General features: G+C 71.8%; 55 protein-coding genes and 4 pseudogenes (2 of these 59 cut by a window edge). 29 read left to right on the top strand and 30 right to left on the bottom strand.

Annotated features, from left to right (window positions below):
• The 3 genes in view from ACIO3O_RS32885 to ACIO3O_RS32875 are tightly spaced (at most 40 nt apart) and all read right to left on the bottom strand, a layout consistent with a single transcriptional unit that may run on beyond the window.
• On the bottom strand, nucleotides 1-798 hold the 5' portion of the coding sequence (locus tag ACIO3O_RS32885; protein ID WP_401752272.1) for a multidrug effflux MFS transporter. Its footprint begins 486 nt before the window's first position; only the first 798 of its 1,284 coding nucleotides appear in the window; it begins with the start codon at nucleotides 796-798; its stop codon lies off the left edge, out of view.
• A gap of 33 nt (nucleotides 799-831) precedes the next feature.
• Nucleotides 832-2,223: an FAD-binding protein gene (locus ACIO3O_RS32880; protein WP_401752270.1), complete on the bottom strand. Its 1,392-nt coding sequence runs from the start codon at nucleotides 2,221-2,223 to the stop codon at nucleotides 832-834.
• A gap of 40 nt (nucleotides 2,224-2,263) precedes the next feature.
• Nucleotides 2,264-2,461, bottom strand: coding sequence for a 4-oxalocrotonate tautomerase family protein (locus ACIO3O_RS32875; protein ID WP_401752268.1), 198 nt, complete (start codon nucleotides 2,459-2,461; stop codon nucleotides 2,264-2,266).
• 467 nt (nucleotides 2,462-2,928) lie between these two features.
• Here ACIO3O_RS32875 and ACIO3O_RS32870 point away from each other — a divergent pair, with 467 nt between their 5' ends.
• From ACIO3O_RS32870 to ACIO3O_RS32825, 10 genes are all read left to right on the top strand, one after another.
• The gene (locus ACIO3O_RS32870) at nucleotides 2,929-3,738 is read left to right on the top strand and encodes an alpha/beta fold hydrolase (protein ID WP_401752266.1); all 810 of its coding nucleotides are present in this window, start codon (nucleotides 2,929-2,931) and stop codon (nucleotides 3,736-3,738) included.
• The gene (locus ACIO3O_RS32865; RefSeq protein WP_401752265.1) at nucleotides 3,735-5,300 is read left to right on the top strand and encodes an amino acid adenylation domain-containing protein; all 1,566 of its coding nucleotides are present in this window, start codon (nucleotides 3,735-3,737) and stop codon (nucleotides 5,298-5,300) included. The genes ACIO3O_RS32870 and ACIO3O_RS32865 overlap by 4 nt, the downstream gene beginning before the upstream one ends.
• Nucleotides 5,297-5,590, top strand: a complete 294-nt coding sequence (locus ACIO3O_RS32860) for an acyl carrier protein (protein WP_401752263.1) — start codon at nucleotides 5,297-5,299, stop codon at nucleotides 5,588-5,590. The genes ACIO3O_RS32865 and ACIO3O_RS32860 overlap by 4 nt, the downstream gene beginning before the upstream one ends.
• Complete coding sequence (locus ACIO3O_RS32855; RefSeq protein WP_401752261.1) at nucleotides 5,587-6,747, top strand: acyl-CoA dehydrogenase family protein; 1,161 nt, start codon at nucleotides 5,587-5,589, stop codon at nucleotides 6,745-6,747. The genes ACIO3O_RS32860 and ACIO3O_RS32855 overlap by 4 nt, the downstream gene beginning before the upstream one ends.
• An 83-nt stretch (nucleotides 6,748-6,830) precedes the next feature.
• On the top strand, nucleotides 6,831-8,021 hold the full coding sequence (locus ACIO3O_RS32850; protein ID WP_401752259.1) for an acyl-CoA dehydrogenase family protein: 1,191 nt from the start codon (nucleotides 6,831-6,833) through the stop codon (nucleotides 8,019-8,021).
• A gap of 41 nt (nucleotides 8,022-8,062) precedes the next feature.
• Nucleotides 8,063-8,551: a flavin reductase family protein gene (locus tag ACIO3O_RS32845; protein ID WP_401752258.1), complete on the top strand. Its 489-nt coding sequence runs from the start codon at nucleotides 8,063-8,065 to the stop codon at nucleotides 8,549-8,551.
• Between the two features lie 58 nt (nucleotides 8,552-8,609).
• On the top strand, nucleotides 8,610-9,026 hold the full coding sequence (gene panD, locus ACIO3O_RS32840; RefSeq protein ID WP_401752257.1) for an aspartate 1-decarboxylase: 417 nt from the start codon (nucleotides 8,610-8,612) through the stop codon (nucleotides 9,024-9,026).
• Between the two features lie 41 nt (nucleotides 9,027-9,067).
• Nucleotides 9,068-9,805, top strand: coding sequence for an SDR family NAD(P)-dependent oxidoreductase (locus tag ACIO3O_RS32835; RefSeq protein WP_401752255.1), 738 nt, complete (start codon nucleotides 9,068-9,070; stop codon nucleotides 9,803-9,805).
• Nucleotides 9,806-9,902: 97 nt separating this feature from the next.
• Entirely contained in the window at nucleotides 9,903-10,715 is an 813-nt protein-coding gene (locus ACIO3O_RS32830; RefSeq protein ID WP_401752253.1) for a phytanoyl-CoA dioxygenase family protein, read from the top strand.
• On the top strand, nucleotides 10,712-11,818 hold the full coding sequence (locus tag ACIO3O_RS32825) for a zinc-binding dehydrogenase (RefSeq protein ID WP_401752251.1): 1,107 nt from the start codon (nucleotides 10,712-10,714) through the stop codon (nucleotides 11,816-11,818). The genes ACIO3O_RS32830 and ACIO3O_RS32825 overlap by 4 nt, the downstream gene beginning before the upstream one ends.
• Nucleotides 11,819-11,824: 6 nt before the next feature.
• On the opposite strand, the gene ACIO3O_RS32820 is transcribed toward ACIO3O_RS32825, so the two are convergent.
• Complete coding sequence (locus tag ACIO3O_RS32820) at nucleotides 11,825-12,727, bottom strand: helix-turn-helix domain-containing protein (RefSeq protein WP_401752249.1); 903 nt, start codon at nucleotides 12,725-12,727, stop codon at nucleotides 11,825-11,827.
• A 263-nt stretch (nucleotides 12,728-12,990) separates the two neighbouring features.
• Here ACIO3O_RS32820 and ACIO3O_RS32815 point away from each other — a divergent pair, with 263 nt between their 5' ends.
• Together ACIO3O_RS32815 and ACIO3O_RS32810 are read left to right on the top strand one after the other, a co-directional pair.
• Nucleotides 12,991-14,205 (top strand): MFS transporter, encoded by a 1,215-nt coding sequence (locus ACIO3O_RS32815; RefSeq protein WP_401752247.1) that lies wholly within the window; start codon nucleotides 12,991-12,993, stop codon nucleotides 14,203-14,205.
• Between the two features lie 189 nt (nucleotides 14,206-14,394).
• Entirely contained in the window at nucleotides 14,395-15,024 is a 630-nt protein-coding gene (locus ACIO3O_RS32810; protein WP_401752397.1) for a TetR/AcrR family transcriptional regulator, read from the top strand.
• On the opposite strand, the gene ACIO3O_RS32805 is transcribed toward ACIO3O_RS32810, so the two are convergent.
• Together ACIO3O_RS32805 and ACIO3O_RS32800 are read right to left on the bottom strand one after the other, a co-directional pair.
• Nucleotides 15,004-15,960: a MaoC family dehydratase gene (locus tag ACIO3O_RS32805; protein WP_401752245.1), complete on the bottom strand. Its 957-nt coding sequence runs from the start codon at nucleotides 15,958-15,960 to the stop codon at nucleotides 15,004-15,006. The two genes, ACIO3O_RS32810 and ACIO3O_RS32805, sit on opposite strands and share 21 nt — an antisense overlap.
• Nucleotides 15,961-15,962: 2 nt before the next feature.
• Nucleotides 15,963-17,279: a 3-oxoacyl-ACP reductase gene (locus ACIO3O_RS32800; protein ID WP_401752243.1), complete on the bottom strand. Its 1,317-nt coding sequence runs from the start codon at nucleotides 17,277-17,279 to the stop codon at nucleotides 15,963-15,965.
• A gap of 89 nt (nucleotides 17,280-17,368) precedes the next feature.
• Between ACIO3O_RS32800 and ACIO3O_RS32795 the strand changes: the two genes are divergently transcribed.
• The 3 genes from ACIO3O_RS32795 (at nucleotide 17,369) to ACIO3O_RS32785 (ending at nucleotide 26,788) form a co-directional block, all read left to right on the top strand.
• The gene (locus ACIO3O_RS32795; protein WP_401752242.1) at nucleotides 17,369-18,697 is read left to right on the top strand and encodes an acetyl-CoA C-acetyltransferase; all 1,329 of its coding nucleotides are present in this window, start codon (nucleotides 17,369-17,371) and stop codon (nucleotides 18,695-18,697) included.
• 129 nt (nucleotides 18,698-18,826) lie between these two features.
• On the top strand, nucleotides 18,827-19,180 hold the full coding sequence (locus ACIO3O_RS32790; RefSeq protein WP_401752240.1) for a hypothetical protein: 354 nt from the start codon (nucleotides 18,827-18,829) through the stop codon (nucleotides 19,178-19,180).
• A 345-nt stretch (nucleotides 19,181-19,525) separates the two neighbouring features.
• Nucleotides 19,526-26,788, top strand: a complete 7,263-nt coding sequence (locus ACIO3O_RS32785; protein ID WP_401752238.1) for a LamG-like jellyroll fold domain-containing protein — start codon at nucleotides 19,526-19,528, stop codon at nucleotides 26,786-26,788.
• Between the two features lie 76 nt (nucleotides 26,789-26,864).
• On the opposite strand, the gene ACIO3O_RS32780 is transcribed toward ACIO3O_RS32785, so the two are convergent.
• Nucleotides 26,865-27,053: a ferredoxin gene (locus ACIO3O_RS32780; RefSeq protein ID WP_401752236.1), complete on the bottom strand. Its 189-nt coding sequence runs from the start codon at nucleotides 27,051-27,053 to the stop codon at nucleotides 26,865-26,867.
• A 23-nt stretch (nucleotides 27,054-27,076) separates the two neighbouring features.
• On the bottom strand, nucleotides 27,077-28,294 hold the full coding sequence (locus ACIO3O_RS32775; protein WP_401752234.1) for a cytochrome P450: 1,218 nt from the start codon (nucleotides 28,292-28,294) through the stop codon (nucleotides 27,077-27,079).
• A 264-nt stretch (nucleotides 28,295-28,558) separates the two neighbouring features.
• Between ACIO3O_RS32775 and ACIO3O_RS32770 the strand changes: the two genes are divergently transcribed.
• Nucleotides 28,559-29,131: a hypothetical protein gene (locus tag ACIO3O_RS32770; RefSeq protein ID WP_401752232.1), complete on the top strand. Its 573-nt coding sequence runs from the start codon at nucleotides 28,559-28,561 to the stop codon at nucleotides 29,129-29,131.
• A 90-nt stretch (nucleotides 29,132-29,221) separates the two neighbouring features.
• Here ACIO3O_RS32770 and ACIO3O_RS32765 read toward each other — a convergent pair whose 3' ends face one another.
• The gene (locus ACIO3O_RS32765) at nucleotides 29,222-30,196 is read right to left on the bottom strand and encodes an ALF repeat-containing protein (protein ID WP_401752230.1); all 975 of its coding nucleotides are present in this window, start codon (nucleotides 30,194-30,196) and stop codon (nucleotides 29,222-29,224) included.
• A gap of 61 nt (nucleotides 30,197-30,257) precedes the next feature.
• Nucleotides 30,258-30,806, bottom strand: coding sequence for a hypothetical protein (locus ACIO3O_RS32760; protein ID WP_401752229.1), 549 nt, complete (start codon nucleotides 30,804-30,806; stop codon nucleotides 30,258-30,260).
• Between the two features lie 406 nt (nucleotides 30,807-31,212).
• Here ACIO3O_RS32760 and ACIO3O_RS32755 point away from each other — a divergent pair, with 406 nt between their 5' ends.
• On the top strand, nucleotides 31,213-31,770 hold the full coding sequence (locus ACIO3O_RS32755; RefSeq protein WP_401752227.1) for a hypothetical protein: 558 nt from the start codon (nucleotides 31,213-31,215) through the stop codon (nucleotides 31,768-31,770).
• 13 nt (nucleotides 31,771-31,783) lie between these two features.
• Here ACIO3O_RS32755 and ACIO3O_RS32750 read toward each other — a convergent pair whose 3' ends face one another.
• The 3 genes from ACIO3O_RS32750 to ACIO3O_RS32740 form a co-directional block, all read right to left on the bottom strand.
• Nucleotides 31,784-32,254 carry a DUF6924 domain-containing protein gene (locus ACIO3O_RS32750; protein ID WP_401752396.1) on the bottom strand — a complete coding sequence of 157 codons (471 nt, stop codon included), beginning with the start codon at nucleotides 32,252-32,254 and terminating at the stop codon, nucleotides 31,784-31,786.
• A gap of 2 nt (nucleotides 32,255-32,256) precedes the next feature.
• The gene (locus ACIO3O_RS32745) at nucleotides 32,257-33,147 is read right to left on the bottom strand and encodes an aminoglycoside phosphotransferase family protein (protein WP_401752226.1); all 891 of its coding nucleotides are present in this window, start codon (nucleotides 33,145-33,147) and stop codon (nucleotides 32,257-32,259) included.
• A gap of 63 nt (nucleotides 33,148-33,210) precedes the next feature.
• Nucleotides 33,211-33,858, bottom strand: a complete 648-nt coding sequence (locus ACIO3O_RS32740) for a phosphotransferase (protein WP_401752224.1) — start codon at nucleotides 33,856-33,858, stop codon at nucleotides 33,211-33,213.
• 33 nt (nucleotides 33,859-33,891) lie between these two features.
• On the opposite strand from ACIO3O_RS32740, the gene ACIO3O_RS32735 reads away from it, so the two are divergent.
• Together ACIO3O_RS32735 and ACIO3O_RS32730 are read left to right on the top strand one after the other, a co-directional pair.
• Nucleotides 33,892-34,131 (top strand): hypothetical protein, encoded by a 240-nt coding sequence (locus ACIO3O_RS32735; protein ID WP_401752223.1) that lies wholly within the window; start codon nucleotides 33,892-33,894, stop codon nucleotides 34,129-34,131.
• 95 nt (nucleotides 34,132-34,226) lie between these two features.
• Nucleotides 34,227-34,370 (top strand): hypothetical protein, encoded by a 144-nt coding sequence (locus ACIO3O_RS32730; protein ID WP_401752221.1) that lies wholly within the window; start codon nucleotides 34,227-34,229, stop codon nucleotides 34,368-34,370.
• Nucleotides 34,371-34,735: 365 nt separating this feature from the next.
• Here the strand turns inward: ACIO3O_RS32730 and ACIO3O_RS32725 are convergent, their stop codons facing one another.
• From ACIO3O_RS32725 to ACIO3O_RS32710, 4 genes and pseudogenes are all read right to left on the bottom strand, one after another.
• Entirely contained in the window at nucleotides 34,736-35,098 is a 363-nt protein-coding gene (locus ACIO3O_RS32725; protein ID WP_401752219.1) for a hypothetical protein, read from the bottom strand.
• Nucleotides 35,099-35,179: 81 nt separating this feature from the next.
• A complete protein-coding gene (locus ACIO3O_RS32720; RefSeq protein WP_401752217.1) occupies nucleotides 35,180-35,665 on the bottom strand; it encodes a hypothetical protein in 486 nt (161 codons plus the stop codon).
• Nucleotides 35,666-36,091: 426 nt separating this feature from the next.
• Nucleotides 36,092-36,717: pseudogene (locus ACIO3O_RS32715) on the bottom strand (transposase).
• A gap of 105 nt (nucleotides 36,718-36,822) precedes the next feature.
• Nucleotides 36,823-37,329: a hypothetical protein gene (locus ACIO3O_RS32710; protein WP_401752215.1), complete on the bottom strand. Its 507-nt coding sequence runs from the start codon at nucleotides 37,327-37,329 to the stop codon at nucleotides 36,823-36,825.
• Nucleotides 37,330-38,075: 746 nt separating this feature from the next.
• Here ACIO3O_RS32710 and ACIO3O_RS32705 point away from each other — a divergent pair.
• Together ACIO3O_RS32705 and ACIO3O_RS32700 are read left to right on the top strand one after the other, a co-directional pair.
• Nucleotides 38,076-38,168 (top strand): annotated as a pseudogene (locus tag ACIO3O_RS32705) (DUF3052 family protein); the annotation flags it as partial.
• Between the two features lie 3 nt (nucleotides 38,169-38,171).
• Nucleotides 38,172-38,369, top strand: a pseudogene (locus ACIO3O_RS32700) (transposase); the annotation flags it as partial.
• Between the two features lie 94 nt (nucleotides 38,370-38,463).
• Here the strand turns inward: ACIO3O_RS32700 and ACIO3O_RS32695 are convergent.
• Nucleotides 38,464-38,808, bottom strand: coding sequence for a hypothetical protein (locus ACIO3O_RS32695; RefSeq protein WP_401752213.1), 345 nt, complete (start codon nucleotides 38,806-38,808; stop codon nucleotides 38,464-38,466).
• Nucleotides 38,809-39,257: 449 nt separating this feature from the next.
• On the opposite strand from ACIO3O_RS32695, the gene ACIO3O_RS32690 reads away from it, so the two are divergent.
• The gene (locus tag ACIO3O_RS32690) at nucleotides 39,258-39,602 is read left to right on the top strand and encodes a hypothetical protein (RefSeq protein ID WP_401752212.1); all 345 of its coding nucleotides are present in this window, start codon (nucleotides 39,258-39,260) and stop codon (nucleotides 39,600-39,602) included.
• Nucleotides 39,603-40,046: 444 nt separating this feature from the next.
• Here ACIO3O_RS32690 and ACIO3O_RS32685 read toward each other — a convergent pair whose 3' ends face one another.
• The 5 genes from ACIO3O_RS32685 to ACIO3O_RS32665 all read right to left on the bottom strand — a co-directional run bounded on the left by ACIO3O_RS32685 (nucleotide 40,047) and on the right by ACIO3O_RS32665 (nucleotide 43,070).
• Nucleotides 40,047-41,036, bottom strand: a complete 990-nt coding sequence (locus tag ACIO3O_RS32685) for a hypothetical protein (RefSeq protein ID WP_401752210.1) — start codon at nucleotides 41,034-41,036, stop codon at nucleotides 40,047-40,049.
• A 178-nt stretch (nucleotides 41,037-41,214) separates the two neighbouring features.
• The gene (locus ACIO3O_RS32680; RefSeq protein WP_401752209.1) at nucleotides 41,215-41,520 is read right to left on the bottom strand and encodes a DUF397 domain-containing protein; all 306 of its coding nucleotides are present in this window, start codon (nucleotides 41,518-41,520) and stop codon (nucleotides 41,215-41,217) included.
• Nucleotides 41,521-41,559: 39 nt separating this feature from the next.
• Nucleotides 41,560-41,865 carry a DUF397 domain-containing protein gene (locus tag ACIO3O_RS32675; RefSeq protein ID WP_401752207.1) on the bottom strand — a complete coding sequence of 102 codons (306 nt, stop codon included), beginning with the start codon at nucleotides 41,863-41,865 and terminating at the stop codon, nucleotides 41,560-41,562.
• Nucleotides 41,866-41,904: 39 nt separating this feature from the next.
• Nucleotides 41,905-42,210 carry a DUF397 domain-containing protein gene (locus tag ACIO3O_RS32670; RefSeq protein WP_401752205.1) on the bottom strand — a complete coding sequence of 102 codons (306 nt, stop codon included), beginning with the start codon at nucleotides 42,208-42,210 and terminating at the stop codon, nucleotides 41,905-41,907.
• Nucleotides 42,207-43,070 (bottom strand): helix-turn-helix domain-containing protein, encoded by an 864-nt coding sequence (locus ACIO3O_RS32665; protein ID WP_401752203.1) that lies wholly within the window; start codon nucleotides 43,068-43,070, stop codon nucleotides 42,207-42,209. The genes ACIO3O_RS32670 and ACIO3O_RS32665 overlap by 4 nt, the downstream gene beginning before the upstream one ends.
• 124 nt (nucleotides 43,071-43,194) lie before the next feature.
• Here ACIO3O_RS32665 and ACIO3O_RS32660 point away from each other — a divergent pair, with 124 nt between their 5' ends.
• A complete protein-coding gene (locus ACIO3O_RS32660; protein ID WP_401752201.1) occupies nucleotides 43,195-43,671 on the top strand; it encodes an ATP-binding protein in 477 nt (158 codons plus the stop codon).
• A 30-nt stretch (nucleotides 43,672-43,701) separates the two neighbouring features.
• Nucleotides 43,702-44,097, top strand: a complete 396-nt coding sequence (locus ACIO3O_RS32655) for an SdpI family protein (protein WP_401752199.1) — start codon at nucleotides 43,702-43,704, stop codon at nucleotides 44,095-44,097.
• A gap of 70 nt (nucleotides 44,098-44,167) precedes the next feature.
• On the opposite strand, the gene ACIO3O_RS32650 is transcribed toward ACIO3O_RS32655, so the two are convergent.
• Nucleotides 44,168-44,671 (bottom strand): DUF6624 domain-containing protein, encoded by a 504-nt coding sequence (locus ACIO3O_RS32650; protein WP_401752395.1) that lies wholly within the window; start codon nucleotides 44,669-44,671, stop codon nucleotides 44,168-44,170.
• 531 nt (nucleotides 44,672-45,202) lie between these two features.
• Between ACIO3O_RS32650 and ACIO3O_RS32645 the strand changes: the two genes are divergently transcribed.
• The 4 genes from ACIO3O_RS32645 to ACIO3O_RS32630 all read left to right on the top strand — a co-directional run bounded on the left by ACIO3O_RS32645 (nucleotide 45,203) and on the right by ACIO3O_RS32630 (nucleotide 47,481).
• Nucleotides 45,203-45,775: a dihydrofolate reductase family protein gene (locus tag ACIO3O_RS32645; protein WP_401752197.1), complete on the top strand. Its 573-nt coding sequence runs from the start codon at nucleotides 45,203-45,205 to the stop codon at nucleotides 45,773-45,775.
• Between the two features lie 69 nt (nucleotides 45,776-45,844).
• The gene (locus ACIO3O_RS32640; RefSeq protein WP_401752195.1) at nucleotides 45,845-46,258 is read left to right on the top strand and encodes a gamma-glutamylcyclotransferase family protein; all 414 of its coding nucleotides are present in this window, start codon (nucleotides 45,845-45,847) and stop codon (nucleotides 46,256-46,258) included.
• A gap of 28 nt (nucleotides 46,259-46,286) precedes the next feature.
• The gene (locus ACIO3O_RS32635) at nucleotides 46,287-47,114 is read left to right on the top strand and encodes an SMI1/KNR4 family protein (RefSeq protein WP_401752194.1); all 828 of its coding nucleotides are present in this window, start codon (nucleotides 46,287-46,289) and stop codon (nucleotides 47,112-47,114) included.
• Between the two features lie 70 nt (nucleotides 47,115-47,184).
• On the top strand, nucleotides 47,185-47,481 hold the full coding sequence (locus ACIO3O_RS32630) for a hypothetical protein (protein WP_401752192.1): 297 nt from the start codon (nucleotides 47,185-47,187) through the stop codon (nucleotides 47,479-47,481).
• Between the two features lie 27 nt (nucleotides 47,482-47,508).
• Here the strand turns inward: ACIO3O_RS32630 and ACIO3O_RS32625 are convergent, their stop codons facing one another.
• From ACIO3O_RS32625 to ACIO3O_RS32615, 3 genes and pseudogenes are all read right to left on the bottom strand, one after another.
• Entirely contained in the window at nucleotides 47,509-48,258 is a 750-nt protein-coding gene (locus tag ACIO3O_RS32625; RefSeq protein ID WP_401752190.1) for a VOC family protein, read from the bottom strand.
• Between the two features lie 46 nt (nucleotides 48,259-48,304).
• Nucleotides 48,305-49,238 (bottom strand): annotated as a pseudogene (locus ACIO3O_RS32620) (RNA polymerase sigma-70 factor).
• An 80-nt stretch (nucleotides 49,239-49,318) separates the two neighbouring features.
• The gene (locus ACIO3O_RS32615) at nucleotides 49,319-50,524 is read right to left on the bottom strand and encodes an NAD(P)/FAD-dependent oxidoreductase (RefSeq protein WP_401752188.1); all 1,206 of its coding nucleotides are present in this window, start codon (nucleotides 50,522-50,524) and stop codon (nucleotides 49,319-49,321) included.
• Between the two features lie 179 nt (nucleotides 50,525-50,703).
• Between ACIO3O_RS32615 and ACIO3O_RS32610 the strand changes: the two genes are divergently transcribed.
• Nucleotides 50,704-51,660, top strand: coding sequence for a hypothetical protein (locus tag ACIO3O_RS32610; RefSeq protein WP_401752186.1), 957 nt, complete (start codon nucleotides 50,704-50,706; stop codon nucleotides 51,658-51,660).
• Nucleotides 51,661-51,880: 220 nt separating this feature from the next.
• Here the strand turns inward: ACIO3O_RS32610 and ACIO3O_RS32605 are convergent, their stop codons facing one another.
• The 3 genes from ACIO3O_RS32605 to ACIO3O_RS32595 form a co-directional block, all read right to left on the bottom strand.
• Entirely contained in the window at nucleotides 51,881-52,456 is a 576-nt protein-coding gene (locus tag ACIO3O_RS32605) for a DinB family protein (RefSeq protein ID WP_401752184.1), read from the bottom strand.
• A 97-nt stretch (nucleotides 52,457-52,553) separates the two neighbouring features.
• Complete coding sequence (locus tag ACIO3O_RS32600; RefSeq protein WP_401752394.1) at nucleotides 52,554-53,741, bottom strand: lipase family protein; 1,188 nt, start codon at nucleotides 53,739-53,741, stop codon at nucleotides 52,554-52,556.
• 93 nt (nucleotides 53,742-53,834) lie between these two features.
• Nucleotides 53,835-54,146 carry the final stretch of an AraC family transcriptional regulator gene (locus tag ACIO3O_RS32595; protein ID WP_401752183.1) on the bottom strand. It continues 774 nt past the right edge of the window, so the window shows 312 of its 1,086 coding nt (coding positions 775-1,086); its start codon lies off the right edge, out of view; the stop codon is at nucleotides 53,835-53,837.

The raw sequence follows: 54,146 nt of genomic DNA, 5'->3' as shown, positions 1-54,146 counted from the left end.
ATTGCCCGCGACGTACGCGATCGAGACCGTGATGTAGCAGTAGCTGGTGGTCTCGGTGGCCAGGCCCATCCGCTCGAAGATCAGCGGGGAGGCCGCCAGGTAGCCGAAGTAACCCCCGTACGCCACCGCGAGGTTGGCGGTGTAGGCCCAGAACAGCGGGCGGGTCAGCAGACGGGGGTAGTTCCTGAGGGTGGCTCCCAGGTGCTTGCTGCGGCGCTCCGGCGGCAGGCTCTCGGGGATCGCGACGACCATCACGCACAGCGTCGCCAGGCCGATCAGGGCGGTGACGACGAACGGCGCCCGCCAGGAGACGTACGTGGTCAGGTATCCGCCGACCAGCGGGGCCACGGACGGGGAGACGCCGACGATCGGCATGACCGTGGCGAACATCCGGGCCGCGTCCTTCTCCTCGTACAGATCGCTGATCACGGCCCGTCCGAGCACCATGCCCGAGCCCGCGCCCAGCGCCTGGAGCAGCCGTCCCGCGCCGAACACTTCGACGGTGGGCGCCACCGCGCAGACCAGGGAGGCCAGGACGAACAGGCCGAGCCCGGAGATGATGACGCGCTTGCGGCCGTACGCGTCCGAGATCGGCCCGTAGACGGCCTGCGAGAGGGCGATGCCGATCATGAACGCGCTGAACGTCCACTGCACGGACGCCACCGGGGTGTCCAGTGCGTGCGCGGCGGCCGGCACACCCGGCAGATTGATGTCGGAGGCGAACAGGCCCCCGGCGTTCAGCGAGCACAGGACGGCGAGCAGGAGCCCGTGGGACGTGCGGGGTGACGCTGTCTTCATGGCACGTGGCAACTTTCTGGGTCGTGGGCGAGGTCAGGGAGACGGGGATGGGGGCGGGGCCGGGTCGGCGGAGTTCTGTGCCCGGGCGATCTCCGCCCCGGCCAGCCGCCCGAAGGTCAGCGCCCGCAGTGCCGACGTGGCCCCCGCGCAGCGGCCGCAGTGGAGCCCGGCCGTCTCGCCGACGGCGTACAGGCCCTCAAGGGGCTCGTTCCTCCCGGTCAGCACCCGTGAGCGGGCGTCGGTGCGCAGTCCGCCGAAGGTGAAGGCGATGGCGCAGTGCACCGGCCAGGCCATGAAGGGACCGGCGTCCAGCGCCAGCGCCCAGTTGGACTTCGGCGGGACCAGATCCACCGTGTGCCTGCCGTCCGGCCGGGTCGGATCGTACGGAGCGGTCGGCCGGCAGGCGGCGTTGAACCGGTCCACGGTGCGGGTCAGTTCGTCGGGTGCGAGGTCCAGGCGGCGGGCCAGCTCGGCGATCGTGGGAGCGGTGATCGGGTTCTGGTCCCTCACCAGCAGCCGCTCGTGCCCGTCGACCCGCAGGATCTTGGCGTCGCAGATCAGGTACGCGGACTGCCGGGCCTCCCGCCAGATGCTGAAGGCGACGTCGCCGAAGGTGTTCTCGGGGGTGTCCGCCCCCTCGTCCACGAAGCGCCGGCCGTCGGCGTCGACGAGGATCCCGTACGGATAGGCCAGGATCAGCGCCCCGGTCGGGTGGCTGCGCGGGTCCACGGGCTCGCCGTGGAAGCGGTCGTAGCGCCCGCCGCGCGCGGCTCCCACCGCCACCGCCATCTCGATGCCGTCGCCCGTGCTGTTCCGGCCGCCGGGGGTCGAGACGGGCAACTCCCCTGCTGTGGCGCCGATATGACGCTCCAGCAGGTCCGGACTGCCCTGGAAGCCGCCGGAGGCCAGGACGGTGTGCCGTGCGGCGACGTGCCGGGTCCTGCCGTCCTGCTGTACGTAGACACCGTTGACCGTGCCGAGGCCGTCGGTGCTCAGCCCGGTGGCCCGCGCTCCGTAGCGGATCGAACCGCCCAACAGCTCCAGCGACCTGGCGAGACCGTCCACGAGGCTCGCGCCGCAGGTCTCGAACGGCACGCCGTGCCGGTCCGCGAGCCAGCGCACGGTCGGCTCCGCGTGCGCACACAGCACCGCGATGTGCTCGGCGTCCCCGAGCCCCTCGGTCGGCTCGTGCGGGCGGCACCCCAAGCCTTCGGCGGGCCCGGGGGGCGGGAGGGACGAGCGGGTCCGGGCGGTGCTCCAGCCACGGAGGTAGCGGCTGGAGCGTTCCAGGACCAGGACCCGGCCGCCCGGCGCGTTCTCGGCGAAGCCGACCGCCGCCGCGAGCCCGCCCGCACCGCACCCCACGACCAGCAGGTCCCAGGGGGCGGCGGAGGAGGGCCGGGTGGTGCCAGGCAGGTCGCTCACGGCGGCTCATCCACTCCTGTTCCAGCGGACCGGCCGGGGGTCAGCGCTTGGCCGCGCGGGCGGCCAGCGTCTCGCCGGCGACGGACCAGCTGTCGGTGCCGATCTCCTGCACGGTCACCCACACGCTCTCCGGCTTGCTCCCGGTGGCCCTGACGTACGCGTCCGTCAGCTCGCGGACCAGTTCGGCCTTCTGCTCGGCGGTCTTGCCGGGGGTCTGCTGCACGTGGATGAGAGGCATGGTGTTCTCCGGGGTCGAGGTCGGGCTGACGAAGCGCGGCTCCCCGGCAGTGCGCGGGGCCGTCGCCGATCCAGTCCAACACCGGCCCCAGCACCGGCCAAGACGCAATTCGCTCTGCCTCGATCACGAATCGTGATACGTCCGGGCTCCTTGAGATCCGTGGCCCATTCACCCCAACTCCCGTGGAATCCATCAGGAAACGTGATCGTCTCATTGTGAATCGGGTGTGGTTCGCCCTCTTCCCTCTGTGGTCGACTGGCTCTGTCCGAACGGCTCGGCCGTCTGCGAGGGACACCGCCCACGCGGCGGAGCGCACCTTTCCCGCACCTCCTCGGGCACCTTCAGCCGACTCGTGCGACGGATCGCCGAGCCTGCGCAACGGATCGCGGAACGCGCAGAACTGATCGCCGGACTCGCAGAACTGATCGCCGAACCCGCGGAATTGATCGCTGAGAAGGATTCCTCCTGTGCCTGTCATCGATACGAGCAACGGCCCGCTCGAACACGTCCTCCTGGACGGCGACCCGGACCTGGCGCCCCTGGTCTTCCTGCACGGCGGGCTCGGCTGCCTCGCGGCCTGGGGGAGCTTCCCCGCCCGCCTCGCCGAGGCCACCGGGCGCCGCGCGCTCGTCTACTCCCGCCACGGCCACGGCGGCAGCGGCCCCGACCCGCTGCCCCGCACCCCCCGCTACATGCACGAGCACGCCCAGGACGTGCTGCCCGAACTGCTGGCCGCGCTGGGCCTGCACCGCCCCGTCCTGGTGGGCCACAGCGACGGTGCCTCCACCGCCCTGCTGCACGCCTCGGCGCACCCCGTGGAAGCGGTGGTCGGGATGGGGCCGCACCTGTTCTTCGAGGAGGCGAACCGCATCGGCATCGAGAACGCCCGCGCCGCGTACGAGGCGGGTCCGCTCGCCCGGAAGCTGGCCATGGTGCACGACGACCCCCACGGGGTCTTCGACCGCTGGAGCGGGGTGTGGCTCTCGCCCGCCTTCCGCAGCTGGAACATCGAGCCCGAACTCGACGTCACCGCACCGGTGTTGATGATCCAGGGCGACGCGGACGAGTACGGGTCGCTGGCCCAGGTCGACGCCGTCGAGCGGGCGGTCGCCGGCCCCTTCCGGCGCCTGGTCCCCGAGGGCGGCGACCACTACCCCCACCTGGGCGCCCCGGAGCTGGTCGCCGACACCGTCCGCGACTTCCTCGCCGAGCACGCCCGGTCCGCGCAGGCGGCCCGGTCCGCGGAGCACGCCCGGTCCGCCGAGGCCGCCCGATGACCGTTCACGCCCCGGTGCGCCGCCTCGACGCCCTGCTGGCCCGCTCCGCCCGCCGCCACCCCGGCCGCACCGCCCTGGAGGGCGCCGGTGAGAGCTGGACGTACGCCCAACTCGAAGCAGCAGTGCAGGAGTTGGCGAACCAGCTGGTCGCCGGCGGGGTCGCTCCCGGTGACCGCGTCGGTGTCTACGCGCCCAAGGCCCCGGCCACCGTCATCGCCCTGTACGCGGTCCTGCGGGCCGGCGGTGTGGCCGCGCCCCTCGACGTGGCCGACCCCGCGGAACGTACCGCCCGCATGATCCGCAACGCGGGCCTGTCCCTGCTGCTGACCGACGGCCGCGCACTGCCCGGCGCCCACCGCGCCGCCGCCCGCGCCCGCGACGGGGCACCCGCCCCCGAGGCCCCCTTCGCGCACGGTCTGCACGGGCTGCGGGTCCTCGCCCCCGAGGAGCGGCCCGCACCCCTGCCCGGGCCCACCGCCCTGGGCGGCTACCTCCTCTTCACCTCCGGCTCCACCGGCTGGCCCAAGGGCGTTCTCCTCTCGCACGAGAACGTCGCGCACTACGCGCTCTGGGCCGCCGAGGAGTTCGGCCTCACCCCGGACGACCGGATCGGCTCGCAGGCCGCCCTCACCTTCGACCTGACCACCTTCGACCTGTTCAGCGCCGCCGCCGCGGGGGCCTGCACGGTGCTGATGCCGGACCTGCTGCGGTCCTTCCCGCGCGATGTCGTCGCCTGGCTGACCGAGCAGCGCATCACGGCCTTCATGGCGGTGCCGTCGCTGTACCAGAACATGCTCCGGCAGGGCGGCATCGCAGACGCCCCGCCGCCCGCCCTGCGCATCGCGGCCTTCGGCGGCGAGGCGTTCGTCCCCGAACTTCTGGAGCAGTACCTGCGGGTCCTGGACGGGGTGCCCTTCTACAACCTGTACGGGCCCACCGAGACGAACGCCTGCACCTACTACCGGGTGCCGTCCGACTGGACCGCCGACCGGGAACTGCCCATCGGCCGCGGCATCGGCGGCGTCCACATCGACGTACTCGACGAGGACGGCAGGCCCACCGACGGCGAGGGCGAGATCCACATCGCCGGACCCGTCGTCTTCCAGGGCTATCTGCGCGGCGGCGCACCCGTCGACCCCACCGTCACCGTCACCTTCCGGGACGGCGTGGCCCGCCGCGCCCACCCGAGCGGCGACCTCGGCCGGATCAGGTCCGACGGCGAGGTCCTGCTGCGCGGCCGACGCGACAACCAGGTCAAGCGGCGCGGCCACCGCATCGACCTGATGGACGTGGAGAACGCCCTCCTGGAACTGCCGCAGATCACCGCCGCCGCCGTCGTCGCCAAGGGCGGCCCGTACACGGGCCAGATCTGGGCGTACGCACAGACCGGTGCCGCCGAACCCGAGGTCCTGGCCGCGCTGCGCGACGTGCTGCCCCGGCGGATGCTGCCCGACCGGGTCGTCCCCCTCACCACCCTGCCCACGACCACCAGCGGGAAGGTCGACCGTCGCGCCCTGAGCGAGACGGCGGAGCCCGCACTCCTGGAGGAGATCACCGCATGAACAGCGTCGAAGAACTCTGCACCCTCATCGGCAGCCGTATCACCTGGGGGCGCGGCGAGGACGCGAGCTCCCTCGACGCCGACACCCCGCTGCTGGAAAGAGGGCTCCTCGACTCGCTGGCCATCATGGAGATCGTCACGGCCCTCGACAAGGAGGCGGGCGTCGCCCTGCCCGACACCGAGATCGTCGCTGCCAACTTCCGTACGCCCAAGGCCCTGTGGGCCGCCATCGAGAGCCTCCCGGACGAAGCCCGCTCTGGCGGCAGCCTGGCGGGCGGGGCCCGGACATGAGCGCGGCGCTCACCTCGGTGCTACGCTCCGGGGCCCCCGAGACGGAGCAACTCGTCGACGACTTCCGGGACCTGGCCGAGCCGGTGGTGCGCCGGGCCGAGGGCAAGGACTTCCTCGCCCAGTGGCAGGCCATGGCCGACCTCGGTGTGCTCCGGCTCGCCGCGCCCGGGGCCACGGCGCCGGGACCGGTCACCCGCTCGCTCGCCATGGTCGAAGGCATCGGTCTCGCCGGGGCGGAACCAGGGCTGTGCTACGCGCTGACCTCGCAGATCTTCGGGATGCAGTTCCCGCTGCGGGACGCCGTCGGCGCGGACGCCTGGCACCGGGTCGCCGACGTCCAGGAAGGCCGTGCGCTGCTGTGCCACGCGCTGACCGAACGGGGCGGCGGCAGCGACCCGTTCTCCATGCGCACCCGCGCCCGGCCCGACGGCGACGGCTTCGTGCTCGACGGGGCCAAGACGTTCATCACCGCCGCCCCCGTGGCCGACCGGGCGATCGTGTTCGCCCGTACCGCCGAGGAACGCTCGCCGTTCGCGCTCTCCGCCTTCCTCGTCCCGCTCGGCCTGCCGGGGATCAGCCGCGGCGAGACCTTCGCCAAGACCGCCCTGTCCACCGTGCCGATGGGCGAACTCCTCTTCGACGAGGTCCGGCTGCCCGGGAGCGCACTGCTCGGCAGACAGGGATCGGGACTCGCGGTGATGGCCTCCACCACCGCCTGGGAGCGCGCCGTCATCCTCGGCTACGCGCTCGGCCCGATGCGGCGCCTGCTGGCCCGTACCGTCGAATGGGCCGCGGAGCGCGACCACTTCGGCCGCCGGATGGGAGCCAGTCACCAGGTCGCGGCCCGGGTCAGCGACATGGCCCTGGCGCTGCACCGCTCCCGCGTCCAGCTCTACGCGATGGCCGCCCGGCTCGACGCGGGCACGCCCACCCGGCTGCTGGCCGCCGAGGCCGCCCTCACCAAGGTCTCCGTGTCCGAGGACTACGTACGGCTGACCGAACACGCCACCGCGCTGGCCGGCGTCCGGGCCTTCCTGCCCGGCTTCGACCTCGCCGCCGACCCGGCCTCCCCGATGGCGGCCCTCACCTACGCCGGTCCGAACGACCTGCTGCGCGTGAACGTCGCGCGCCAACTCGGCCTGCCCGTCGAGAACTGACCGGCCGACCACCGAGAAGAGCACCACCCGGCCGACCACCGAGTCGAGCACCACCCGGCCGACCACCGATCCGAAGGACTTCGATGACGCTGCCGACCCCCCTGGACGACCTCCTCAAACTCGCCGCGCAGACCGGCGAGCGGATCGCCCCGCTCGCCGCCGACACCGACGCCGCCCGTGACGACGGCCATGAGAGCTACCGCATCCTGCGCGAGTCGGGGCTGCTCGCCCTGCTCGTTCCCCGGCACGCCGGCGGCGCCGGGCTGGGCTTCGGCGACTACTGGCGGGTCCTGGCCGAACTCGGCGCGCACCACGGCGCCGCCGCCCTCGGTCTCAACATGCACCACGTCGTCATCGGCGCGCTCGCCGACGCCGACGGCACCCGGCTGCCCCCGGCCGCCGAGGCGTTCCGCGCCTGGATGCTGGACGAGGTGGTGAGCGGGCGCAAGCTGTTCGCCTCCGCCACCTCCGAGGCGGGCCGAGGCGCGAAACTCCGCGGCATGCAGACCCGTTACCGGCTCAGCGAGGACGGTACGCACTACATCCTGAACGGCAAGAAGTCCTTCGTGTCGCTGGCCGGTGTCGCCGACTACTACGTCGTCGCGGCGTCCGCCGACAACGGCGCCGAGGAGACCGGCGAGGCCTCGCACTTCGTCGTCGCCGCCGACGACCCCGGCGTGACCTTCGGCGCGGTGCAGCACATGGCGGCGATGTACGGCACGAGCACCGCCCCGATGACCCTGGACGAGGTCCGGGTGCCCCGCTCCCGGCTCTACCTGGGCGTCGAGGGCATGTCGCTGTTCAAGGTCGTACGGGAACCGCACTGGATGGTCGCCGGGTACACCGGCGCCTACCTCGGCATCGCCGAGGCGATCTTCCGGCACACCGTGGACCACGTCACCGCCTCGCCCGCCCGCGCCGCATCACCGGTGGTGCACCAGGAGTTGGGCCACATGTCGGCCCGGCTGCGGGCCGCCCGCGCACTGGTGCACGAGGCCGGTGACCTGGTCACCGCGGAGCGCGGCAGCCTGGAGGCCAACGCCATGGTGCACGCCGCCAAGTACGCCGTGGGCGAGGTGGGCCCGCAGCTCGCCCAGGACGCGCTGCGCCTGTGCGGGTCGGCGGCGGTCAGCCGCAGCCACCCCCTGGAGCGGCTGATCCGCGAGGCGCAGTTCGCCCACGTGATGCCGGCCAAGCCGCAGGAGTGCCTGGAGTACCTGGGCAAGGCGGCGGCCGGCGTCAACCTCTACGACGCCCGGGCGTTCGCATGGTGACGCCGGTACGGGACACGTGTGACACCCAGGACCTCCGGGCGGTGACCCGCGAGGACTTCCGGGCCCTGATGGGCCACCACCCCGGCGGCGTCGCCGTCATCACCACCGCCGATCCGCAGGGCACGCCGTTCGGCTTCACCTGCACCGCGCTGTGCTCGCTCTCCCTGGACCCGCCGCAGCTGCTGGTGTGCGCGGGCAACAACGGGAGCACCCTCCCGGTCCTGGCCGCCCGCGGGGCCTTCACCGTCAACTTCCTGCACGGCACCGGGCGGCGCGCCGCCGAGGCGTTCGCCGGTCCGGCCGCCGAGCGGTTCCGGCGCGTCCCGTGGCGGCCCGCACCCGTCACGGGCCTGCCGATGCTGCCCGAGGACGCGCACGCCACCGCCGAGTGCCGGGTCGACCGGCTCGTACCGGCCGGTGATCACACCATCGTGATCGGCGAGGTGCTGCACACCGTGACCCACGCCCAGGCCGCCGAGCGGGCGCCGCTGCTGTACGGCAGGCGCCGCTACGCCACCTGGCCCGAGTGATCAAGCACCGCCCCCCCTGCCTCCCACTGCCCCCCCACCTGACACCTTTGGAGCCCGCATGTACCGCACCCTGATGAAGTCGAAGATCCACCGCGCCACCGTCACCCAGGCCGACCTGCACTACGTCGGCTCGGTGACCGTCGACTCCGACCTCATGAAGGCGGCCGACCTGCTCCCCGGCGAGAAGGTCGACATCGTCGACATCGACAACGGCGCCCGGCTGTCCACGTACGTCATCGAGGGCCCGGCGGGCTCCGGCGTCATCGGCATCAACGGCGCCGCGGCCCGTCTCATCAGCCCCGGTGACCTCGTCATCCTCATCGCCTACGCCTCCGTGACGGACGCCGAGGCCGCCTCCCTCGTCCCGCACGTCGTCTTTGTGGACGAGCGCAACGGCATCGCGGGACTGGGCGGCGACCCCGCCGACGCGCCCGAGGGCTCGGGCCTCAAGCGCGGCGACCTCGTCGCGGGCTGACCGTTCGTGCACGGCACGTCAGACTGCTTCCGGGAGGAACCATGACGCCGCTCTCCGTGGTCAGCGGCGGCACCCGCGGCATCGGAAGGGCGCTGAGCCTGCGGCTCGCCGCCCTCGGCCACCAGGTGATCGCCCTCTACCGGGGCGACGAGGCCGCCGCCCGGGAGGCCGCGACGGCCGGCGAGGGCCGGATCGAGACGCTGCGCTGCGACCTCGCCAGGCCCGAGGAGATCCGGGCGGTGTGCCGCAGGATCACCGACACGTACGGCGCACCGTCGGTGCTGGTCAACAACGCCGGTGTGAACCGCGACCGGCCCTTCCTGTCGATGGCCGCGGAGGACTGGGACACCGTACTGGCCACCAACCTCTCCGGCCCCTTCCACCTCACCCGGGCCCTGGCGCCCGCGATGGCCCAGGCGGGCGGCGGCAGCATCGTCAACGTCGCCTCCACCACGGCGATCCGGCCTCGGCTGAACGGCACCAACTACTGCGCGAGCAAGGCGGGCCTGCTCCAGCTCACCAAGTGCCTGGCCCTCGAACTCGCCCCGCACATCCGGGTGAACGCCCTGCTGCCCGGATTCACCGACACCGAAGAGGTCACCGAGCGCTACCGCCTCGACGACCCCGAGCGACTGGCCGCCGTCCTGGACACCGTCCCGGGACGTCGGCTCGGCACGGCCGACGACATGGCCGACGCCCTGGAATTCCTGGTGACCGCGCGCAGCGGGTACGTCACCGGACAACAACTCGTCGTCGACGGCGGCCACTTCATGGGCTGAGCTGGCCCGCACAGGGCCGGTCAACGCCCGGCCACGCCCGCCCACGCCCGGCCGCGACCTCGACGAATCCCCTCGTACGCCTCAGGAGAAGAAGCACATGCGACTGACCAAGGACCAGACCGACCAGTACCACGAGCAGGGTTTCCTGCTGCTCGAATCCCTCCTCGACCCGCAGGAGGTGGAGTCGCTGCGCGCCGCCTTCGCGCGTGACGCGCAGATACCCGGCCCGCAGCTGGTCACCGAGGACGGCGGCACGGAGGTGCGGGCGGTCTACTCCTCGCACCAGCGACAGCCCGAGTACGCCGGTCTGATCCGTGACCCGCGCATTCTGGAGCCCGTGCGGCAGCTGCTCACCGACGACGTCTACGTCTACCAGTTCAAGATCAACGCCAAGCCGCCGTTCGGCGGCGACAAGTGGGCCTGGCACCAGGACTTCCTGGCCTGGCAGCTCGCCGACAACCTGCCCGCCCCGCGCCAGGTCAACATCGGGGTCTTCCTCGACGACGTCACCGAGTTCAACGGACCGGTCATCTTCCTGCCGGGCTCGCACGCGAACGGGCTGGTCAGCGAAGGCCGTTCGGACTCCGCGAAGTCCACCCAGCACCTCGACCCGGACGACATCTCGCTGTCCCCGGAGCAGCTCGCCGCGCACGTCGACCGGTGCGGCATGACCAGCCCCAAGGGCCCGGCCGGGTCCGTCGTGCTGTTCTCCCCGGAGATCGTGCACGGTTCGTCCCCCAACATGTCGCCGTTCGCCCGTCGGCTGCTGATCGCCACGTACAACGACACCGCCAACCTGCCGAGGCCCACGGGCGAACCCCGTCCGGACTACGTGGTGTGCCGCGACACCGAGCCGCTGCGCCCGCTGACGGCCCCGTTCTCCCGGGCCCTGAGCGGGGTGACGGCATGACCGGGCGCACCGGGCGCGGTGTCGTCCTGGAGGAGTTCGGCAAGCCGCTGCGGCTGCGGGAGTTCCCGCTGCCCCCGGCTCCCGACGGAGGCATGATCGTCGCCTGCGGGTACGGCGGCGTCTGCGGCACCGACCTGCATCTCCAGCAGGGGCACCTGGACATCCCCGTCCCGCTCGTGCTCGGCCACGAAGGGCTGGGTGTCGTACGGGAGTTGGGCGCCGGAATGCACCAGGACGCCACCGGGGCGCCGCTGGCGGCAGGCGACACGGTGATGTGGGCCTCCTCCATCGCCTGCGGCGTCTGTCCGCCCTGCCGGCTGCACCGCGAGCCGACCCTGTGCGAGCGGCGCCGCACCTACGGCGTCAACCGGGCCCTCGCCGACGGGCCGGAGCTCTCCGGGTCCTGGGCCGACCACATCGTGCTGCGGCCCGGCACCACCGTGATCAAGGTCCCGGACGGCACCGATCCGCTCGCCGCCATGTCGCTGGCCTGTGCAGGGCCCACCGTGGCCCACGCGCTGTACGAGCGGCGTCCGGTGCGCCTCGGCGAGCGGGTCATCGTGCAGGGCAGCGGCCCGGTCGGTCTCGCGGCGGCGGCGTTCGCGCAGCTGGCCGGGGCCGCCCAGGTCGTCGTGGTCGGCGGCCCGGCGGCCCGCCTGGAGCGCGCCGCCGCGGCCGGCATCGGGGACGTGCACCTGAACATCGCGGACGCCGCCGACCCCGCGGAGGTGCTGCGTGAGGCGCGGGCCGCCGTCGGAGGGGACGGCGCCGACCTGGTCATCGAGTGCGCAGGGGTGCCGGCCGCCGTCGGGCAGGGGCTCAACCTGGCGCGCAGGGGCGGCAGTTACCTCATCATCGGCCAGTACACCGACGCCGGGGACACCCGGATCAACCCGCACCAGATCGTCCACCGGCAGCTCGACGTCATCGGCTCGTGGGCCTTCACCGGTGCCCATCTCGTGGAGTACGTACGTCTGTTGCCGGCCCTCACCGGCCGGTTCGACCTGGCGAGCCTGGTGACGTCCTTCCCGCTGGACAAGCACGCCGACGCGCTTGCCGCGGTCGCGGACGGTTCGGTGATGAAGGCGGTGCTCACGTCCTGACGGTGCTCACCGTGCTCGTTCGGCGTCCCCGGCGTCCCCGGCGTCCCCGGCGTCCCCGGCGTCCCCGGCGTCCCCGGCGTCCCCGGCGAGCGCGGTGAGCGCGGTGAGCGCCTCCTGGGTCGCCCCGTCGTCGGGCAGGTAGGCCAGCAAGTGGTGGCCCGGCTCGTCCACGGCGGCGAGCTTGACGTACCGCAGGCGCAGGTCACCGGCGACCGGGTGCCGGAAGTGGCGTACGGCGGGGTGGAACGCCGAGGTCTCCCGGTCGCGGTACCAGCGCAGGGCGTCCGGGTCGGCCAGCAGCTCCTCGGTGATCTCCGCGTAGCGGGCGTCCCCGGGATGCCGGGCGGCCCGCGCCCGGAACTGTCCGAGCAGGCTCCGTGCCTCCGGCTCCCAGTCGGCCAGCAGCGTACGGACCGGCGGCCAGCGGAACACCAGCCACAGCAGGTTGCGCTGCTTGGGCGCCAGGCGGGCCATGTCGGTCAGCAGTGAGGCGTACCCCGCGTTCCAGGCGATGAGGTCCCAGTGCGGGTCGAGCACCGCGGCCGGGTTCGGCGTCAGCGACTCCACCAACGACAGCAGATTCCGGGACACCCACACCGGCGGCCGCTCGGCGGGACCGTCGTGCTCCACGAACGACAGCACGTGCGCGGTCTCGTCCGCACTCAGCCGCAGCGCCCGCGCCACGGACCGCAGCACCTGCTCCGACGTACGGACCCGCCCCTGTTCCAGCCAGGCGTACCAGGAGCTGCTGACACCGGCGAGAGTGGCGACCTCCTCGCGCCGCAGCCCCGGCGTACGGCGTCGCGGTGAGCCGGACAGCCCCACCTCGGCGGGCGCGAGCCGCTCACGACGTGAACGCAGAAAGGCACCCAACTCGCGACGCGGTCCGCCGGGTTCACCGCCGCTCACGCCCTCGCCCCTTCCCCTGACCTCGGCCTGCTCCCGGGGCGGCACCCCAGGGTGTGAGCAAGGGTAATCGGCTACGGGGCCACGCCGGCCGGTGGCGGTGATGGTCTGGACACATCGGTCCGACAGCCCCACGAGCGCGGGCCGACCGGTCCACGTGTGCGGGTCGACCGATCCGCGTGTGCGGGTCGACCGATCCGCGTGCGTGGGCCGACCGACCCGCGGACACGACCGAACAAAGCCCCCCAAGAGCCCCAAGGAACCCCATGGACACCGCCGACTCACCCCGCACCACACCCGCACCCTCACACCCCTCCACCCCCACCCCGGCCGCCCCACCCCTCCCCGCCGCCTCGCTCCGGCTCCTGCGCGCGGCCGGGTTCGTCAGCAACTTCGACCGCTTCTGCATCACCCCGATGCTGTTGCTCATCGGCGCCCAACTCGGCGTTCAGCTGGCCACGGTGATGCTCGCCGCCAGCGGTTACTTCCTTGCCTACGGCCTGATGCAGCCGGTCTGGGGGCTGGCCAGCGACCGGTTCGGCCGGGTGCGGGTCATGCGGATCTCGCTGGCCGGGGCCGCCGTCGCCGCTCTGTGTTCGGTGCTCGCGCCCGGCGCGACCGTGCTGATCGCGGCACGCATCGCGGCCGGCGCGTTCTTCGCCGCCTCCATCGCCGCCTCCATCACGTACGTCGGGGACACCGTGCCCGCCGCGGTCCGTCAGCGCCCGCTGAGCGAGCTGATGACCGCGTTCGCGCTGGGCACCGCCGTGGCGACCGTCGTCGCCGGGGCGCTGGCGCACTACGTGAGCTGGCGGCTGGTCTTCGCCCTGCCCGGTGTGATCGCCCTCTACCTGGTCGTCGCCCTGCGCCGCCTCCCGGAACCGCCGCGTGCGGCGCCCGGCGCGCTGCTCGCCCCGTTCAAGGTCGTCCTGAGTTCCCGCTGGCAGTGGTACGTCATGGCGGTCGCGATGCTCGAAGGCGCCGTCCTGCTGGGCTTCCTGACGTACATCGCGCCCGCCCTGGAGGCCCGGGGCGCCTCGGCGACCCTGGCCGGGGCGGTGTCCGCGCTCTACGGCGTCGGCTCGATGGCCGCCTCGCAGCTGGTCAAGCGCCTGGTCGGACGCTGGAGTGCGGCGGGTCTCATCGTGGCCGGCGGGGTGCAGATGGCGGTGGCCTTCGGCTTCGCCGCGGTCAGCCTGTCGGTGCCTTCCCTGGTGGTGTGCGCCCTGCTGCTCGGTGGCGGGTGGTCGTTCATGCACTCCACGATCCAGTCGTGGGCCACCACGCTGTCCCCGGCCGCCCGTGCCACCGGTGTCGCGATGTTCGGGGTGGCTCTGTACGTCGGCTCGGCCCTGGCCAGCGCCTTCGCCGCGGGGCCCGCGGAACGCCATGCGTACCCGGGCATGTTCCTGACGGCCGCCCTCCTCACCGTCCCGCTGACGGTGGCCGCCGCGGTGGGCCGCGCCCGCTGCCGCAGCTGACCGCCGCGTCGCGGGTCCGCCCGATCGGGGCCCGTCGGCCAGGTCGGGGCGGCCGCCCCGCGCCGTAGGCTTGCCGCAGAGTAGGAGCGGCGGCCACTGACCGGGCCGCCGAGCCAGTGGGGCGAAGGGGACAGGGGACTCATGGGAGCGTCGGACGGTACGCCGGTGGCGACGGGGCGGACCAAGCGCATGCCGCGTGCGGTGCGGGAGCAGCAGATGATGGACGCCGCCGTGGAGACCTTCGCACGGCTCGGGTACCGGGCGGCCTCCATGGACCAGATCGCCGAGCTGGCGGGGGTGTCCAAGCCGCTGGTGTATCTGTATCTGAACTCCAAGGACGAGCTGTTCACCGCCTGCATCCGGCGGGAGGCGGGTGCTCTCGTCGAGGCGGTACGGGCCGGGATCGAGCCCGGGCTGCCCGCCGACCGGCAGCTCTGGGACGGGCTCACCGCCTTCTTCACCCACACCGCCGAGAACCCCGACGGCTGGTCCGTCCTGCACAGCCAGGCCCGTACCCACGGCGAGCCCTTCGCCGGCGAGGTGGCCGCGATGCGGGAGGAGATCACGGCGTTCGTGAACCACCTCATCGGCGACGCCGCCCGCGAGGCCCGCTGCGATCCGCACCTGGCCGACCGCGAGGTCGCCGGGCTCGCCCAGGCCCTGGTCGGCGCGGCCGAGTCCCTCGCGGCCTGGGCCAACGACACCCCCGGCGTCAGCGCCCGGGAGGCCGCCTCCACCCTCATGAACTTCGCCTGGGCGGGGCTGGAGAACCTCATGAAGGGGGAGCGGTGGTCGGCCTCAGCGGCCAAGGTCCGTTGAGGCCGTTCCCGTCAGGTGCGGGCGGCCGTCCCTGCTGCCCCGGAGTGCGAAGCCGTTGTCCGGGAGGCGTACGTACGTCACGCGCGTCGGCAGGAGGACAGGGGCCCTGAACTCGGCCCGTACGGACACCACTTCAGGCAGCTGCGCCTCCGCCACGCACCGCGCGAAGGTCCACATCCCGTGCGCGATCGCCTTCGGAAACCCGAAGAGGCGCGCGGTGAGCGGGTGGAGGTGGATGGGATTCAGATCCCCGGACACCCGCCCGTACCGCCGCCCGAGATCCCCGTCCAGCACCCACTCCACACCACCCCCCGCCCCCTTGGGCACCGCCTCTTGCCGCCCCGCCCCCTTGGGCTCGGCCTCTTGCCGCTCCGTCCCCTTGGGCGACGGGGCCGCCCCAAGGGGGCGGAACGGGCGGGCAAGGGGGCGGCCCGCCCGACTCCGGGCCACCCCGGTCCCGGCCCCTGCCTCAGCCCCGTCACCGCCCCCGGCCCGCGCCAAGTACGTGCTGCGCGACACCCACACCGGCTCCCCCACACCCTCGCCCCGCACCTCCGTCACCATCACCACCTCCACCCCCCTCCGATGCCCCCGCACCCCCTCCGCGTACACCGCCACATCCACCCGCTCCGCCGGGCTCAGCGCCCTCCGCTGCGTCACCTCGATCCCCGTGTGGACCAGACCCAGCAGCGGCAGCGGGAAGTCCCGGGCCGCCATGATCCGCATCGCGAGCGGAAAGCCGAGCAGATGGGGATAGGGGAGCGGCACCGGCGCCGCCCCCTCGTACCCGCACAGCCGCGCGTACGCCGCCACCTTCCCGGGGTCCAGCACGACCCCCTTGCGCACCAGCCGCGGCGAGGCGAGCCCGACCGAGGCGGCATCGCGGGGCACCTTCTTGAAGGGGGACCGCGCCGCCCCCGCCACCACATGCAGCATCCTCAGGCCCCCAACAGGCTCTGCCCGCACACCCGGACCACCTGCCCCGTCACCGCGCCCGAGCCCGGATGCGCCAGCCACGCCGTCGTCTCGGCGACGTCCTCCGGGAGGCCGCCCTGGCCGAGGGAGTTCATCCGGCGGCCCGCCTCGCGGATCATCAGCGGAACGGCCGCCGTCATCCTCGTCTCGATGAACCCGGGGGCCACCGCGTTGACCGTGATGCCGTACGCGGCCAGCCCCGGGGCCAGCGCCCGCACCAGGCCCGCCACGCCCGCCTTGCTCGCCGCGTAGTTCGTCTGGCCCGCGTTGCCCGCGATCCCCGCGATCGAGGAGGTGGCGACGATCCGTGCGCCCTCGCCCAGCACGCCCGACTTCACGAGCGACTGGGTGGTCCGTATGACGGAGCCGAGGTTCACGTCCAGGACCGAACTCCACGTCTCCGCCGACATGTTGGCGAGCTTCTTGTCGCGCGTGATCCCCGCGTTGTGGACCAGAACGTCGAGCGGTCCCGACGCCGCGATCCGCTCGGCGGCGTCCTGCGCCGTGATGTCGAGGGGCAGCGCGGTGCCCCCGACCCGTACCGCCGTGCGCTCCAGGTCCTCGGCCGCCTGGGGGACGTCCAGGCACACCACGTGCGCCCCGTCCCTGGCCAGCGTCGCCGCGACGGCCGCGCCGATGCCCCGGGCGGCCCCGGTGACCAGTGCCGTGCGGCCGTCGAGCGGCCGGTCCCAGTCGACGTCGTACGCCAACGAGCTTGGCGTGCCCGTCAGTTGGACGACCTGCCCGCTCACGTACGCCGACTTCGGGGAGAGCAGGAAGCGCAGGGTGGACTCCGCACCGGAGGCCTCGCCGGGGGCCAGGCGCAGGAGCTGCACCGTGCGGCCGCGCCCGATCTCCTTCGCGAGGGAGCGGACGAATCCCTCCAACGCCTGTTGCGCGGCGGCCTGTTCGGGGTCGTCGGGGGAGAGGTGGGAGCCGAGCACGAGGACGCGTCCGCCGCTCGCCACGGTCCGCACGACCGGGTGCAGCGCCGCGTGGACGTCCGCGAGGCCGTCCACCGTGACCACGCCGGTCGCGTCCAGGACCACGGCGGCGGGCGCCCCGGCCGAGGGGACGACGCGCAGTCCGGTACGGGGGAGGAGATCCCCCAGTGCCTCGGTGTGCGCGGAGGTGCCCGCCGTGAGGTGCAGCAACTCGCCGCCCAGGGTGGGGCGTTCGGGCGACCAGCGGAGGAGGGCGGCCGGTTGCGGCAGGCCGAGTCTCCGGGTCAGGAAACGGCCGGGTGCCGTGCCCGTGAAGTGCAGATAGCGATCGGCCATCGTCCCTACTTCCTGCGCGGTGGTGGCGGTACGGTGATGCCTGTATTTACTTCTGAGTAAGGTTACTCAAGAGTCAGGAGCTGGTCGAGATGACGCCGCCGACACCCCAGGAGCCCCAGAAGCCCCAGCCGTACGTCGCGTGGCCGCACCGGGTCGCGGTGATCGGCGGCAGTCGCATCCCGTTTGCCCGCTCCGACGGCCCGTACGCGACCGCCTCCAACCAGGAGATGCTGACGGCGGCACTCGACGGACTGGTGGAGCGGTACGGGCTCCACGGGGCCGGTGCGGTCGGGGAGTTCGCGGCGGGCGCGGTCCTCAAGCACAGCCGCGACTTCAACCTGGCCCGCGAGACGGTCCTCGGCTCGAAGCTGGACCCGCGCACCCCCGCCTACGACCTCCAGCAGGCCTGCGGCACCGGCCTCCAGGCCGTCATCGCCACCGCCAACAAGATCGCCCTCGGGCAGCTCGACTCGGCGGTGGCGGGCGGCGCGGACACGGCGAGCGACGCGCCGCTGGGGGTCAACGACGCGCTGCGCCGCATCCTGCTGGAAGCGCGGCGGGCGACGTCGGCCCCCGCCCGCCTCCGGGCACTCGCCCGTGTCCGCCCCCGCCATCTCGTCCCCGACATCCCCCGCAACGCCGAGCCCCGCACCGGCCTCTCGATGGGCGAGCACGCGGCACGCACCGCGCGGGCGTGGGGCATCGAGCGGGCCGAGCAGGACGCGTTGGCGGCCGCCAGCCACCGGCGGCTGGCCTCGGCGTACGAGAGAGGATTCCTGGCGGACCTGGTCACCCCCTACCGGGGCCTGGACCGCGACCAGAACCTCCGCCCGAACTCCACCGCCGAGCAACTCGTCCGCCTGAAGCCGGTGTTCGGGGTCCGGGCGGGCGACGCGACGATGACGGCGGGGAACTCCACCCCCCTCACGGACGGCGCGGCGACCGTCCTCCTCGCGAACGACGCATGGGCCGCCGCCCGGGACCTGACTCCCCTCGCCTACCTCACGGCGTACGAAACGGCCGCCGTCGACTACCTCCACGACGAGCCCGGCCCCGACCGGGACGGGCTGCTCATGGCCCCCGCGCACGCCGTCCCCCGCATGCTGGAGCGGGCGGGCCTGGGCATCGAGGACTTCGACCTCTTCGAGATCCACGAGGCCTTCGCCTCCCAGGTCCTGGCCACCCTCGCCGCCTGGGAGAAGCAGGGCCTGGCCCCCGTCGACCGCGACCGCCTCAACGTGGCGGGCTCCTCCCTCGCCACCGGCCACCCCTTCGCCGCGACGGGCGCCCGCATCGTCGCCACCCTGGCCAAGCTGCTCGCCGAACGCGGCGTCCGGGAGGACCGCCCGGTCCGCGGCCTGATCTCGATCTGCGCGGCGGGCGGCCAGGGCATCACCGCCATCCTCGAACGCCCGTAGGGGCGTGTCCGGCCGAGCGGGTGAGAGCGGATCGTTTCGGCGGCACTCGTTGGAGGGAGAGGGGGCGACGCGGCCCGCCCGGCCGGGCACGGTGGGCCGCGTCGCCCCCTCAGTACCGAGGAGTTACCCATGACCCGTACCCGCCGCATGCTCACCGCCGCAGCCGGTGGTGCCGCCGCCCTCCTGACCTGCCTCCCGGGCTCGGCCGTCGCGGCCTCGGGGGAGTTCAGCTACGTGTACGACGACGCGGGCCACCGCACCTCCCTGGTGGACCCGCCGAGCGGAACGTGCATCATGCTGCCGGGCACCGGCCAGGACTGGTTCGACAAGCTCCCCATGATCGCGCCGCACAACGGCACGGACCAGCGGGTCTACGTCTACCAGTCCAAGGACTGCACGGGCGAGCGGTACGGCATCGACCCGATGTCCGGCACGGAGGAGTCGCTCCCGAGGGTGACGATGCGCTCGGTCCGCTTCGACTGAGACCGGCGGCCGTGCGCGGGTGACGGGTGCACTCCCGGCCGCCCGGACCGACGAAGCCTTACGTCCGGCTGCGCCCCTATCCCAACGGGCCTCCCCGGCGCACCGGTTCAGGAGAATTCGCTCGCCTTTCGGCGGCGGCCCGTCCCCGGTTGGTACACATGCGGCCGGGGCGATCACGCGCCCCGCTCATCCTCTCCCCGCACGGCTCGGAGCCGCAGGGTGGAGCAACCCGGCCGGAAACATCGGATTTCCGCCATTGTCATGAACTCGGGAGTTTTGTAGGGGTAGTTGGGGGAGTGTGCCGGGGCGAGGGCAGCCCACGCCCTCGCTGGAGGGGAATCTCACGTGTCCGTGGATCTTCCGGCGAACAGTCGCCTCAAGACGTACAGCGATCGCGAGTACGTCCACACCACCCTGGTCCGGCACCAGGGCACCACCATCGCGCTGGCCATCGACGAGGACCGGCGCCTGTACTACAGCGTGCTGGACCTCAACGGGCAGGCGACCGGCGCCGGTTCGGGCCGAGCGGCTCCCGCGCCCGGTGCCGACCTCGACGTCCTCCACTGGTCGGAGGAGCCGAGGGAACTCCGCTTCCCGGCCGAGATCGCCCGCGCCGGTTTCGCGGCGGCCGGGGCCGCCCGGCTGCCGCGCGTCCAGCTCGGCGGGGCGGCCGAGGAGGGGCCGGGGAAGATCCTGCTGGACGACGAGGTCGACGACTTCCGCTCCGGCACGGGACGCCTGACCGCCCCGTACCCCTTCCAGGTCGTCTCGGACGGCAAGCACGTCTTTGTGTTCCGGCAAGCGGTCGGCGCCGACCACGAGGACGCGCTCTACCGGCTGACCAGCGGCGGCACCACCGGCGACAAGGCCCACCCGGGGCGGCAGACCGACAGTGCGCAGCGCGTCGTCCAGGTCGCCCCGGACGCGCTGCTCTGCGACCGGTTCGTGCTCACCGGCACCGAGCTCAAGCCGGTCCAGGAGGTCCGCTACCGGCGCAGCAGGCACCGTGACCAGCCGGAATCGGCCAAGGACAGCCTCGGCACCACCGACATGAACGGCCGCCCCTTCTACGAGCCGACCCTCGTGCTCGGCTTCGCGGGCAAGGTCACCGAGGGCCGGTTCGCCGTCCTCCTGGTGCCGACGCTCGTCGCCGACACCAGCCGCTGGCAGTTCTTCCTCGCCGACGCGGCCGGCACCGGCATCGAGTCCGTCAACGTCGAGCAGTCCGAGGACGGGCGCTTCCACACCCAGGGCAGCCGCCTCTACCGCTGCCCGAACGCCGCCTGCAAGGACGCCGTCCTGGAGCGGGCCCCCGGCGTCTGCGCGGCCAGCGGACACGACCTGGTGCCCGTCCAGCCGGACACCCGGTTCGCGGAAGCGGCGCTGTCCTTCGCGCAGGGGTACGGGGAACTGGCCACCGGTGGCGAGGAGATGAAGCTCGGTCCGGCCCCGTACACCGTCGAGGCATGGATCAGGCCGACCGCGTTCGGCGGCACGATCCTGGCGACCACGGGCGGGGCGGACGGGACCGCACCGGGCGGCATCAGGATCGCCCTGACCGCCAACGGGGGCGTGTCGGTCACGCACGGCCTCGCGGACGGCACCACGGCGACGGTGACCCCGTACGCCGCCGGGCTGAAGAGAGGCGAGTACCAGCACATCGGCATCGCCTACAACGGCAAGGAGGTGGCCTTCTACAAGCAGGGCTACTGGAAGACCTGGGCCGCCCTCGTCCCCGCCTGCGCCCCCGGCTCCCGCCTCCTCGTCGGCGCGTCCGCCAAGGCCGCCGGGACTCCCGGCGACTTCTTCGCGGGCGAGATCGACGAGGTGCGGGTCTGGCACCGCCGCCGCCCCGGCGTTGAGATGAACGCCGACTTCGCCACCCGTCTGGTCGGCGACGAGCCGGGCCTCGCCGCGTACTACCGCTTCGACGAGGGCACCGGCACCACGGTCTACGACCAGAGCGGCCACGGCCGCGACCTCGCCCTCGGCGGCAGCACCGCCTGGACGGAGTCCGAGGCGCCGGTCGCCGACCACCCGGGCATCCGCCGCGACTCCTTCCGGCTCGAAGGCCGTACGGTCGCGGGCGGCCTGAGCGCCGTGCTCCACCACCAGCAGGAGGAGGGCGCGGTCGGCCACGAGGGCACGGCCAAGCCGCTCAAGCGGCAGGCGCGCGTGCTGCTGGCGTGGACGGCGAGCAAGGAGACCGGGGGCGCGGGCGGCACGGGTGACACGGGTGTCGGCCGGATCGCCACCCTCGACTTCGCGGTGGCCAACGACGGCAGGCTCGCCCAGGTGCCCGACGTGCTCGCGCTCCCGAAGGTCGGCGCGAACCTGCACGAGGTCAACGCGGAGCGAATGAACGCCCTCAAGCTCGAAATCCCCCTGGTGGAAGCCGAGTTGGAGGCCGCCACCAAGGCCCTCGACATCCTCAAGGGCGACGTCGCCGACCCCGACCGGTTGGAGGCGTCGCTCCGGAAGGCGATGGCGGACGCCTGGCAGGCCGGTGCTCCCGCCGCCGACGGCTCCGTCGCCGACTGCCTCCTCGTCACGCGCCCGCCGAACTCCCGAGGTCCTGCGGACTACGAGTACATCGCGTACTCCGTCGGCAGCGACGGGGTCAAGCGGCCCGTGCTCCGTTCCGGGACGCCCGGCGAAACGGACTCGACCGCCCTGTGGACGGGAGTCCCCTTCGGGGAGCGCGCCTCCGCACCGGCCGGTGCGCAGGGCGGCGGGGGCGGCGGCCTCTCCGTGTCCGACGAGGACGAGAACGGTGGCGGCGACGGCCTCGGAGCACCGGCCCGGCCGGAATCCTTCGGCGACGGAATCTCCGGCGGCCCCTTCGGCGGCCTCTCCGGCGGCCCCTTCGGCGGCCTCTCCGGCGGCCCCTCCGACGGCTCCGCCTCGGCGGACTCCTCCGGCTGGCACTTCCGCAGCACCCCCGCCGACCAGTTCCTGAGCTGCTCCGGCAAGGACCCGGTCGTCTCGGCGACCGGCACGAAGCTGACGTACTCACCGGGCACCGGCCTCCTCACCGGCGGCGGCAACCAACTGCACCGGCACAACGACGGACGCCTCGTGATGAACGACGCGTACGTCATGAACGGCGAGTCCGTATCCGTCACCGTGCACATCGTCCCCGTCCGCCCCGCCGCCACCAACGCGAAGGCGACGCAGGCCGCTTCCGACGTCCGCGCCCTCCTGGCCCGCGCGGGCGAGTACCGCAAGCACCGCGACCACTCCAGCCATCTCGGCGATCTCATCGCCCAGCACACCCAGCTCACCAACACCCTCAAGAGCCTCCTCGAAGAGCTCGGCCGGGTCTCCGGCGGCACCCTGGGCCGCAGCGAGCACACCGAGCCCGTCGCCCACCTCGGCACCGACCGCTGCGGCCTCGGCCACTCCGGCGCACTCCTGGACTTCGCGAAGACCGGCACCACCCCGCACCTCGCCGACAGCGGCACCGGCCACCTCGGCCTGTACTTCCGCGACGAGCAGGAGCAGCTGACCGGGCTCTTCTACGACGCGAACGTCGGCCGGTCCGGCAAGTCCGTCGAGGCGACCGGCGGCACCACCCTGCGGCTCACCGCCCGCGACGCGGGCATCGACCTCAAGGGCGTCAGGGTCACCGTCACCGCCGACACGACCGGACCGTTCGCGGACCGCTGCACCCTCACCCTCGCCGACAAGAACGGCGACACCGAGACCTGGTCCCTGCTGCCCCGCAGGGTCACCGCCCTCGCCGACGCCCTGAACGGACTGCACGCCGAGCCCGCCCGGGTCGGCGTCGTCTCCTCCCTCAAGGCGGGCACCCTCACCCTCGACGTCGAAGGGGCCCGGCGTGCGCTCGCCGCAGGTGACCTCCTCGACATCGGCGGCACGGTGTACGCCGTCGCCGCGCCGGTCGCCGCGAAGGCCACCGAGGTGCGGGTCAAGCACGGCCCGGCGACGGCGGAGTTCCCGGCCGACACCCCGGTGCAGCTCGTCGGTTACGCCCCCGCGCTGGTCACGCACACCCGGCCCGGCGCGTCCGCCGCGTTCGGCTCCCGGCTGGTGACCGCCTCGCTCACCGGCACCGCAGGCACGGTCAAGGACGGCACCGCCAAGGACATCGGCAAGGCCCGACCGCCGCGCTGGTGGGGCGACCTGCCGGGCCGCTCCCTGGTCTTCGCCGCCGGTACGCAACTGCCCTCGCTCCCCGAGGACGCCGACCGGGAGACCGTCAAGCACACCGACGACGTCACCGTGGAGGCCTGGCTCCACCCCGCCGAGCCCCCCGCCGGAACCACCGTCTCGCGCATCGTGCACGCCCACGTCCCCGACCCGACCGGCGGCCCGTCGGCCACCTCGCGGTACACCCTCGCGCTGGGTGCGGCCGGCACGGACAAGCGCCGCCACCTGATCGCGGGCGTCGGCGACAACCTGGCCGTCAGCCGGGGCACCGTCCCCGTCGGCGAGTGGACCCATGTCGCCGCCGCCTTCGAGCAGTCCTGGGCACTGGACTTCGCCCACGCCCGCGCCGTGGTGGAGGCCCCGCACGCCGAGGACCTGAACATCGCCCGCGACCTCACCCTGGAGGTCTTCCTCCAGGTGGCCCAACTGGGCGGCGTGCAGGGCCTGTTGTCGAAGGGGCGGATCGACGACGGCACCGGAAAGCGGGTCCCGTACCAGCTCTCCGTGAATGCCGACGGCAAGCTGGTCTTCGCCTTCGAGGACGCCACGGGCCGCGAGATCCAGGCGGTCTCGAAGGACGCCCTCACGCCCGGCACGTTCCACCGCATCGCCGTCGTGCGCAAGCTGACCACCGTGCGCGAGGACAAGATGGGCACGAAGACCATCTCCTTCCTCGACAAGGCGGGCAAGGCGATCGAGCAGACGTTTGACGCCCTGGAGTCGGTCGTCACCCACAAGTACACCGACATCACCTTCCACATCGACCGCAAGACACCCAGCAGCACCCGCTACCAGGGCCACCCCGAGCTTTCCCACCCAGGCCCCCTCGACATCGGCCGCGCCCGCAACGGCGTCGCCGAGCAGCCCTTCTCCGGGATCATCAGCGAGCTGCGGATCTGGAACACCGCCCTCGCCGACGACCAGCTCTGCGCCGACCTGCCCCGCGAGACGCCCACCGGTCCCGGCGGGGTTCCGGCCAAGCGGGAGGGGCTGGTCGCGCACTGGCGGTTCGAGGAGAACGAGGGCAACGCCGCCCAGGACGAGTCCGGCAGCCACACCGCGAAGGTGCGCGGAGCCGTCTGGACGAAGAACCCCGACCCCGAGGGCAGCACCTTCCGCCTCTACCTCAACGGCCGCGCCACCGAGGCGATGCCGTACACGGAGGCCGACAAACTCCCCTACGGGGACCGGCAGTTCACTCTCGCGGGCCGCGTCGACGGCGGCACGGCCACCACGTCCGACCGCTACGTCGGCACCCTGGAAGAGGTCCGGGTCTGGCGCACCGCCCGCAGCGAGGAGCAACTGCTCGACAACCTCTACGGCCGCCTCACCGGCGACACCGCCGACCTCCTCGCCTACTACCCCTTCGACGACGAGTCCACGTCCGTCGACGCCACCAAGCTGATCGACTACGGGCCGCGCGGCGTCGACCTCCCGCTGTCCGCCACCCGGGCCGCACGGCCGGAGCCGGTCATGTCGACCGCCCCCATCTCCTCCGACACGCCCGAGGTGCGCTCGGCCTTCGCCACCGGCCGCCCCCTCTTCGTGCAGAAGACGGCGTCCGCACCGGCGGTGTCGGAGTACGCCGACCTCCAGCTGCTGCGGGACGGCAGCACGCGCGGCGTCCTGAAGCGGGCGTACGCGTACGTCCAGAACGGCCAGTGGCAGTTGATCACCGGCTTCAAGCTGGGCGACCTGAAGTCCGAGTGGGTGGGCCAGGTGCAGTTCGCGCCGCAGCTCATCGGGTACGTGGAGGGCGCGCCGCCGGTGCCGTCGGAGAACCTGGTGGCGACCCGGCGGCCCACCTCGCTCAGCTACATCAACACCACGTCGGTGGAGTTCAAGCAGGCCGACGAGGTCGTGGAGTCGCTGTCCTCCAGCAAGGACACCAGCGTGGACGCGTCCCTGGAGTTCGGGGTGAGCGCCGACTTCAACTTCAAGTCCCGCATCATCACCGCCCCGTTGGGCATCGGTACGTCCACGCCCATCACGGAGATCAAGGCCAACCTGCGCGGCGGCGCGAGCCTCGAATACTCCAACGGCTGGGGCGACCAGACCGAGCTGTCCGAGGGTCTCAACACCACCCGCTCCACCCTGGTGGGCCTCGGCGGCGCCTGGGACCCGGAGCACGAGGACGACGCCAAGAAGGGCGGCCGCCGCTTCCAGCCCGCCAACATGGGCTTCGCGCTCGTCCAGTCGGAGACCGCCGACGTCTTCGCGCTGCGCCTCGCGCACACGGGGGCGGTGGTCGCGTACCGGATGCTGCCCAACCCGGACATCCCGCGCGACTGGAACCTGATCCCGTTCGCGATCAACCCGCGCTACGTGAAGCAGGGCACCCTCGACGGCACCGTCGGCTTCAAGGAGGGCGCCAAGCTCCTGGACCCCGACTACCAGGACGCCACCGACCGGGGCGACTACAGCTACTTCAAGCCCCGGGAGGCGTACGCGCTCAAGCGCCGCATCGTGGAGGACATGCAGCGCCGCCAGGCCTACTACGAGGGCGTCTCCACCGAGACCCACCACCCCGACCCGACGGCCGAACGCGCCCGGGGCCTGCTCAGCAGCTTCATGGGCCCGGTGCGCGGGACGCAGGACGCCCAGCAGGACACGGCGAAGGAAGTGGCCTCCTTCGCCCGCCGCGACATCGTCAACACGTACGCGTGGTCGGCGGACGGCGGTTTCTTCGCGGAGACGACCGAGACCACGGACGTCGTCACCGAGACGACGTCGGGCACCTACAACTTCACCGGCAAGGCGACCGCCGGCGCGTCCTTGGGCTACACGGTCTCCGCCGTCGGCATGGGCTTCCAGCTCGACGCCTCGCTCGGCGGCAGCCTCACCCGCACCCGCTCGCGCAGCCGGGAGGCGACCCGCTCCTTCAGCCTGGAGGTGAAGGTCGACACTCCCGGAGACCTCCAGCTGTACAACAAGGACTCGATCCCGCAGTACGACACGGCGGGCAGGCCGATCGAGGTGCCGGGCCGGGTCGACGCGTACCGCTTCATGACCTTCTACCTGGACTCCGACAAGGCCAACTTCGAGGACTTCTTCGGCAAGGTCGTCGACCCCGCCTGGCTGAACGGCCCCACCGCGAACGCGGCGGCCCTGCGCCAGGCCGACCAGGCCGACCACAAGCCCCCGTGCTGGCGCGTCCTGCACCGGGTCACCTTCGTCAGCCGCAAGCTGCCCGACACGCTGGACGCGGGGGCGCCGCCGCTGCAGAGGGCGATGCGGGCGGCGGACGTCTCCAGCAACTTCGAGCTCGTACGGAGGCTGGAGCCGTACGTCGACCGGGCGGTGCGCAGTCGCTCGGAACTGGCGGCGAAGGTGCGGGACGCGATCAAGGTCCATCTGCCGGAGCTGACGCCGCACTCGGCGGCGATCGAGAAGTTCTTCGGCGACTACTACGGGCTGGAGGAACTGACCGCGTAGTGAAGTGAGTTGAGGGGTTGACGGCGGTGGCGTCCTCCTGGCCGGTCCGGCTCGGGAGGACGCCACCTGTCACGCCCTACTCCTCCCGCAGCGAGATCGCGCCCACCGGGCACGACTGGATCGCCAGGCTCAGCCGGGGGGAATCCGGGTGTGCCCCGGGACGTACCTCCGAGAAGCCGTCGTCGTCCTGGGTGAAGGTCTCCGGGGCGGAGAGCACGCACTGCCCCGCCCCGATGCAGACCTCCGTGTCGATCACGATCCGCATGTCCTCTTCTTCCTTCCTCACCCTCACCACGCCACCGGCAGTTCCGCCAGGCCCTGGATCTGGTCGCCGGGTTTGCACGGGATCCGGTCCGCAGGGGCGGCCAGCCGCAGGTTCGGCAGGCGGTGGAAGAGGGCGGGCAGGGCGATCTCCAGTTCCGCGCGGGCCAGGTTCTGGCCGAGGCACTGGTGGATGCCGAAGCCGAAGGCCAGGTGGCGGTCGGTACGGGCGAGGTCGAGGGCGTCGGGGGAGGAGTAGACGGCCGGGTCGCGGTTGATGAGGGACGTCGAGAAGATGACGGCCTCCCCGGCCCGGACCGTCTCGCCGCCGATCTCGATGTCGGCCGTCGCCAGGCGGGACATGCCGTCGGCGATGGACAGGAAGCGGAGGAGTTCCTCGACGGCCGTGCTCACCCCGGCCGGGTCCGCGGTGCGGAAGCGGGCGAGCTGTTCGGGGTGCTCCAGGAGGGCGTACGTACCGAGCGCGATCATGTTCGCGGTCGTCTCGTGCCCGGCGAGGAGCAGGATCAGGGCGAGGTTGACGAGTTCGTCGCGGTCGTCGAAGACGCCGATCATGTCGTCGAGCAGGCCCTCGGGAAGTCCGGGCTCGGCGGCCTGTTTCCGGTCAACCAAGTCGTTGAGATACGCGTCCAACGCGTCCCGCGCCGCCTCCACGTCCTCCTTCGCGGGCCCGCGCAGCAGCCGCCGCGAGGCCTCCTCGAAGAAGTCGTGGTCCGCGTACGGAACCCCCAGGAGCGCGCAGATCACGATCGACGGCACGGGCAGGGCGAAGGAACCGACCAGGTCGGCGGGTGAGCCCTGCGCGACCATGTCGTCCAGCAGCCGGTCCACCGTCGCCTGGATCGCGGGCCGCAGCCCGGCCGTGCGCTTCAGGGTGAAGCCGGGGATCAACTTCCGCCGCTGGGCGTTGTGTTCGGGGTCGTCGACGCCGAGCAGTTCGAGCCTGCGCCGCTCGACTCCCACCAGGCGTTTGGCGAAGACGGGGAAGTCGGGGCGTTCGCGGGCGGAGGAGAGCCGCTGGTCGGCGAGGAGGGCACGGGCCTCGGCGAGGCCGGTCACCATCCACACCGGGGTGCCGTCGAAGATCTCGACCCGGGTCAGGGGGCGGCCGGTGGCCCGCACGGGGTCGTAGCCGGGGGCGGGATCGTACGGGCAGGTGCGGTTCTGCGGGAAGACGACGGGGGCGACGGGCGACGCGGCCACGGGTGACTCAGTCACGGACAACCTCACTCACGGTCAAGCGGAGGGACCTCTACCGATCACCCTCCACTAGATGCCCGGAGCATCTACCTGGTCTACGCAATGTTCGGCCAAAAGGGTGCCGCGCACGGGTGATGCGGCCGTGGGTACCCGGTCGGTCGCGCGTGGGTGGCGGAGGCGGCGGGGCCGTTCGACGGTGGAGGGGCTGGCCCTCCCACCCCCCCCTGCAAGGAACGGGACGGGACGGCCCTCCCCCCTCCCCTCCGTACGGAAAAGGACCCCGTGAACATGACCTCGCACCCCGCCCCGAACCGACGCCTGCGCGCCGCCCGCGCAGCCGCTGTCGTCTCCGCCGTCGCCGGAATCGGCCTGCTGGCGGCCCCGCTCGCTGCGGCGGACGACCGCGGCGGCGGCGACGACAAGTGCAAGTGGTGGGGGAAGGTGCGGGTCTGCGAGGGCCCGGCCGGGCCGCAGGGACCCGAGGGTCCGGCCGGGCCTGCCGGTCCCGCGGGCCCCGCCGGTCCGGTCGGCCCGGCGGGCGCGGCAGGCGTGGACGGCCCCGCAGGCCCGGCCGGACCCGTCGGCCCCGCGGGCAAGGACGGCGTGGCGAAGGCCCCGGTCTTCGCGGCGAGCGCGGGCGTGGTCATCGCCCAGGGCACCACGGCCGAAGGCACGGCGACCTGCCCCGCCGGTACGAAGGCGACCGGCGGCGGTTACACCCAGGACGACGTCGTCTTCTCGTTCCCGTACTTCTCGCAGGCCTCGGCCGACGGGAACTCCTGGACGGTGAAGATGAAGAACACCGGCAGCGCGGGCTCCGACACCTTCACCGTGCACGTGGTCTGCCTCCCGGTCGGCTGACGCTGCGGGCGCCTGTGCCGAGTGCCGTGCGGGGGAGGGGCGTGAGCGCCGCCTCCCCCCCACGGCGTGGGTGGCCGGTCGTTCCGGGGCTCAGCCCTGGGCGTTGCGGCGGCGGCGCGAGGCCACCAGGAGGGCCGCGCCCACGGCGAGTGCGGCGGCGGTGGCGCCGGCCGCCCACGGGAGGGTGTTGCCCGCGCCGGTCGAGGCGAGGTCGGAGCCGCCGATGGCGGGGGCCGGGGTGGCCTGGTCGCCGCCGGTCACCGGCTTGCCGGAGGTCTCGCCGCCGGAGGTGTCGGTGCCGGTGCCGGTGCCGCCCGTGCTGCCGGTGCCCGTGCCGTGGTCGGCGCCCTTGGAGGCGTCGGGGGCGGGGGTGCCCTTGTCACCGGGGGTGCCGGTGGTGCCGGGGGTACCGGTGGTGGTGCCCTGCCCGGCGTCCTTGGAGGCGTCGGGGGACGGCTTGCCCGTCTCCTTGCCCGGCTCCTTGGACCCCGCCGCGTCGGCCTCGTCCTGCTTGCGGGCTTCGCTCAGACCCTTGTCCAGGAACGCCTGCACGTCCTCGGGGGTGCCCCTGAGCGCCTTCTTCCCGGCTTCCTTCACCCGGGGGCCGCCGGTGCTGATGGCCTGGCCGACGAGCACGCGGTTGTCGACGATGCGGGCCTCGTACTGGCCCTCGTCGAGGAACTTCTGTACGTCCTCGGGCGTGCCCTTCAGCGCCTTCAGGGCGGCTTCCTTCACGCCGGGGCCGCCCTTGCCGTGGATCTGGGCGGTCAGCACGCGGTTGTCCGAGATGCGGATCGGGAACTGGTCCACCTCCAGGAACTTCCGCATCGCGGCCGGACCGGCGTCGATGGCCTTGCTGCCCTCCTCCTTGATCACGCGGCCGGCGTTCTTGGCCCCCATGATCCGCAGGATCTCGATACGGTCCGCCTCGGCCTGCTTGGACCCGGCGTCGGGCGCGGTGACGGCGGGGGCCAGGGCGGGCGCGGCCTGGGCGGGCGCGGCGAGCAGGACGGCCGGTGCGATGGCTGCCGAGGCGGCGAGCACGGATATGCGCGTGAACTTCACGTGAGGTTCCCCGAGGTGATCAAAAAATGGCAGAAATGGTCGCCACAGGGTAGACCGGCCCTCACCATTCCTTTACATCGGGACCATCTCCGTCCGCTTTGCCGGGAGTTGAGCCGGATCCATCATCGACCACTATGTCCGGATTGAGGGCATCAAAGACAAGCACCCTCATCTCGAAGTCGACATGGAACCGCGCCGCGTACCGCCCGCCCCGCGTCACGTCCCCCGCGAACCCCTCGCTGGTCCGCCACCGTGCCCCGTCCGGCAGCAACGCCCCGACGGCCCCGGGGACGGAGGGCCCGGCCTCCGCGCCCTCCCGCCACGCGTATCCCGTACGAAGCCGGTCGGCGTCCCGCGCCGAGAGCTGGACGACACCGGCCATCCGGACGTCCGAAGGTCCGGGCGCACGGCCGCTGTTGAGGTCCTCCCTGACCCACCGCACCCGCACGAACTCCCCGAACGCGGGGAACCGCCGCTCCACCGGCCCCCGCTCCTCCCGCACCACCACGCTCTCCCGCACCGGCTCCCCCCTCTCCGCCGTGCACCCCGTCAGCCCCAGCGCCATCCCCGCGACGGCGACGACCACCGCACCCCACCACCCGCGCTTCACACGTCTCCACCTCTCCCGCCCTGCCGCCCCGCCCGCCGGGATCGAGTCGTCGGCAGGGCCCGACAACGCCAAAGGGAACCAGACCACCCGCTGTCGCAGGCGCACCTGCCGGGATGGGCATGGTCACGTCTGCCTCTCCGCAACACCGGCTGGCGCCGACCGGGCACGCTGCCGAACGCACCCCCTCCGCCCTCCGTCCCGTGCCGGTGCGTCGTGGCTGGGTGCGCAGTTCCCCGTGCCCTCTGAGGGCGCACCCCGCACCCCCTGAAGGGCGCACCCCGCGCACGCCGAAGCACAGCCTCGCCCCTGAGGAGGACCGCCGACTCACCGCTCGGCCGACCCCAACCCCCAACCCCCGCCCCGAGGGCTGATGGAACACCCCGCAGCCCGCCCGATGATGACGCACATGAGCACTCATCCCGCCACTCATCCCGCCACTCACCCCACCACCCTCCCCCCGCTCACCCCCACCACCCCACCACCCCGCTGGGCGGTCCTGGCCGCGCACCTGACCACGCTGGTGGTCCTCCCGAGCGGGCTCTGGCGCATCCTCCTGGTGTGCGGTTACCCCGCCGGATACACGACGGCCGGCTTCATCCCGTTCGAGACGCTCGACGCCAAGGCATGGATGCTGATGCTCAGCGTGGTCAGCGAACTCGTCGCCCTCCTCACCATCGGCCTGGTCCGGCCGTGGGGCGAAGTCGTACCCCGCTGGATACCCCTCGTCGGAGGGTGCCGCGTCCACCCCCTGGCCGCCACCGTCCCCGCCCTCCTCGGCGCGGCGGCGCTGACCCTCCTCTGGGCCAACCTCCCCTGGTGGTGGACGTTCCCGCACGACGACATGACTCCGACCGGGAGCCTCGTCGTCGGCATCCTCTACCAGCCGCTGATCCTCTGGGGCCCGCTCACGGCAGCCGTCGCCATCTCCTACTACCGCCGCCGCAGCAGCCGCAAGACCCCCTGACGGCCCGCCCCGCTCACAGCCCCCGCAGAACCCCGTCCGGCTCCTCCTCCGCCGCCTCCGCGAATTCCGCGAAGTCCATGTTCGCCACCTGGAGGTTGGCGTGTACGACGTGCACCGCCCCCGGCACGAGACGCAGTTCCCGGGGCTCGGGCGCTTCGATCAGCTCCTGGTCGTACACGGGGTCGAGGCCCGCAGGGTCCTCCCACCCCAGGTTCAGCGCCAGCAGCGCCCGTACCGGCGACTCCATCGTGTGCCGGTCGGCCAGGAACACGACGCTCAGCTCCTCGTCCTCGGCCGCCCGCGCGAAGACCTCATCGGCCCGGGCCCCTTCCCACTCCGGACGCTCCAACACCACGACGTACGGCGGGAATTCACCCTCATCGCCCCACGGTCGGCGCACCTCCTCGACCACCGCGCGCCACGCCGCCTCGTCCCCGAAGTCGGTCCTGATGACCAGCGCCTCGTCGTCCTCGCGGCGTTGCATCCTCACGACTCCAGGATGCGGTCGAGCGTCCGCCGCCCCAGCGCGCTCATCGCCGGATTGCTCTCGACGTAGTACCAGACGAGCCCCATCGCCTGCTCGAAGGCCCACGCCTTTCCGCGCTCCCACTCCAGCTCGTCGCACGCCAGCCTGCGCCGGAGCGCCTCCCTCGGGCCCGCCTCCAGCAGGTGCCACGCACCGACCAGGTCCAGCGCCGGGTCGGCCGCGCCGAAGCCGCCGGTGTCGAGTACGCCGACGAGCCGACCCCCGGTGACCAGCACATTCCCGGGGATCAGGTCACCGTGGCTCATCACATCGGGAGACGTACGCGGCAACTCCCGGTACCGGGACCACATGTCGCGCAGCCGGGGCACATCAAGCAGCCCCTCGCTCTCCTCGAAGCACTCCGCCATCCAGTCGTCGTGGTCGGAGATCACCCCGCCCCGGTTGTCCCCGTCGAAGCTCCGCCCCCGCGTATCCGCATCCCGCAGCGCCGCGATGAACGCCGCGAGATCCCCGGCGAAGGCCTCCGAACCGCTCGGGTCGGCGTCGAAGGCGACCGTCCCCGGCAGCCAGGTCTGGACCGACCACGGCATGGGGTAACCCGCGCCGGGCTTCCCCATGGCGACGGGCTCCGGAACCGGGAACGGCGACACCCGCGCCAGTTCCGCCGCCGCCTCGGCCTCCCGCTCCAGAACGGCCAGGGCCTCCCCGGGATCGGCCGGCCGCAGCGGGAAGCGCGCGGAGAGGTCGTCCCCGATGCGGAAGATGCTGTTGACCGTCCCGGTCGACGCCTGGGGCCGCACGGCCCTGCCGCTCCACTGCGGGAACTGCTCCTGGATCAGCGCCGCGACGAGTTCGCTGCTCACGTCCACTTGGTCAGCGTGCATGGTCATTCCCGCAGGCCCTTCCCTCGGTCCCCTGTGCTCTGTGTTCGCGCCGGTACCGAAGCGTACGGATCATCGTCGTGCCGTGTACGGAGATATTGCGGCCGGATCGGTGAGGTCCAGGTCCGCGTCGGGCCAGCGGAGCCGCAACAGGGCGGCGACACGGCGAGCCCAACCCCCCAAGTGTGGAAGGGAGTTGTACGTCGCGGCCGTGCGGCCCGCCGCCTCCAGGGTCGCGATGAGCTGGGCGCGACTGTCGTCGCCCGGCGGGCGCGCGTCGAGCAGGGGGAGGCGTTGCAGACGTACGAGTGCCCAGGCGAGGCAGGCCGCCGCCAGGCCGAATCCGTACCGCCGGTCGTCCTCGACCTCGGGCACCCCGGTGGCCAGGGCCCGGCGGTATTGGTCGGCGAGGCCGCTCGCGTCGGGGTCGCCCACGGACATCCACGCCGGGCCCGGGACGTACAGGCAGACCGCGTCCGCGAGCGCGTGGGCGTAACCGGCGAACTCAAAGTCGATGAGGCGGGGGTCGGCGGGGCCGGAGGCGTTGAGGAGGATGTTGTTGGCTTTCGCGTCGCCGTTGCTGAGGGCGAGGAAGGGGCCGGGTTCGGTCAACTCGTCCATAGCCGCTACGAGTTCGGTGGCAACCGGACCGGTGAGGGGTGCCCCGAGGGCGGCGGCGTGTTCGCGGGCCTCCTCCCGGAGCGGGGAGAAGCGGGCCACGGGGTCGCTCCGGGGTGCGGGGTACGTGTCCGAGTGGCCGGCGGTGGCGGCGCCCAGCTCGCCGAGGGTGCGGGCGAACGCGGCGAGTCGGTCGGCGTGGGCGGCGGCCCCGTCGCGGCGGAGCAGCCGGTCCAGGGCGGTACGGGGTGCGAGGTCCTCCAGGACGAGGACCCCGGCGGCCGGGTCGGCGGCGAGGACGCGCGGGGCGATGGCGAGACCGAGGTCGTCGGAGAGGAACCGGAGCGCGGCCTGCTCGGTGCGGGCCGGGGCTGAGTTAGGACGGTCCTGCGGAAGCTCGGGCAGAAGGCCCAGCGGAAGGGCTGGCTCGGGGGACCGGGGCGTGGGCGCGATCCTCTCCGAGGAGCTGCATGCGCGGTTCTATCCGAGCAAGCGGGTCCAGGTGGAGCAACGGCACATCACTGGCCGAGGGCGGCACCTGGCAGATCACCCTCGTGTCGGGCCCTGGCTGCTTGGGCTTCACGGAACTCCACCAGCTCGACGAGAACGCCTAGCCCTACTCCTGCCCCGGGCCGCCCGGCCCGGGGCAGGACCGCGTCTTCACGGCAGCCCGAATGACGTCGCCGGTGGCGACGACCCGCTCCTGAAGCTGAGCCTTACGGAGCGGGGAGTCGCCGTCGGGGCCCGGGGCGAGGGCGGCGCACAGGACGTCGGGGACGGTGACGGGGACGCTGGGTTCTTCCCGGCTGGTGGAGCATCGGCCCTCCGGCCCCTCGGGTGGCTGCCAATTCGCCCTGGGGGACGCGGCGCTGGAGGTCGCTCCGATGCGTGCTCACGAAGGGCACCACCGGTACCGCCCGGACGTCAGGAGCCCGGCGAGGGTGTTCGCCGGTCCTGATCGGTGCGTGGCGCGGGCGGGTTAGAACCAGCCGCCGCCGCCCCCGTTGCCGGTGTAGATGCCGTCGTAGGCACCGCCGACACAGTCGTAGCGGCCGTTGTCCTGGGCGTCCGTCACGTACGTCTTCGTGCCGCCGCCCGCCTCGCACTCGTCGTTGCCGACCGCGTCGCGGCCCGGGAGGTACAGGTACCTGCCGGCCAGGTCGCCCCCGTCGCAGGTGGTGGCGCCGACGCTCTGGCCGCCGCCGGCTTCGCACTGCTCCACGGTGACGAGCTGGTGCAGATTGGTGGGAGGGACAGGGTCTGCGGCTGCTGCCGAGGTGGCTGCGGCGAGGGGCAGGGCACCGGCGACGAGCACCGCCGCACACAGGGAAGCGATCTTCATGTCATTCCTCAATGAGTGAGCACGTGAGAGTGCAGAGCAGGACGAGAGGGTCGGCCGAACGCGTGGATCAGCCGGAGAACGTCAGCCAGCGGCCCCGGGCAGGCTCGGAAGCTCAAACCCGGCCGGGAGGCCGCCACCGTCGTTAACCGCCGAGACAATTCCCCCGTCGGTCTTCACGTCGCCAGAGGCCGAGCTGGGCTGGAACTTCCCGTCGCCCTTGTACTCCAGCGTCACCTTCGCCGGCGTCCCCCGCTCCTGCGCCTTGTAGAACGGGAGCTGGTTGTTGCAGAACATGTCGCCGTTGGCCTCCACGGTGCCCGAGCAGGAGTCGAAGACCTTGCCGTCGGTGGTGTAGACGGTGGCGGTGAAGGGACCGGTCGGCACACCCTCCTCGGAGGAGACGTTCCCGTCGGCACGGAACCCGGTGCCGTCCCAGGCGGCGTCCCAGTCGTTCAGGACCGTCTTGGTCGCCACCGGCTCATCGGCCTGGGCCAACGCCCCGCCGCCCAGGGCGCCAAGAACACTCACGGCCAGTACGGCGGCGGCTGACATCGTGCGTACGTGCATGACTTCTCCACAGGGATCGGTGACCTGCCGCAGCAAGCAGCAGGCACTCTGAGCAACCGAAATACGAGCATTCGGTTACGGAAAGCCACCGCACCCTGTGAGAACGCCTCCCGCATCTCCTACTCGCTGCCCGCGCCCCAGCCCGCAGGGAGATATGGCATGGGCACTCAGCTTGTTTTTATGGCTTGTGGGCTTTGAGTTGATTACGTTCAGCGATGCTTTCAGGGCGTCTGGTTGATTTGCCCACGTCGTGACGGGTGGCGGGGTGCCGGTCCACGCGCTGCGGGTGGTGAGCCGGGGGTGGATACGGTCCCGCGCCATCGCCTGGGCGGTGCCGTAGCGGTCGGTGGCCTGCACGGTTTCGGCGTCAGGCTCGCCCCAGGAGTCGGGCTTGGCGAAGCGGAACTCCTTGCCGTGCTTCGGCGGTCACCCGCCGAGGGGACAGGACAGGGCGTACTCCTTGAGCGTGGGCGTCGGCCGTCGCATTACCCGGTCCGAACGCATGCGACCGAGGACCTCGACGGGGAGATCGTCGAGGAGGTAGGCCATGCGCGGGGCGTCGTAGCCGTCGTCGAAGACGACCAGGATGTCGTCGTCACCGACTTCCCACTGGCCCTGGCCGATCAGGTCGGTGACCATGCGGCGGACCTGGGCGGCGGTAATCTCGGCGACATCGTCGTCGGGGCCGAGCCGGACTGCGTCGAGCAGCCGGCACCACGACGTCCGTCCGGTCTCCAGCGCGGCGACGAAGGGTACGGCCAGCCGGGGATGAACTGGTCCGAGGAGCGTCCCGAGCGTCCGTAGACGTGGCAGAACAGGCGGTCCGGGCTGGTCGGCGCGTCGGGCCGCAGCCACGCGGAGACATCGACGGCCAGGACCAGGCGCCCGTCGGCGGCCTTGGGCTGTGGCAGCATGGCCAGCGCTTTTCGGAGCCTGTCTGCGTCGATGTGGCCCTGGTTGAGGGCGTCGTACAACGCGCCGTGCCCACGCCGGTGCTCGGCCGGCAGCGTCAGATCGACCGGCGAAGTCACCGGGCCGTCTTCGCAGAGCATCGCGTCGCACAGCTCGAACAGGGTGTCACCGCGCCGGGTCAGGCATGCGTAGAGGTCCTCTCCAAAGTGGGACGCGAAGTCGAACGCCTCGTGCCGGGCATCGTGTCAGATGCGGAGCAGTGAGGCGTGGATGCGGGCGATGGCCCGCAACACCTCGTCGCGGTTCCTGGCCTGCTGCATCCAGGCGGGCAGGCGGGCCACCACGGTCATCTTCCGGCCGTGGTCGTGCCAAGGAATCCCCTCACGCAGCGACGCCTGCACGAATCGTTTGATCAGGTCCAGGTGCTCCAGGTCGTAGGCCCATACCCACCCGTGCCGGGTCTCGGTCTGCAACCACAGACGGACGCCGAAGTACGGGTCTACCGCCGGCTCGTGCGGAGCCCGGTACGAAGTCACATATCCACAGCTCGACTCTCTCGACGTCCCGCAGTTCCGGCAGACAAGACGTCTTGACGCAGAGAGGCCCGGACCGTGCACACCGGGCAGCTCCGGTCCGGCCACGATGCGCGCGATCTTGTCGCATCTGGGGCAGCGCACGAGGACCGATACGAGGAAGTCGTACTGCGTGCTCCGTGGGTCCCGGAACCGATGATGTGCGGAGATCGGGCTCATCGGCCCAGTATGCGAGCCAGGCGGCGAAGGCCCCTACGGGTTGACCTCAATGCCGTTGACTTTGGGGTTGAATGCCCAGCTCAGCTTGATCCTTAAGGTCGTGGCGATCCTCATGGACCTTAGCTGAGCGCCGCCCCCAAGCCGCTGGCCAACTCTGGGGCGACCCGGGTCTGGATTTTCTCGCCGCGACGGAAGAAAGCCCCCGACGCGAGTCCGGGGGCCAATCCCATGCGCGCGGAGCCTGTTGGAGATCAGCAGCCCTACCGAGAGCGGTGCGGTTCCGTCGGGAGCGCGCCGAGACGGCAGGCCTCCGCAGCATGCTCCTTCGGTGCCTTAAGGAACCACTGGCTGAGGTCGCTGACGCACCTGGCCTCACTGACCTCTTGGGCGCTCTTGCAGGAATTGATGAAGGCGATACGGAACTCGGCTGTCTTCTTCGTCTGTTCCGGCATGTGGGTCTGCATGTACTCCCAGAGGTCTTCGGGTCCGCCTGAGCAACGGGAGCGGCGGCAACGGTGAAACCGGTGAGGGCGATGCTGAGGCTGCCGAGGGCGGCAGCGAGGCGGGGCAGGGTGGTCATGGTCTTCCTCCGTGGAGAATCGGCAACAACCTCACACGGTGCGCCCGCAGGAGACGCCCTCCGGAGAATTCCGCCGTACGACGTCGTGTCCCGACGACCCACAATCGCCGTCCACCAAGGTTCAGTCCGGTCGGGCCGTGGCGGCCCGACCGGGGCGCAGTCGCCTAAGGCGTCGCAGACCGCTGGCCTCGTCCAGACCAAGAGCATCGGCGTGACCAAGGACTGGACCGGCAGCCGCCTGGTCGCCTCCAAGCGGTAACCCACACCCACCCGCGTCCGGGGCGGGTTTCGGCACCTGCGACCCCACTTGCCCTGCCCGGCACAGGTGCCCAAACCCAGCCGGGCAGGCCCCGGACGCCCGCCCGGCTCGAAGAACCGGCACCCCGCCACCCACCAGGACGTGGGCAAAACCGTCAAACGGCCCAGCACTCACTACGAACGCGACCGGGCGAGACCTTAAGGATCAAGCTCAGTGCCCGTGCAGCACCGGACCCCTCCAGCAGTCGCTCACGTACGGGCAACTGGAGGGGCCGGAAGGGGCGTCGGCGGTGGGGCTACTGGTTGAAGAGGACGGAGCGGAACTTCAGGCCCTCGCCGGCGTGGCCGCTGTGTGCCTTCAGGGGGAAGGACTCGCCCTCGCATTCGAGGTCGGTGAAGACGGTGGCGATGCTGTTGGTGCGGTTGCGCGGGGAGTGCGCGGGCGTCGTGCTGGGGTCGGCGACCTCGTCCAGGTCGATGCACTCACGGGCCTTGGGGTCGTGGAGCGTGGCCTCGATGGTCTTGCCGTCGCGGTTGTAGGTGAAGGCGAACTGGCCGGTCGCGGCGTTGGCGGAGGTCGGCAGGGTGACGACGAGCGCGAGCGCGCCCAGGGCGGCGGCGAGGGAGGTACGGAAACGCATGAGGGCATCCTTTTACGCAGGGGACGGATTCCTCCCCAGGCTGTCCACGCCACCACCTGCTCAAGAGGCGGGGCAGTGTGCTGTCACCCGTTCGTGAACGCCGAAACCTTTCCCCGGCGGCCATGTGGGGGACCCTGCGCCATACCCTGCCCACTGATCACCCGAAGATATGGCACGGGCACTGAGCTTGATCCTTAAGGTCTACGACGATCACTGGGGCCTTAAGGATCAAGCTCAGGAGCTGTGCCATATCCCTCTGCGGGGTGCGCTGCGGTGACGCACGGCTCTTCATCGGGGCGCGTGCGAGGGGTGTGGCAGGTGTCAATATGCGCGCCCCCAAGATCACCGGTACGCGCCGGGACGGCTCTCCAGGGTCGCCGACGATGCCAGGCATGCTCCGTTGGATCGTCGGCCGCCGGTCGGCGTCCGTTGAGCGAGAGAGATCCCCCATGCGACTTCGCCACACCGTCGGTGCCGCCCTCGGCGCCCTCGCCCTTGTCCTGACCGTCCCCACGTCGGCCAGTGCCATCGACGGCTCCTTCTACTACCAGTACGGCGATCCCGCCAACCCGACCGCCGGGAGCATGGAGAGTCCCGACGCTGCCGTGTGCATCAACGTCCCCGAAGTCGAGGGAAAGCCCGACACCGCATTCGCGCCGAAGAACAACGTGCTCGACTCTGAGGCCATGGTCTACAGCGAGGAGAACTGCGAAGGCGTGGGAACGAAGCTCAACGTGGAACAGGAGCTCGGCTCCGACGTGAAGTTCAAGTCCGTGATCTTCGAGGCGGTCTGAGCCACCCCGCCCTGCCCCGGCACAGGCGGCCACGGCCCGACCGGGGCCGGGCTACGCCAGGACACCCTGACATGCACACAGAAGAGTGCGCAGGGAGATATGGCACGGGCACCTTGACTCTGTCGGGGATCTTTGCGTCTTCCAGCGCGGCGCACGGACTTGCCCGGGGAGTTCCGCCGACCGTCGCAGACTGTCGGAATCCGTTGTCCCGTCGCCCCATTCCGGCGCGCAAGTCCCGTCTCTGGTCCAGACGGCCCGAGCGCCGGGCCGAAGTCGAGGCGCACGCTGGTCACTTGACCTCGACGGGTCCAAGATCCCCGACAGAGTCAAGCTCAGCCACCACAACCACTGGGGAAACCCGAAAGCCGCAAACGACACCAACCCCGTTGGGCTCGGCCGCATTTCACCCGTCGGGTGCAGGGTGCTCCGACCTGGTCAGCGCCGTCAGAAGGCCGGGTCCGGGTAGGCGCGTTCGGTCAGCGGGGCCCATGCGCCCCCGTGTTCCGCCTCCGTGAAGGCCGCCAGTTGCGGGTGTTCGTGGCGGCACGGGTCGCAGAAGGTCTCGTCGCCCACGGGGCGGAAGACGTGGGGTCCGGGGCGTCCCGGCCCCCGGCACTCGGTGATGGCCTTGCGGGCGGGGAGGGCGGTCGTACGGGACCGGGCCGTCGCCTCCCTGGCCGCGTCGGCGGCGGCGAGGGAGGCCGCGTCCGGGACCTGGGTCGCCAGGCGGTGGGTGACGAAACCCGCCGCGTTGCGGATGGGGTCGGCGGGCAGGCCGTGGGTCAGGGCGTTGTGGATCTCCCAGGCGGGGACGCCGAGTTGGAGGCGGGCGGCGACCGCGTTCGCCAGGTAGCGCACGTCGCGGAAGGTGAGCGCCAGGTCCTTGCGCTCGGTCTTCAGCGCCCACAGGATGCGCTCCGCCCGCGCGAAGTCCTCCGGGCTGGTGTTGTTGCTGCTGACCGTCTCCGCCGCTTGCGGGGTGTCTTGGGGTGGGCGGGTGGGAGATGTCTTGCTGTTCGTCTGCGTAGTACCGGTAGAACGGCCGACGGACGGGCCGCTCGGTCGACCGGCCGTCGGTTTCGTTTCCCTCGGAACCGCTGTCGCCGTCCCCGTGCGCAGGGCCGTGAACTCGTCGTCCGTCAGGGGGACGGTGCTGACCCACTGCTCCGTGTACCACCGCCCGTCGCTGCCCTGCGTGCGGTAGTCGTGGGCGTACCCGTACTGGACGAGTTCCTTCTTGACCCTCTTGTACGTCCCGGGCTTCAGGCCCAGTTGTTCGGCGTGGGCGCTCAGGGGTGCGTACTGGTCGGCGGGCGGCAGTCCGCCCACGTGGGCGAGGAGGAGGCGGGAGGCGGCGTCCAGCTCGGTGCGGCGGAGGAGGGCGTTCGAGACCTTGGTGAAGGCGCGCGTCGGCGAGATAGCATGCAGGAACATTCCGGGGGCTCCTCTAGTAAGCCTCGGGGGTGAGGCCCTCGCGTCTGGTGCTCGTAACACCTGCGGGGGCCGCTCTGCGTGCACGTCGTGGCATGCGGAGCGTGAGTGGATGGCTGACGCTAGCGCATCAACTCGTCACTCCGCGTGGCCAGTTGGGAATGTTCCCCCGTGTGGGTGATCAGGCGCGCGCGTACGCGATGAAGTCGCCCCAGGCGGTGGGGGAGACCCCGAAGGTGGGGCTGGCGTCGGCGAGTTTGGAGTCGCGGACGTGGATGGTGGTGGGGTGGGCGGCAATCTCGACGCACTGGCCGCCCTCGCCGTCGCTGTGGCTCGACTTCTTCCAGTGGTAGCCAACTTCGAGGCATTCGCCGCCAGCACCCGTGCTGTAGCTCGACTTCCGCCATTCGAGGGCGACTTCGAGGCAGTCACCGCCTGCGCCGCCGCTGTAGGACGACTTGAACCAGGTGAGTTCTGTGGTGGTCATCGGTCTCCCAGGGTTCCGTCGATCGTCAACGTGCGGGTGTTAGGCGCAGGCGTACGCGATGAAGTCGCCCCAGGCCGCCGGGGAAACCCCGAAGGTGGGGCTGGCGTCGGCGAGTTTGGAGTCGCGGACGTGGATGGTGGTGGGGTGGGCGGCGACCTCGACGCACTCGCCGCCCGAGCCGCTGCTGTGGCTGGACTTCTTCCAGCCGTAGCCGACCTCTACGCACTCGCCGCCTTCACCGCCGCTGTAGCTGGACTTCCGCCACGCGATGGCGACTTCGAGACAGTCGCCACCTTCCCCACCGCTGTAGGACGACTTGAACCAGGTGAGTTCTGTGGTGGTCATCGGTCTCCCAGGGTCCCGTTGATCGTCAACGTGCGGGTGTTAGGCGCAGGCGTACGCGATGAAGTCGTCCCAGGCGGTGGGGGAGACTCCGAAGGTGGGGCTGGCGTCGGCGAGCTTGGAGTCGCGGATGTGGATGGTGGTGGGGTGGGTCGCGACCTCGACGCACTCGCCGCCCTCACCGCTGCTGTGGCTGGACTTCTTCCAGTCGTAGCCGACTTCGAGGCACTGGCCGCCTTCGCCGCTGCTATAGCTTGACTTGCGCCACTCGTAGGCGATTTCGAGGCACTGGCCTCCCTCGCCGCCGCTGTAGCTCGACTTGAACCAGGTGAGGTGTTCGGCGTTCATCGGTCTCCCAGAATGCTCATGATCAGGTCAACCGTCTCGGGTGGCCTGAGACACTGTGACCGCATGATCGCATAGCGGACTTCGAGGTCGCGCACTTCTTCGGGATCAGTAATCAGGCGGGCGTGGCCTTGTACCTCGGTGTACCCCACGTGCTGGCCATTCTTTGCCACGATCAGCGTGAACGCGCCGTCCATGTTGGGGTGTTCCTCCCAAGCGGTGGATGCAGCCTGAAGGTGGACGTTGCGCATCTCGGACACCTTCAGCAGGCTGCGGAGCTGCGCGTGGTGGATGTCCCGCCCGCCAATAGGCCGCCGCAGAACGTCTTCCTCGATAATGAAGCTGAACTCCGTTGGTGGCCACTTCTCGAAGACCGCCTGCCGCGAGATCCGGTCGGCAACGCGCTTGTTGATGGTCTCTTCGCTCAGGAGCGGGCGGCGCCGCTGGAAGATTGCTTGGGCGTAGTCCTCTGTCTGCAGTAGCCCCAAGATCGCTTGATTGCTGTAATCGTGCAGCTCAAGCGCCTCGGCCTCCAGCTTGGCGTAGTTGCGATACCAGTCCGGGTGCCGTGTCCGGTTCTTCTTCAGCGCCTCCTCCACGTCGGGGATGGCTGCGATGAGCGTTCCGTGTGCCCGGAGCACAGGGTCGACGGCCCGCAGGAATTCCGGCTGGGGTGTACGTGTGTGGCGCTCGATCGCCGAGATGAGGTCCGGACCGAAGCGAACGGCAGTGGCCAACTCGACCTGGGTCATGCCCCGGTACTCGCGCAGGGCCTTGATCTGCTTGCCCAGCGCGCTGAACAGGTGGGCCGTGCCGTCTTCTTGGGAGGGCGTCTCGGGGGAGGGGTCCGGGTTCGAGAGCACGTGGGGGCCGCCTTCGGGGTCACGGTTGACAGGCCGTACAACGCGCGTGGCGCACCCGTACAACTACCCACGGTCGCCCCGCCGCACCTGTTCAGCGTAGATCCGACCGACCACGCTCTGTCACATGAACAGTGAAATGGCCACGCTGGACGTGGAGTTCGAGCAGCAGATCAGTTCCACGCGGCGGGGTGCGCGGCTCGCCCGGTTGCTGGCGGAGCAGCAGATTCAGGAGTGGGGGGTGCCGTACGGGTGCGAGTTCGCGGACGCGGTGACGACGGTGGTGGCGGAGCTGGCCGCGAACGCCGTGCTGCGCGGCCGGGTGCCGGGGCGGGACTTCTCGCTGCGGATGGTGCTCGGCGACGTACTGCGCATCGAGGTGTCGGACGCGAAGGGTGAGCGGCGGCCCGCGCGGCAGCCGGACCTGCTGCCGCATGTGGCGGGCGGCGGGTACGGGCTGGTGCTGGTGGAGGAGTTGGCGGACGAGTGGGGCGTCACGGACCGCAACCCCGGCAAGACCGTGTGGGCCGAGCTGACATGGCCGGGCAGCCGCCCCACACCCCCCTCCCCAAACATGGGACAAAATCCAGCAAGATTGTCCTAGACGTACGGCGACATGCGGAGAGGGCGGGGAATGGACCCGGTGGCGGGATGGGTGTGCGGGGTGGGGCTGCTGGTGCTGGGCGCGTCCGTCCACTACCTGAGGAAACACGTCGGGACCGGGGCCGGGGGCGTCGGCCGGAATGCGGCGATCGGGATCAGGACAAAGGCCACGATGGCGTCGGACGCGGCCTGGGAACGGGGGCACGCGGCGGCGGGCCCGCTGCTGACGGCGACCTTCCGTACCGCGTACGTGGTGGGGGCGGTGACGGTGCTGGTGACCTTGGTGGTGGGCAGCGGCGGGAGCCCGGCGGTCCTGGCCGTCCCCCTGACGGGATTCGTGGCGGCACTGGGCCTGCTCGTCGCGGCATCAGTACGGGCGAACGCGGCGGCCCGGGACCTGTCCGGCGACCGGGGCCTGCCCGGCTGACCACGGCCTGGGTTCGGGGGAGCCCGGGCAGTGGTCCGCCGGACGCGGCGGGACGCGGCCGGGAGGGACCTCAGGCCACAGCGAACTGCGCGACGTACTCCGCGAAGGGCTCGATGCCGACGTCCGCCCGGAGTGCGTCCATGCGCTCCGGCTCCTCGCAGGGCCACGGGACCGGGGCCCCGTCCTTCACGCCGGCGATCTGAGTTCCGTAGACCTGCTTGCGGCCCTCGTTGACCAGCGTGCGGTCGTGCAGGAAGGCCAGTTCGCGGGGACCTGCGGTGCCCGCCGACACCGCCTGCCGCATCAGCCGGAGGGCACGACGCTGCACGTCGAGCTGCCGGTCGGCGTGCTGGGCGATGAGCCAGGCCGCGCGGGCGGCCTCCTCGCCGACCAGTTCCGCCGTCGGCCAGCCGTACTCGTCCATGATCTCGCTCAGCCGGTCGCCGTGCTGGGCGGTCAGCCGCCGCCAGGCCAGTTGCTCGGCGGGGTCGTCGCTGTTCGCGCGGACCGTCGACCGGTGATCGGCCGCAGCCATGGCCGTGAGTTCCGCTGCCAGTGCTGCCAGTGCTGTCAGTGCCGTCGGTGCGGAGACGTCGTGCGCCACTCTCAACTCCTGCCTCGGGTAGGTGCTTTGGGGTCGCCCGAAAGCCTAGGGGTGCAAAGGGGACGTAAAGATCATTCTGGAGAACGGTGACAGGTACCTCTCCGAGCCGGGACAATGGATCTACCCCGAGAGCCAGAGCCGCACTGTCCGCCCGTGCTGCTGCTGTGCCGGGGTCCGCCGCCGTCCGGACCTGGAGTGCGGGCGGGCGGATCGTCGCCCCCGGCCACCTGCACGGCCCCGACGCGCTGCGGCCGACCACCGCACCGGACCTGGGGCAGGACGAAGCGCCGGCGCGGCAGTTGCAGACGCGGCACGGGGGCTTTCGCATCCGGTGCCGGGGAGAGTCGCCGGAAAAGGTGGGCGGCGGCCGATGAGTTCCTCCATGATCAACAGTCATAGATCGTGAACGGCGCACCGCAGCCACGAGAGTGGCCGAAGCGAGCACCGATCGGGCACCTGCCGAGAACCAGACACCAGACACCAGACATCGAGGACCCCCAGATGCGCACCCTGATCAGCACAGCCTTCATCTCCCTCGACGGCGTCGTGGAGGCCCCGGGCGGCGAGCCCGGATACCGGAACTCGGGCTGGACCTTCAAGGACATCGAGTTCCTCCCCGAGGCCTTCGACATCAAGGGCCGGGAGCAGAAGGAAGCCACCGCGATGGTGATGGGCCGTACCAGCTACGAGGCCTTCAGCCCCGTGTGGCCCGACATGGAGGACTTCGCCGACTACAAGGCGATGCCGAAGTACGTCGTCTCCACCACCCTCACCGAGGACGACCTGGTCTCCAACTGGGGCGAGACGACGATCCTGCGCACCCTCGACGAGGTCGCCGCGCTGAAGGAGACCGAGGGCGGCCCGATCATCGTGCACGGCAGCGCCTCCCTGAACCAGGCCCTCTCCGACGCAGGCCTGATCGACCGCTACCACCTGCTGGTCTTCCCGCTCCTCCTCGGCGCGGGCAAGCGCCTCTTCAGCACCACCGACAAGGACACCCAGAAGCTGAAGCTGGTCGAGCACGAGGCCTACGCCAACGGCCTGCAGAAGAACGTCTTCGACGTCGTCCGCTGACGAGGGCCGGGCAGGGGGGCGAGTCGGCCCCCCTTGGGCGCAGCGCGGGGCACCGGGCAGAATCCGCCCATGGCCGACGACCTCCCCGACCTCCCCGCCCGCCCCGACACACTCTTCGTGTACGGAACCCTCCGCTTCCCCGAAGTCCTGCGCGCCGTGCTCGGCCGGGTGCCCGCCGGGGCGCCCGCCCTCGCACCGGGCTGGCGGGCCGCCGCCCTGGAGCACCGTGCGTACCCCGGCCTGGTCGCCTCCCCGGGAAGCACGACACGGGGCGTGCTGCTGGCCGACCTGACGGTGGCGGAGTGGCGGCTGCTGGACGCGTACGAGGGTGCGGAGTACGACCTGCGCAGGATCGCGCTGGAGGGCGGGACTCCGTACGGCTGGACGTACGTATGGTCGGGCACCGCCGGCGTCCTCCCGGCCACCTGGGACGCCGAGGCCTTCCACACCCACCAGCTGGACACGTTCCTCACCCTCATCTGACGCCCGGAATGCCCGGAGGAGCCGCCGTATGACCATGACCGACGCAAGGGATTCAGGCTGGCAGAAGGCGGGGGAGCTGACCTGCGGGCGGCCCGGCCACGGGAAGGGGCACCTGTGTCTCTCCGGCCCGCGTGATGCGGCGGAACTGGACGCCGAAGCAGGGGAGTTGAGCGACTGGTTCGGGGAGGCGTTCGTCGGGGTGCGGGGGCTGCCCGGGACTCTCGGCGGCGAGCCCGTCGCGTGGGGGCGGGTCTGGGCGTCGGGGGCGCGGTGGCTGGCGGTGGGCCGGGTCGGCGGCGGGTCCGTGCTGGTGGCCCTGGAGCGGACCACCCCGGACCCGGACGCACTGCCCGAGAGCGCGACCTGGCTGGAGCGGCTGGTGGCCGTGACGGGGTGGGAGGCGGTGGGGAGGCCACCCACGGAGGTCGACTGGGCGGACGTCGAGCGGCGGTTGGGGACGCGGCTGCCGGGCGACTACAAGCGGCTGTACGAGACCTTCGGGGAAGGGGACTTCGACGGCTTCCTGGGCGTCTACGGCCCCGAATACCTCATCTCGACCGCCGTCACGGCCCGGTACTACGACGAGGAGCGTACGCGCTTCCCCGCGCCCGGCGGGCGGCTGACCTGGGGCGGGAACGAGCACGAGCAGGACTTCCACTGGATACCCGACGCCGATACCGACCCCGACCGGTGGCCGGTGCACGTGGCGGACGAGGGCGCGACGGACGACGAGGTCGAACGGTTCGACTGCACGCTGACCGAGGCGGTGTACCGCTACCTCACCGACCTCCGTTTCCCGGGCTCGATGGCCGAGCACTTCGACGTCCACTGGTTCCAGGCGACGCGGGCGGAGTGACGTGAAGGGCCGCGAAGTCGGTTGCGGGGCAGGGGGGTTGATCGGCGGGCTGTCCGGGGTGCCGTCGGCCGTGGTGGTCAGTGCCGTGGTGGTCCGGATCTGGCGGGAGTGCGACGTCGGCACGGCGGCGGGGTTCTTCTGGGCTCCGCTGGCGCTGCTGCTGTGGGTGGCCACGGCCGTGCTGTGGACCGTGGTGGTGTGGGCGCTCGGGCGGTACGGGGTCGGCGTGGCCCTGGCGGCCGGGGTGGTGGCCAACCTGGGGCTGGTGTGGTGGGTGCTGGCGGTGGTGGCCACCCCGGCGGACTACCCGGACCCGCTCTGCCCGGCGAACGTACCCGCGTGGTGGCCGGAGTGGGTGCCGGTGTGAGCGCGGGCCCCGGTCGCCCGGGAGGGGCTACGGCGTGTCCGGTCGAACGCTGTGTACGGGGCGGAGCCGCAGGCCCGCCACGGACGTCGAGGGTGGTGTGCCCTCGGCCAGCAGCAGTGTGGTGATCGCGTCCGCCGGGCCCGGTGCGAAGTGCACTTCGCCGCCGGGCAGCGGCACCACGTTCCTCGCCCGGTCGGCCGGGATGCCGAGGAGCTCGCCCAACCACACCGCCGACGCGGCGGGTTCGGGCGTCTCGACGACAAAACCGGCCAGGTCGTGCGGCCCGCGCGCGACCCGCCCCGCGCTGTAGCGGTCGAGGATGACCTGGCGGTCCGGGGTGTACGTGACGAAGAACGGGGCCCAGGCGGGAGCGTCCCGCAACACGGCCTCGGTGAACGAAACCGGGGAGCCCTCACGGGCGAAGACATGCAGGTCCACCGTGTGCCCGGCGCGGCGGAGCCGCTCCGTGGTGGCGTTCACGTCCGTTACGTGCACCGCGAAGTTCAACGCCCCTCCGCCCGCGGCGAGCAGCGCGTCGACGTGCGGCATCCAGACGGTCATCGCCCGGCCGTAGGGCGATGCGTCGAACTCGGCGCGGTCCACCACGGTGAGGATCTCCACGTACCGGGCGTCGAGCCGCCACGCACCGTTCCGGAAGCCCAGGTGCGGCGGGTTGGCGTGGGCGGGGAGGCCGGCCGCCGCATACGCCTCGGTGGTCGACTCGACATCGGGAACGCAGTGCAGAAGGTGGTCGAACTGCGGTGTCTCGGGGTGCAATTCAGGCTCCTGGAAGGCGGATCGGGGGCGAGATCGGGCGCGTTGGTCAGTGGAGGGTGAGAGGGGTTTCGGAGCTCACGCGATGCAGCTTCTCCGGGTTGCGGACGTAGTAGAGGCCCGTGATCAGGGTGGACTCGACGCGGGCGGTCATCACTCCGTCCAGCTCGCCGTCGATGTGGACGAGGAGGGCGGGGGTGCCGTTGACCACGGTCGGGGTGACCGTGAAGGACGAGCCCTTGCCGTCGACGTGCTTGCCGATGCCGCCCAGCATGAAGCGGGCCACCTTGGACGCGCCGATCGTCGGGCGCAGGGCGGCGTGCTTGATGCCGCCGCCGTCGCCGATCAGTACGACGTCCGGGGCGAGGACGTTAAGCAGGCCCTGGAGGTCCCCGGTCTCCAGCACGCGCTGGAAGGAGGCGAGGGCCGCCCGGGTCACGCTCGCCGGGACCGTCTGGCGGGGCCGGCGCGCGTCCACGTGCTGCCGGGCCCCTGTGCGCGATCTGGCGGACCGCCGCCGGGGACTTGTCGACCGCGGCGGCGATCTCGTCGTACCCGACGTCGAAGATCTCCCGGAGGACGAACACCGCGCGCTCGGTGGGGGAGAGGGTCTCCAGGACGAGGAGCATGGCCATGGAGACGCTCTCCGCCAGCTCGACGTCCTCCGCCACGTCCGGCGCGGTGAGCATCGGCTCGGGCAGCCAGGAGCCGACGTACGACTCCTTGCGGCGCTGGAGGGTGCGCAGGCGGTTGAGGGCCTGACGGGTGGTGATCCGTACCAAGTAGGCGCGCTGCTCGGTTACTTGGGACAGGTCGACCTTGACCCAGCGCAGCCAGGTCTCCTGGAGCACGTCCTCCGCGTCGGCCGCCGAGCCGAGCATTTCGTACGCGACGGTGAAGAGGAGGTTCCGGTGGGCGAGGAAGGACTCCGTGGCGGGATCAGGGGTGAGGCCCGGGGCGGGGTCCGGGGTGGGTGTGCTCATGGTCGTACGGCCTTCTTCGGGACGATCGCGGGTCTCACGACGAGATCCTTCGCGCTGGATGCCGTCTGATCATGGACCGGTCAGGCCGTACGGTCGAGGGCGAGGGGCGCGTCCTGTGCGGCCAGGCGCTCCTGGCGCTGCTCGCCGCCGCCCATCCGGTGCAGCCGGTACCCGCCGGGCTTGGCCGCCTCACCGGCGAGATGCTGGACGACGCTCGTGCACACCGTCTCCTTGAGCTTCGCGCCCAGCATTCCGTCGACCTTCCAACGCACCGCCACATCGGCCCTGTTGGCGAACTGGAAGATCCCGTCGCGCCGCCCCAGGCTGATGCACTGCGCGGCGAACGGCTGGTTCACCGTCTCCGGCTGTTCGCCCGCGATCCGGCTGAGCACCGTGTCGGCGGCCCGCGCGCCCAGCGGCATCGCGGCCTGGCAGCTCATCCGCAGCGGCAGGCCCGAGGGGGCGGCCGAGTCGCCCGCCGCGAGGATGCGGTCGTCGTCGACGCTGGTGAGGGTCTCGTCGGTGAGGAGGCGGCCCAGCGCGTCGGTGGTCAGGCCGCTCCGTGCCGCCAGGTCCGGAACGCCGAAGCCGACCGTCCAGATGGTCACCGCACTGGGCAGCTCGCGCCCGTCGGCGAGCCGGACGGCGTCCCGGGTGACCTCGGTGGCCCGGCTGCCGGGGCCGTCCACGACGTCGACGCCGAGGCGGGCCAGCCGCTTGGCCACCGAGCGGCGGCCGCGGGGGTGCAGATACGGGTTCAGCTCGCCGCCGCAGACCAGGGTGACCGCGCGTCCCGCCTCCGCCAGCTCGGCGGCGGTCTCGATGCCGGTGGGCCCCGACCCGACGACGACCACGGGGGCGCTGGCCGCCTCCAGCACCGGCCGCAGCCGCTCCGCCTCCTCCAGGGTGGCGATGGGGTACGCGAACCCGGCGGCCCCCGGCACGCTCGGGTCGGCGCTGCCGCTCCCGACGGCGTACACGAGGTAGTCGTACGAGAGGACCTGCCCCTGATCGAGTACGACGCTGCGCGGGCCGGCGTCGATGCGCTCCACGGTGTCGACCACCAGCCGCACCCCCTCCGCCAGCACCTCCCGGAACGCGACAACCGCGTTCCCGGTCCCCCCGACCTGCTGGTGCAGCCGGATGCGGTGGACGAACTCGGGACGGGGGTTGACGAGGGTGACGTCGAGCCCGGCCCGCTGGGTGAGCCGATTGGCGGCCATGACGCCCGCGTATCCGCCGCCGACGACGACGACCCGGGTGCCCTGGATGTGGTTCTCGCTCATGGTGTCCTCCACTCGAAAGGGGTTCGACCACAGGACACCGGGGGTGCGGAGAGTGTGACGGGATGTGGTGCGGGTCACAGGGCGGGGGTGCTCGAACGCCTGGACCGGGGGTCGCCCGCAAGGCTGGTCCTGTGCCAATGGCATGTGCCAGACGGATGTGGGCGGGCTAGCTTCCCGGCATGGTCAGTTCCTCGCACGAGGCCATGCATCGCCTCTTCCAGCACGATCACGGAGTGTTCACCCGTACCGCACGGGCCCTCGGGTACCCCTTCTCGGAACTCGTGGACGCCTCGCTGATGCCCACCGACTGCACGACGCCCGACGCCCTGGAGCGTCGGATCGACACCCTTCTGCGCGTCGACACCCACGGCTCCGAGGGCAGCTTCCTCCTTGCGGTGGAGGCGCAGAGCGCGAAGGACCCCGACAAACCCGGAAGCTGGGCGTACTACGCCGCCTTCCTCCGGGAGAAGTACGACCTGCCCGTACTCCTCGTCGTCATCTGCAACGACCGGCGCACGGCCGCCTGGGCGGCCCGGCCCGTCGACTTCGGGGTGCCGCAGTGGTCGACCCTGACGGTCCGGCCGCTGGTGCTGGGCCCGCACAACGTCCCCGTCGTCACCGATCCGGACGTCGCCCGGGACGACATCCCGCTGGCCACCCTGTCGGCGATCACGCACAGCAAGGACGCGAACGCCGGTGCCATACTGAAAGCGCTGGCCGCAGCCCTGAAAACCGTGGACGAAGACGACGCGATGATCTTCGCCGAACTCACCGAACGAGGCCTGGGAAAGACCCCGGCCGCCGCGACCTGGAGGAAAATCATGGCCGCCGACCTCTCCTTCTTCCGCTCGGAAACCGCCCAGAAACTGCGGGCGGAGGGCCGTGAAGCGGGCCGTGACGAGGGGCGTGATGAGGGGCGCACGGAGGGTCGTGCCGAGGACGTCCTGCTGCTTCTTGCTCAGCGTGACATCGCGATCAGCGATTCGGTGCGCGAGCGCGTCCTGGCCTGCACGGACTTCGACGTCCTCGAAGGCCTCTTCATCCGGGCCATCCGGGCGACCTCGGCCGAGGAGCTCTTCGACGAGGCCGCCCCGACCGCCGCACGGGCGGAAGGAGCGTCCGACAGCCGCGCGTGAACCGAGTGGGCGTAGGTGATGCTCGCTCGGTACCCGCGTACGGCGAGTACCGCGAAAGCGGCGGCGGTTCAGGCCGCGATGCAGAGGAGCCCCGTGGCCCGCGCCGCGTAGGCGATGCTCCCGGCCGCAGGCACGGCCCCGAGGGGGGCCGTTCGCGGTGGTGGGCGCGAGGCGCGCGACGGCGGCGGTGGGCATGGTGCCACTCCGGGGATGCGGGCCGTTACTGCCCCACCCGGCCGTCCACGCACTCGCGCAGCAGGTCCGCGTGGCCGCAGTGGCGGGCGTATTCGTCGACCATGTGGACCATCAGTTCGCGCACGGCGATGTCCTCGCGGCCGACGTGCTGGCCCAGGTCTGCGGCGTACTTGGCCAACTCGGCGTCCGTGGCGGCCTGTTGGCGTTCCAGGTCGGCGAAGGAGGAGGCCACCAGGTCCGGGTCGCCCACCGCCTCGTCGAAGTCCGCGTCGCGCTTGCCGTACAGCTTCGGGAGCGGGTCGCCGTGGGTGATCCAGTTGAGCCAGTCGCGTTCCACCTCCGCGAGGTGGCGGACCAGGCCCAGCAGGGACATCGTGGACGGGGGGACGGAGTGGGTGGCCAGTTGGGCGGGGGTCAGGCCGTCGCACTTCAGGCGCAGGGTGAGGCGGTAGTTGGTGATGAAGTCGAGGAGGGTGGCGAGTTCGCCCTCGGGCGCGGGGCCGTCGTTGTCGCGGGGGTCGTCGTCCGGGTTCAGCCACATGTCGGGGTAGACAGTTGCTTCGGTCCAGCGGGTGGGGCGGTGATCGTCGTGGTCGGTCATGGGGTCATCGTCGTTGGTGAGGGGCTGTGGGGCCAGGGCATTTGGGGCCCGGTCCGCGCGGATGCCGAGCGCGGACCGGGCCCCGGACCCGCCGGTGTCAGCAGTTGCCGCCGGTCGGCCTGTTCGCGAAGCGGTCGGCGAGCCAGTCCATCGCCGGGAAGGCGCCGACCGTCACGCCGCCGATGTGGCCGAGGAGCGGGTGCGCACGCCACTGGACCTTCGCGCCCGCCTTGCACCAGTCGGCGCGGAGCTGTGTGCCGACCTTGTACGGGATCAGCTCGTCGATGCCCCCGTGGTAGAGGTAGACCGGGTGGTCGGGGGCGTGCGTGCCGAGCTTGGAGTCCGCCAACTTCCGTTGCCAGTCGGGGGATTCGAGGGGGTTGGTGGTCGTGACCTCGCTGATGCGCTTGAAGGGGGCGGAGATCGCGTTGATCGCCACGCAGTTCTTGCGCATGAAGTCGACGTAGGCCTTGCCCTGCGGGTTGAGGTAGGAGTCGAGCTTGAGCTCGGGGTAGGCCGTGTCGTGGCCCGCCGCCGCCATCAGGATCAGGCCCGCCCCGATGTTGCCGTCGCTGAACTTCGCGACCTCCATCAGATCGGCGGGGACACCGCCGGTCGCGGTTCCCTTGACGTTCAGTTCCGGGGCGTACGCGTCGTGGAGTTCGGCCGCCCAACTGCTGGCCTGGCCGCCCTGGGAGTAGCCCATGATGCCGACCGGGGAGTCCTTCGACAGGCCCGTCTCGGCGGCCGGGAGCTTCAGGGCCGCCCGCGCCGCGTCCAGGACCGCCTGGCCCTCCGCGCGGCCGACCGTGTACGTGTGGTCGCCCGGCGTGCCGAGGCCCTCGTAGTCCGTGACGGCCACCGCCCAGCCGCGCTGCACGACCTGGTTGATCAGGGTCGCCTCGATCGTCGTGCCCGTGGGGAAGCCCGCGCTCGGGGCGCACTGGTCGCCCATGCCGACCGTGCCGACCGCGTACGTGACCAGGGGGCGCGGCCCCTTGCGGCCGTCCCGGGGGACGATCACCGTGCCGGAGACGGTGTTGGGCGCGCCCTTCGCGGTCGTGGAGCGGTAGTTGATGTGCCAGGCGTCGGTGTTCGTCGGCTGGAGGGGGAGGGGGTGGAAGGCGGTGGGCGCGGCGGAGAGGAGCGTGCCGGGGGCGTCACCGGCCGAGGACGCGCCGGGCGCGGTCGTGTCGTCCGCGGCGGTGGCGGTCGCCGCTGTCGGGAGGGCCGCGGACAGGGCCAGGGCGGCGGATGCCGCGAGGATTCTCGTACGTACGGACAACATGGGTTCTCCCTACGAAGGGGTGGGGGGCTCTTGCGTACGGAGAACGTAGTGACCGGCGAGTAGGGAACGCGCTGACCGGAATGCTCAGCTTCACTGACTTGGGGGCGTACCGGTTCGGGGGCCGGTATTCGCGGCGCTCGGCCCCGAACCCGCGCCCGAACCCGCCGCCACCCGGTACGCCCCCGGCGTCGTCCCTGTCCACCGCCGGAACGCCCGGTGGAAGCTGGTGTCCTCCGAGAAGCCCAGCCGCGCCGCCAGTTCCGCGATCGGCTCCCGGCCCTCCGCCAGGCCCGCGATCGCCGCGTCCCGCCGCACCGCGTCCTTGAGCTGCTGGAAGCTGGTGTTCTCGCGGTCCAGGCGCCGGCGCAGCGTCGCCGGGCTCACCGCCAGGCGGGCGGCCGT

Origin of the sequence: Streptomyces sp. NPDC087440 (assembly GCF_044744005.1) — a bacterium.
GTDB lineage: Bacteria > Actinomycetota > Actinomycetes > Streptomycetales > Streptomycetaceae > Streptomyces.
Note: the sequence above shows the minus strand (reverse complement) of the source record. Positions and strands in the feature narration are given on the sequence as shown.

Excerpts from the sequence above, each read along its gene's own strand:
- ACIO3O_RS32685 (WP_401752210.1), bottom strand. The coding sequence starts at position 41,036 with ATGTTCCTGCATGCTATCTCGCCGACGCGCGCCTTCACCAAGGTCTCG.
- ACIO3O_RS32660 (WP_401752201.1), top strand. The coding sequence starts at position 43,195 with ATGAACAGTGAAATGGCCACGCTGGACGTGGAGTTCGAGCAGCAGATC.
- ACIO3O_RS32780 (WP_401752236.1), bottom strand. The coding sequence starts at position 27,053 with ATGCGGATCGTGATCGACACGGAGGTCTGCATCGGGGCGGGGCAGTGC.
- ACIO3O_RS32860 (WP_401752263.1), top strand. The coding sequence starts at position 5,297 with ATGAACAGCGTCGAAGAACTCTGCACCCTCATCGGCAGCCGTATCACC.
- ACIO3O_RS32725 (WP_401752219.1), bottom strand. The coding sequence starts at position 35,098 with ATGAAGATCGCTTCCCTGTGTGCGGCGGTGCTCGTCGCCGGTGCCCTG.
- ACIO3O_RS32640 (WP_401752195.1), top strand. The coding sequence starts at position 45,845 with ATGGCCGACGACCTCCCCGACCTCCCCGCCCGCCCCGACACACTCTTC.
- ACIO3O_RS32750 (WP_401752396.1), bottom strand. The coding sequence starts at position 32,254 with ATGCAACGCCGCGAGGACGACGAGGCGCTGGTCATCAGGACCGACTTC.
- ACIO3O_RS32815 (WP_401752247.1), top strand. The coding sequence starts at position 12,991 with ATGGACACCGCCGACTCACCCCGCACCACACCCGCACCCTCACACCCC.
- ACIO3O_RS32710 (WP_401752215.1), bottom strand. The coding sequence starts at position 37,329 with ATGAGCCCGATCTCCGCACATCATCGGTTCCGGGACCCACGGAGCACG.
- ACIO3O_RS32875 (WP_401752268.1), bottom strand. The coding sequence starts at position 2,461 with ATGCCTCTCATCCACGTGCAGCAGACCCCCGGCAAGACCGCCGAGCAG.
- ACIO3O_RS32865 (WP_401752265.1), top strand. The coding sequence starts at position 3,735 with ATGACCGTTCACGCCCCGGTGCGCCGCCTCGACGCCCTGCTGGCCCGC.
- ACIO3O_RS32720 (WP_401752217.1), bottom strand. The coding sequence starts at position 35,665 with ATGCACGTACGCACGATGTCAGCCGCCGCCGTACTGGCCGTGAGTGTT.
- ACIO3O_RS32745 (WP_401752226.1), bottom strand. The coding sequence starts at position 33,147 with ATGACCATGCACGCTGACCAAGTGGACGTGAGCAGCGAACTCGTCGCG.
- panD (WP_401752257.1), top strand. The coding sequence starts at position 8,610 with ATGTACCGCACCCTGATGAAGTCGAAGATCCACCGCGCCACCGTCACC.
- ACIO3O_RS32615 (WP_401752188.1), bottom strand. The coding sequence starts at position 50,524 with ATGAGCGAGAACCACATCCAGGGCACCCGGGTCGTCGTCGTCGGCGGC.
- ACIO3O_RS32655 (WP_401752199.1), top strand. The coding sequence starts at position 43,702 with ATGGACCCGGTGGCGGGATGGGTGTGCGGGGTGGGGCTGCTGGTGCTG.
- ACIO3O_RS32855 (WP_401752261.1), top strand. The coding sequence starts at position 5,587 with ATGAGCGCGGCGCTCACCTCGGTGCTACGCTCCGGGGCCCCCGAGACG.
- ACIO3O_RS32805 (WP_401752245.1), bottom strand. The coding sequence starts at position 15,960 with ATGCTGCATGTGGTGGCGGGGGCGGCGCGGTCCCCCTTCAAGAAGGTG.
- ACIO3O_RS32605 (WP_401752184.1), bottom strand. The coding sequence starts at position 52,456 with ATGACCGACCACGACGATCACCGCCCCACCCGCTGGACCGAAGCAACT.
- ACIO3O_RS32755 (WP_401752227.1), top strand. The coding sequence starts at position 31,213 with ATGAGCACTCATCCCGCCACTCATCCCGCCACTCACCCCACCACCCTC.
- ACIO3O_RS32830 (WP_401752253.1), top strand. The coding sequence starts at position 9,903 with ATGCGACTGACCAAGGACCAGACCGACCAGTACCACGAGCAGGGTTTC.
- ACIO3O_RS32795 (WP_401752242.1), top strand. The coding sequence starts at position 17,369 with ATGACGCCGCCGACACCCCAGGAGCCCCAGAAGCCCCAGCCGTACGTC.
- ACIO3O_RS32610 (WP_401752186.1), top strand. The coding sequence starts at position 50,704 with ATGGTCAGTTCCTCGCACGAGGCCATGCATCGCCTCTTCCAGCACGAT.
- ACIO3O_RS32695 (WP_401752213.1), bottom strand. The coding sequence starts at position 38,808 with ATGCGTTTCCGTACCTCCCTCGCCGCCGCCCTGGGCGCGCTCGCGCTC.
- ACIO3O_RS32835 (WP_401752255.1), top strand. The coding sequence starts at position 9,068 with ATGACGCCGCTCTCCGTGGTCAGCGGCGGCACCCGCGGCATCGGAAGG.
- ACIO3O_RS32790 (WP_401752240.1), top strand. The coding sequence starts at position 18,827 with ATGACCCGTACCCGCCGCATGCTCACCGCCGCAGCCGGTGGTGCCGCC.
- ACIO3O_RS32645 (WP_401752197.1), top strand. The coding sequence starts at position 45,203 with ATGCGCACCCTGATCAGCACAGCCTTCATCTCCCTCGACGGCGTCGTG.
- ACIO3O_RS32730 (WP_401752221.1), top strand. The coding sequence starts at position 34,227 with ATGCGCGGTTCTATCCGAGCAAGCGGGTCCAGGTGGAGCAACGGCACA.
- ACIO3O_RS32850 (WP_401752259.1), top strand. The coding sequence starts at position 6,831 with ATGACGCTGCCGACCCCCCTGGACGACCTCCTCAAACTCGCCGCGCAG.
- ACIO3O_RS32825 (WP_401752251.1), top strand. The coding sequence starts at position 10,712 with ATGACCGGGCGCACCGGGCGCGGTGTCGTCCTGGAGGAGTTCGGCAAG.
- ACIO3O_RS32810 (WP_401752397.1), top strand. The coding sequence starts at position 14,395 with ATGCCGCGTGCGGTGCGGGAGCAGCAGATGATGGACGCCGCCGTGGAG.
- ACIO3O_RS32690 (WP_401752212.1), top strand. The coding sequence starts at position 39,258 with ATGCGACTTCGCCACACCGTCGGTGCCGCCCTCGGCGCCCTCGCCCTT.
- ACIO3O_RS32680 (WP_401752209.1), bottom strand. The coding sequence starts at position 41,520 with ATGACCACCACAGAACTCACCTGGTTCAAGTCGTCCTACAGCGGCGGC.
- ACIO3O_RS32670 (WP_401752205.1), bottom strand. The coding sequence starts at position 42,210 with ATGAACGCCGAACACCTCACCTGGTTCAAGTCGAGCTACAGCGGCGGC.
- ACIO3O_RS32800 (WP_401752243.1), bottom strand. The coding sequence starts at position 17,279 with ATGGCCGATCGCTATCTGCACTTCACGGGCACGGCACCCGGCCGTTTC.
- ACIO3O_RS32675 (WP_401752207.1), bottom strand. The coding sequence starts at position 41,865 with ATGACCACCACAGAACTCACCTGGTTCAAGTCGTCCTACAGCGGTGGG.
- ACIO3O_RS32635 (WP_401752194.1), top strand. The coding sequence starts at position 46,287 with ATGACCATGACCGACGCAAGGGATTCAGGCTGGCAGAAGGCGGGGGAG.
- ACIO3O_RS32770 (WP_401752232.1), top strand. The coding sequence starts at position 28,559 with ATGACCTCGCACCCCGCCCCGAACCGACGCCTGCGCGCCGCCCGCGCA.